Origin of the sequence: Glycomyces sp. MUSA5-2, assembly GCF_037034145.1 — a bacterium.
Classification (GTDB): domain Bacteria; phylum Actinomycetota; class Actinomycetes; order Mycobacteriales; family Micromonosporaceae; genus Glycomyces; species Glycomyces artemisiae.
This window is the reverse complement of the sequence record NZ_JBAGKG010000001.1, coordinates 911,646-969,087: the sequence shown is the minus strand read 5'-3', so window position 1 is coordinate 969,087 and position 57,442 is coordinate 911,646. Positions and strand designations below refer to the sequence as shown.

Genomic DNA, 57,442 nt, shown 5'->3' with positions numbered 1-57,442 from the left:
GCGCGGCCGCGGCCTCGCCCGGCCCCTTCCTGAAGGGCCGCAGCCGCAGTTCGCGCTGTACCTCCTCGGCAAGGAGCCGCCCCCGACCGCTTGGGACGCCGTGTGGGTCCGCTGGCCCGACTTCCGCCTGCCCGCCGACAAGCCCGCCTTCGCCGCGGCCCTGCGCGACGCCTGGACCCGCGCCGAGACCGAACGCGTCGAGATCGCCTGCCACGGCGGCCACGGCCGCACCGGCACCGCCCTCGCCTGCCTCGCCGTCCTCGACGGCGTCCCCGCCGCCGAAGCCGTCGCCTTCGTCCGCGCCGGATACTCCCCGAAAGCCGTCGAGACCCCCTGGCAGCGCCGTTTCGCCTCCCGTTTCGAGTCCTGAGACGGGTAGGCGTTTGCAGCGCCCCTGGCATAAGGTGGGGGACGCGCATCACCCCCACCGAACCCCAAGAGGCCGCACATGACGCCACCCGCACCGCACGAGCGCTCGACGCTGCGGCGGTGGCTGCCGGTCCTCGCCGTGGTCGCCGCGCTGCTGGTCGTCGGGATCGCCGCGCAGGGGACGGGGCTCCAGTGGGACGAGGCGCGGATGCCGTACTCCGGGGGCGAGGGCGCCGAGAGCCCGCCGCCGCTGATGACCCAGGAAGAGCTGTCGATGCCGCCGACCGGCGAACCCGTCGAGGGGAGCACGTTCCCCTCGTGGATCAGCTGGCTCATCCTCGGCATCCTCGCCGGCATCCCGCTGCTGCTCATCCTGCTGCTCGTCATCCGGCGCCTCATCAGGTGGATCGTGGAGGCGCCCGAGTCGACCGGCGTGCCCGAACCCGAACCGGCGCACCTGGTCCGCGACTTCTCGCTCGTCGAGGACGCCATCGCGTCCGCGATCCAGGAGATGGACCTCGGCACCGACGCCAGGTCGGCGATCATGGCCTGCTGGGTCCACTTCGAGCGCGCCGCCGAAGGCGTCGGGATCGAACGGGACGCCTCCGACACGCCCGCCGACCTCGTCCGCAAGCTCCTGTCGCGCCACGACCTCGACGGCGCGGCCCTGAACCGGCTCACCGAGGCGTACCTGCGGGCGAGGTACTCGCCGCACGAGGTCGGCGAGGCCGACCGCGACCGCGCCCGCGACGCCCTCGTCGCGCTCCGGGCCCAGCTCGGCGTCAGGGAGGCGCAGTGAGAAGAGAAGCGCCGCAAGGCATCTCGGCGAGGGAACTCCTCTCGCCGTTTGGGCGCGTGCGGCTGTGGCCCGCGGTCGGGGCCGTCGCGCTCGCCGTGTTCGCGTGGGCGTTCGCGTACGTCGGCGGCGTCGACTTCGCGCTGTGGCAGCTCGTGCTCCTCGCCGTCGCCGCGCTCCTGGCCTACTCCGTGGTCTCGGGGATGCGCGCCGACACCGAGCCCGCGCCCGAGCTGCGCGTCCACACTGTCAACGAGCCGTCCTGGCGCCCGTTCGCCGATGTCAACCGCTGGGAGGACCGGTTCATCTTCGCCGAGGCCAAGCCCGGCCGGTTCGCCACCACGAACGCGAAGCAGCAGCTCACCGAGCTCGCCGCCGAGCGCCTGCGGCTGCGCCGCGGCCTCTCGCTCGACGGCCAGCCCGAGGAGTGCCGGGCCGTCCTCGGCGAGCGCACCTACCTGTTCCTGACCGGCCCCGCGCCGGACTGCCCCTCGCCGCAGCAGCTCGGGGTCCACCTGAAAGCCATCGAGGAGATCTAAATGACCGAGACGCCGCGCATCAGCCTCGACCAGGTCGCGCACCACGCCGAAGCGGTCCTCAAGTCGGTCCGGTCGGTCATCGTCGGCAAGGACGAGCCGCTGCGCCTGGTCCTCGCCGGGATCCTCGCGGGCGGCCACATCCTCCTCGAAGACCTCCCCGGCCTCGGCAAGACCCTCACCGCCCGGTGCTTCGCGCAGAGCCTCGGCCTCGACTTCCGCCGCCTCCAGTTCACGCCCGACCTGCTGCCCGCCGACGTCACCGGGTCCCTCCTCTACAACCAGAAGACCGGCGAGTTCGTCTACCGCAAGGGCCCGGTCCACACCAACCTCCTCCTCGCCGACGAGATCAACCGGACGCCCCCGAAGACGCAGTCCGCGCTCCTCGAAGCCATGCAGGAGCGCCAGGTCTCCGTCGAGGGCGAGACCCACCTCCTCCCCGAGCCGTTCACCGTCCTCGCCACCTCCAACCCCGTCGAGTTCGAGGGCACCTACCAGCTCCCCGAAGCCCAGCTCGACCGGTTCCTGCTGCGTGTCTCCTTCGGCTACCCCACCCCCGACGAGGAGTGGGAGGTCCTCCAGCGGCGCATCGGCCGCCGCCAGGAGACCGTCGACCTCGACCCCGTCATCGACGCCGCCACCCTCGTCGCCATGCAGCGCGCCCTCGAAGACGTCACCGTCGAGGACTCCGTGGGCCGCTACATCGTCGCCGTCACCACCGCCACCCGCGGCCACGCCCAGGTCCAGGTCGGCGCCTCCCCGCGCGGGTCGCTCGCGCTGCTGCTCGCCTCCCGCGCGCTCGCCGTCCTCGCCGGGCGCGACTTCGTCACCCCCGACGACGTCAAGGGCGTCGCGGGCGCCGCGCTCGCCCACCGGATCACCCTCAAGCCCGAGCTGTGGATGCGCCGCATCGACCCCGCCGCGGTCGTCGCCGACATCTGCCGCGGCGTCCCGGCCCCGCAGACCGCCCAGGCCCCGGCCTACACCGCGGGCCCGGCGCAGCAGCGATGACGATCGACCCGGTCCTGAGCCTGCGCACCGACAACCCCCGCGAGGTGCGCCCGGCCCGGGTCGAACCGCCCGTGACGTGGCGGCGGACGAAGGCCCTCACGAGGGCCGTCGCCCTCGCCGCGGTGTGCCTGCTCGCGGCGGTCGCCTTGGGCCGCATCGACCTCGTGCTCATCGCCGCGCCCTTCGCGATCGGCACCGCCGTGCTCCTCCAGCGCCGCCCGCACCGCCCGCCCGAGGTCCGCATCGCGCCCCTCGAAGGCACCGGGACCGACCTCTCCTGCGCCGAGGGAGGCACCGCCGCCGCGCGCGTCATCGTCGCCAACCCCGAGCCGGTCGCCGTCACCGCGATCGTCACCGCCGTCGCCGACCCCTGGATCGAACTCCACACCGGCAAGGGCGACTTCGCGTCCGCGCTGGCGCCGCAGTCCGGGCGCGACCTCGTCGTCGCCGGGACGGCCCGCCGCTGGGGCGAGCACCACCTCGGCCCGGTCCACGTCCGCTCCGTCGCCTGCGGGGGCCTCCTGGAGACCACCGTGCAGCGCCTCCCGGGCCTGTCCGCGTGGGTCCTGCCCGTGCCCGACTGGTTCGACTCGGCCGAGTCCCTGCCGTTCGCCGACGGCGTCACCGGCGTCCACCGGTCCCGCCGCGGCGGCGACTCCGGCGAGCTCGCCGAGGTCCGCCTCTACCAGCCCGGGGACCGGCTGCGCCGCATCGACTGGCGCACCTCCATGCGCACCAGGGACTTGTACGTCAACGCCACGCTCTCCGAACGCGACACCGACGTCACCCTCGTGCTCGACCTCCAGGTCGAGGCGGGCGTGTCCGGCGGCCTGGACGGCGCCGCGTCGATCGCCGACCTCACCGTGCGCGCCGCCGGAGCCGTGGCCTCCCACTACGCGCTCCAGGGCGACCGCACCGCGTGCGTCGAGTTCGGCGCCCGCGGGCGCCGCATGCGGGCCGGGGCCGGGCGCCGCCACGCCGCCGCCACCCTGCGCTGGCTCGCCGCCGTCGAGATCCCGCCGGACCCCGTCCCGCCCTCGCCGGACCTGCTGCGCCGCCAGCTCGCCGGGCAGCGCAGTCTCAACGTCGTGTTCACGCCGCTGCTCACCGACCGGTCGATCGCGCTCATCGCGTCCCTCGCCCGCGCCGGGCGGCCCGTCCTGTGCGTCGACACCCTCCCGCCGCACGTCGCCCCGCCCCGTCGTACACATTGGACGCCGTACGCGGAGCGGCTGTGGCGCCTCTCGCGCGACAACACCCTCATGGAGCTGCGCGACCTCGGCGTCGCCGTCGAGCCCTGGCAGGGCGCGGCCTCCCTCGACAACGTCCTCGCTCAACTCACCCGGAGGCGCTACCGATGACCCCTCTCGACGAAGCTTGCGAGTCGTAAATGAGCGATGTCCAGCGCCCGCTCCTCCAGGCCCTGCGCGAGGGCGCCCGCGAGCGCGCCAAGGCCGGGCGCGCCGGGGGCGTCTCGTGGGCCCGCCGCATCGCCCCCGCGCCGGTCCTGCTGCGCCTCCTGACGGCCCTGACGCTGTTCACCGCCTCCGAGCTGGCCGTGCCTCCCGAATGGGCCGGGACCGGGTTCTACGCGGCGCTCGCGGCGCTGCTCGCGCTCGCCGCGGCCCTCGCCCCCGCGGGCCCGGCGGTGTTCGTGGCAATCGGCTTCACGATCGCCGCCTGGCTCGTCTCCGACGCCCTCGACGGCGACCGCTCTCCCACATTGTGGACGGCCGCCGGGCTCGCCTGCCTGCTGTACACCGGCCACTCCGCGGCGGCCGTCGCGCAGCGTTTCCGAACGACTACCGCAATGGACGGTGAGATCATCCTCACCTGGGCGAAGCACCTCGGGCTGGTGCTGGCGTCGACTGTGGGCATAGCGCTCACCCTGGCGCTGTTCACCGCGTATTTCACCGGTCTCACCGCAGGTCTCGCGGTCGGCGCGGGCATCGTGGCCGCTGTCACCGTGATCTACGTCCTCGCGCGTTCACTACACAAGACCCCCTGAACAGGGCCAGAATTGAACACGTGAAACGTATAGTCGTGATAGGTGCCGGTCACGTCGGTTTTTACGTTGCCGAACGCTTGAGCAAGCTGCTGAAGGGCGACATCAAGCGCGGTCAAGTTGAACTGATGGTCATCGACCCCAACCAGCACATGACCTACCAGCCGTTCCTGCCCGAGGCGGCCGCTGGTTCCATCTCCCCGCGACACGGCGTTGTGCCGCTCCGACAGGCCCTCAAGCACTGCACCATCCTCACCGGTGCGGTCACCGAGATCAAGCACGCCGAGCGCAAGCTCATGGTGCAGCCCTATGTCGGCCCCGCCCGCGAGGTCGAGTACGACGAGGTCATCGTCGCCCCCGGCTCCGTCTCCCGCCCGCTCCCCATCCCCGGCCTGGCGGACACCGCCATCGGCATCAAGTCGATGGGCGAGGCGATCTGGCTGCGCAACCACGTGCTCCAGCGCTTCGACATCGCCGCCACCACCGAGGACCCCGACGTGCGCCGCAAGGCCCTCACGTTCCTCACCGTCGGCGGCGGCTTCGCCGGCGCCGAGACCCTCGGCGAGCTCGAAGACCTCACCGCGAACATCGTGAAGAACTACCCGATGCTCGACGCCTCCGAGATCAAGTGGTACCTCGTCGAGTACGCCAACAAGATCCTCCCCGAGGTCGGCCCCGAGATGGGCGCGTACGCCGCCCGCGAGCTCACCAAGCGCGGCGTCGACATCCGCCTGGGCACCACCCTGAAGTCCTGCGAGGGCGGCCACGTCGTCCTCACCGACGGCGAGGAGTTCGACTCCGACACCATCATCTGGACCGCAGGCGTCATGCCCCACCCGCTGCTCAAGCAGACCGACCTGCCGATCGGCCCGCGCGGCCACCTGGAGTGCAACACGCGCCTCCAGGTCGCCACCGGCGTCGAGGCCGGGAAGCACACCGTCGGCGAGGTCGTCGAAGGCGCCTGGGGCGCGGGCGACTCCGCCCAGGTCCCCGACACCTCGGACTTCCCGATGGACTGGTGCACCCCGTCCGCGCAGCACGCCGTCCGCCAGGCCAAGACCCTCGCGGACAACGTCTACCGCAGCCACGTCGGCCGCGAGCTGACCCCGTACGAGCACAAGTACATCGGCTCGGTCGCCGGCCTCGGCCTGTACAAGGGCGTCGCCAACACCTACGGCTTCAAGGCCAAGGGCCTCCTCGCCTGGCTCATGCACCGCGGCTACCACCTGTCGCGCGTGCCCGGGACCGGCCGCAAGGGCCGCGTCCTCGCGGACTGGATCGTCGGCTTCTTCACGAAGCGCGAGATGGTCCAGCTCGGCGAGATCCAGGCCGGACGCGAGCCGTTCGAGGCCATCGCCGCAGGCACCGACCCCGCACGGGCCGCCAAGTCCGTCGGATAGTCGTTACAGTTGGAGCACCACGGGGAGACACCCGTGGTGCTCCGGCCTTTAGCGAGGTGGAAAACTGGTGTCCATGAGAGCACGCGTACTCGTCGTCGACGACGACCCGGCCCTGGCGGAGATGCTCGGCATCATCCTCCGGACCGAAGGCTTCACCCCCACGTTCGTCGTCGACGGCGAGAAGGCGCTCGCCGCGTTCAAGGAGCACCGCCCCGACATCGTCCTCCTCGACCTCATGCTCCCGGGCATGAGCGGGATCGACGTCGCGAAGGCGATCCGCGGCGAGTCCGGCGTGCCGATCGTGATGCTCACCGCCAAATCGGACACCGTGGACATCGTGCTGGGCCTCGAATCGGGCGCCGACGACTACATCGTGAAGCCGTTCAAGCCCAAGGAGCTGGTGGCCCGCATCCGCGCCCGCCTGCGCCGCGGCGACGACGTCACGCCCGAGCGCCTGGAGATCGGCAAGCCCGGCCTCCAGGTCCAGATCGACGTGCCCGCCCACCAGGTCACCCTCAACGGCGCCGAAGTGAAGCTGACGCCCCTGGAGTTCGACCTGCTCGTGGCCCTCGCCCGCAAGCCCCGCCAGGTCTTCACCCGGCAGGTCCTGCTGGAGCAGGTGTGGGGCTACCGGCACTCCGCCGACACGCGCCTGGTGAACGTCCACGTGCAGCGCCTGCGCGCCAAGATCGAGCCCGACCCCGAGCGCCCCCAGCTCATCCAGACCGTCCGCGGCGTCGGGTACAAAGCCGGTCTGGGCTAGCCCATGACCGCGGGGGAGGACCGGGCGCGCCAGCGCCCGGTGTGGCTGCGACGGGCATGGGGGAGCGCCGCCCGCTGGGCGGACCGGGCCTCGCGCCCGCTCATCGACCGCTTCCGCGCCTCCCTCCAGCTGCGGGTCGTCTCCTCGACCCTCATCGCCTCCACGGTCCTCGTCCTCATCTTCTCCTTCGTCGTCGCCGGGTCGGTCACCTCCGGGCTCCTCACCGAGCGCCAGGAGACCGCCGTCGAGGAGACCCTCAACGCCGTCGAGCGGGCCGCCGAGCAGCTCGGCACCTACGCCTCCTCCACCGACTCCGACCTCGCCACGACCATGCAGCGCATCGTCAACGAACTCGCCGAGGACCCCGTGTACGCGCCGGTCATCGTCCTGCGCACCGACGACGGCGAGGTGACCCGCTCGCACCCTGCGTCGGCCGAGGCCGCGCCGTCCGAGGAGCTGCAAGAGGACGTCGCCGACCGCAAGACCGCGATCCAGTACGACAACTTCACGCTCGACGACCAGGGCCCCATGCCGTACCTCGTCGTCGGCTCCTTCATCGACCTGACCGTGGACTTCGAGCTGTACGCGTTCTACCCGCTCGAATCGCAGCAGGACGCGATCAGCCTGCTGCGCACCAACCTCGCGCTCGCCGGGGTCGCACTGGTGCTCCTCCTCGGCGTCATCGCCGCGCTCGTCACCCGCCTGGTCGTCACGCCCGTGCGCGAGGCCGCCCGCACCTCCCAGCGGCTCGCCGCCGGGTTGCTCCACGAGCGCATGGAGGTCCGCGGCTCCGACGACCTCGCGCGGCTCGCGGGCTCGTTCAACCTCATGGCCGAGAACCTCCAGAGCCAGATCCGGCGCCTGGAGGAGATGTCGATGATGCAGCGGCGCTTCACCTCCGACGTCTCGCACGAGCTGCGCACGCCGCTCGCGACGATCCGCATGGCCGCCGACCTGCTCTACGACAACCGCGACGACTTCGACCCGGTCACCAAGCGCTCCACCGAGCTGCTCCAGCACGAGATCGACCGCTTCGAGGAGCTGCTCCAGGAGCTGCTGGAGATCTCCCGCTTCGACTCCGGGTTCGCGTCCCTGGAAGTGGACGCCGTCGACGTCGGCCGCATCGCCGACGACGTCGCCGAGGGCCTCTCGCACCTCGCCGGGGAGTGCGGGGTGGAGGTCACCGTCGAGAAGCCGAAGCGCCGCGTCATCGCCGAGGTCGACCCGCGCCGCGTCCAGCGCATCCTGCGCAACCTCGTCTCGAACGCGATCGAGCACGCCGAGGGCCGCCCCGTGCGCGTCACCGTCGCCGAGTCCGAGACGGCGGTGGCCGTCGCGGTCCGCGACCACGGCGTGGGCCTCAAGCCCGGCCACGCCGACCGCGTCTTCGACCGGTTCTGGCGCGCCGACCCGTCCCGCAACCGCAAGACCGGCGGCACGGGCCTGGGCCTGGCGATCAGCCTGGAGGACGCGAAGCTGCACTCCGGGACGCTCCAGGCCGTGGGCGAGCCCGGCAAGGGCACGCTGTTCGTGCTGACCCTGCCGCTCCAGGCCGGGAACCGCGTCATCACCTCGCCGATCCCCCTGCGGCTCGACGGCCCGCGCCCCGGCGCGGGGAAGGAGGCCACCCGTGCGACGCAGGACTAGCCTCGCCGCCGCGCTCGCCCTCGGCACCGCTTGGGCCGCATCCGCCTGCGGCATCCCCACCGGCAGCGACCCGGAGGTCGTCGACGACGCGCCCACGAACTTCGGGGAGTCCTCCGGGACGACCGCCGAGACGTTCGAGCCGACCGCCGATGCCGACGTCACGGTCCAGAACTTCCTCAAGGCCGCCGCCGGTGACCCCGCGAGCCGCGACGACCGCCTCAACAAGTTCACCGCCTCCGGGAACGAGCAGTTCTCCGACGCCGCCTCCGGCATCCGCCTCCTCGCCGACATCGAGGTGACCGTGGGCGGCGGCAACCCGATCGAGTCGGCGAACGTCACCGTCACCGCCTCGGTCGTCGGCGTCTACCTCGAAGACGGCTCGGTCCGCATGAGCTCCTCGCCGAGCGCCTACGAGGAGACGTTCATGCTCGGGCGCGACGGCGGTCTCCAGGACGTGTGGTCGATCCAGAGCCAGCCGTCCCAGGTGTCCTTGGACTACCGGCAGTTCCTCGACTCGTACCGGGCCTCGCCGCTGTACTTCCAGGCCGACGCGCCGGAGCTCCTCGTCCCCGACCTGCGCTGGATCTACGCCGACCTCGACGCCGAGACCGACCGGCGCCTCCTGCTCGACTGGCTCCTGCGCGGCCCCTCCGAGTTCGCCCTCCAGTCGTCGCGCAGCGCGATCCCCTCCTCGACCACCGCGAAGATCACCTCGCGCAACGGCGTCCCCGAAGTGGAGCTCACCCTCGGCGAACCGGTCGACGACCGGTCCGTGCAGGACGCCATGACCGCGCAGGTCGCCTGGACCCTGGGCCTGTCCAACGGATTCGTGCTCACCGCCGACGGCGACGTCATCGGCGAGGGCACGCTCGCGGACTGGCGCAACTGGAACGCGATCCCCGCGGACCTGCCGCCCACCGCGTACTTCCTGTTCGAGGAGACGGTCTGGGAGTACGCGGCCGACGAGGTCACGACCGAGTCCGCTGAACATTCATGGGTCGGCTTCCACGCGGACGGCCTCCGGCAGGTCGCGATCGGCCCCGCCGACCAGATCGCCGCGATCGCCGCCGGGACCTCCGGCGACGTGCTCACCGTGGGCCCCACGGATTCCGCGATGGGCGCCGTCGGCGGCCTGGGCACCGTGCTGGCCGACCCGCAGTGGCACCCGGCGAGCGCGATCCTCGTCGTCTCCGACGGCGTGCCCACGGTCGTGAACCCGAACTCGCGGGCGGTGGTCCAGCCGCTCACGGTGGGGGAGTCGGTGACGGCGATGGCGCTCGCGGCGGACGGGCGGCGCCTGGCGTACGTCGAGGGCGGCCACGCGTGGGTGGCGCCGCTGAACGTGGACGCCGACGGGAACCTCCAGGCGGGGGAGCCGCGGCGCATCGGCACCGACATCGAGGACGTCACCGACATCGCGTGGAGCTCGGAGAACTACCTGTGGGTCACGGGCAAGCGCGACGACGACACGCTGTTCCGGGTCGCGATCGACAACTCCCGCACCGACGTCCAGGCCGGCACGGCCGGGCTGGTGTTCTCGGAGGTCGCGGCGAACCCCGCCGACCCGGTCGAGTCGAACCTCAACCGCGGCGACCCGGTGCTGGTGGTCGCGAACGACACGCTGTACCGGGTCCACACGAGCGGCCCGGAAGGCGTGCGCAACGGCAGCCACGCGGTCGGCGGCACCGCGCCGTTCACGGTGCTTCAATAACGGACAAGGCCCGGAGCGAAAGCCCCGGGCCTGAAGTCACTTCCGTCTGCTACGCGTCGACGGTGAAGCCGACCGACCGCACATTGGTGGCCGCGATCTCGACGTAGGCGATCTTCTCGACAGGGACGATCACCTGGCGCCCCTTGTCGTCCTCCAGGCGCAGGACCCCGCCGTCCTTCACGGCCTGCTCGATCGTGTCGGACAGGTCCTTCGGCGACAGCTTGCTCTCCAACACCAGTTCGCGTGGGGCGTACTGGACACCGATCTTGACCTCCACGGGCCCTCCTCAATCGAAATACTCTGACCTTCGGTCCGAAGCAAGACTACTCGCGGCGACCCCCGGTCCACTGCACGGAGCGCTGCGCCGAGAGCGAACGGCGCCGCCCCGAGCATTCACCTTCCGGAAGGAAGGGACGCTCAGACTTCTTCCTCGCGGGGGAAGTGCGAGATGCCCCGCCAAGCGAGCGTGCTCATGAGCTGGACCGCCTCGTCCTTCGGGATGGCGCGGCCGGAGGCGATCCACTTGCGGGCCGAGACCTCGGCGGTCCCGAGCAGGCCCGTCGCCAGGAGTTCGGCCCGGGCCTTGTCGACGTGGGTGTCGGCCATGATCGTCTCGGCCATCGCCGCGACGCAGTCGGCCTCCATGCGCATGACCCGCTCGGCGACCTCGGGGTCGTTGCGCTGGTCGGACTCGAACACGAGCCGGAACGCCTCGCCCTGCGCGTCCACGAACTCGAAGTACGCGCGCATGGCGCGGTTCACCCGCTCCTTGTTGTCCTCAGTGGACTGCAAGGCGTCGCGCACCTGGCCCACCAGCTCGGCCGCCCGGCCGTCCAGCAGTGCCAGATACAGTTCCAGCTTCGACGTGAAGTGCTGGTACAGCACGGGTTTCGACACCCCGGCGTTCTCGGCGATGTCGTCCATGGAGGTGCTGTGGTAGCCCTTGGAGACGAAGACGTCCTGAGCGGCACGCAGCAGCTGCACGCGGCGTTCGCTCCTGGGCAGTCGGACCCGCCCCTCACCAGCGCTGTTCACGCCGCCACCTCTTCCCGGCTCATGTCGCCCATCCGTCAGCCGCGGTCGCTTGCGGCCCGAACGGAGTTTACGGAAACCTTGAATACAGTCTCCCAGCGTACGGGGGCGACAAACGCGGGTTCGAGTCACTGGGCGCGCCACGGTACCTTGAGGGCGGGAATATGAAGGAGTTGTCTAGTGGTGTATGACCAGAACCGACCGGATGAGCAGCGTCCGACCGGGGAGGAACGGGCAGCCCGCAGGCGGATCGGCAGGTCCTGGGGCCCGCCGTCCGAGGAGGGCGCCGAGACCGCCGACGCGGCCCGTCAGGGGATGGGGCAGGCGCCCGAGCAGTACCGGTTCGACCCGGACCGCGGCAGACGCCACCGCTACAGCGAGGACCCCACCGGACAGGTCCCGAACGTGCCGGTCGAGATGACCGAGACCGGGCCGATGGTCCCCGCGACCCGCCGCCCCGCGCCCGGCGAGCAGTTCGAGCCGATCCCCGCCGTCCCGCAGACCCCCCAAGGCCCCCAGGGCTTCCAGGCCGAGCAGGTCCCGGTGAACCCGTTCGCGCCGCCGCAGAGCGCCCCTCCGGCGCCGCCCGCGCCGCCGGCCCAGGAGTACGCCCCGCCGCCCGCGGCCCCGCTGCCGGGGGCCACCCAGGAGTACGCGCCCGCCCCGCACCACGAGGCGCCCGCTCCGCCGCAGCACCACACCCCGCCGCCGCCCGCGGCCCCCGCACCGCCGCAGCAGAGCCAGCCCGCCCAGCAGTTCTACAGCGCCCCCGCCCAGGACTTCGGCGTCCCCCAGCAGCACCCCGGCTACAGCGCCCCGCCGCTGCCCGGCGACTACGCGCCCAGCCCCGCGGCCCCGCAGCAGCCGGTCCCCGCGCCGCCCGGCCCCAACCAGGAGTTCGTCCAACCCCCGGCACCCGAACCCCAAGCACCGCAGCAGCACTACAGCGCGCCCGCGCCGCAGCACACCGGCCCCATCGAGGTCCCGCAGGCCCAGAGCGCCCCGCCCGCGACCGTGCAGACCCCGCCGCCGCCCGCGCCGCCGAGCCCGGTCCGCCCCGCGGTCCCCGCCCCCGAGGAGGCGACCCAGGAGCACCCGGCGGTCCCCGCCGCTCCCGCGACTCCGGCTCCCGCCACGCCCGCGCCCGCCGCCGAGGCCCCGCCGCAGCCGAGCGCGCCGCCCGCGCCCGCGACCCCGCCGCCCCCGGCCCCGTCCGTCCCGGTCGTGGAGCAGCGCACCGACCAGTTCCCGATCGTGCAGCCGCCGCTCACCGAGGTCTCGCCCGCGGCGGTCCCCAGCCCGCCCGTCACTGAGCAGGCCCCGCTGCTGCGCACGCCGCCCCGCCCGCCCATCGCCGAGCCGACACCGCCCGCCACCGTGGAGAACACAGGACCCATGCCCGGATCCGCCGGCACCCAAGTGCAGGACATCGAATCCGCCCGCCTCGTCGACGCCGTCCGCCAGGTCCCCGGCGTCCGCGACGCCTTCCACGTGACGGCCCCCGACGGCGCCTCCAGCCTCCGCCTCGAACTCGAAGAGGGCGTCGACCCCGACGAGGTCCACGCGGTGGTCTCCGCCGTCGTCAACGAGCAGCGCGCCGTCGAGCCCGGCCCGCAGTCCGGCGACGAGGCCGAGATCCGCGGCCACGTCGAGCCCGCCTCGACCGACGTCGAGGTCGCCTCGGTCGGCCCGGTCGAGCTGCGCCGCGTCGAGATCGAGTCCGCCGGGCTCGAAGCCGAAGTGAGCGTCACGCTCGCCCTCGGCGACACCGAGTCCACGGGCAAAGTCGCGGTCCCGCCGATCGACTGGCACATCCAGCACGCCGCCGCGGCCGCCACTGTGGAGGCCCTGCGGCCGCGCCTCGGCGCCGGGGACGTGCGCGTCGAGGTCGAGCACGCCTCGATCGTCCCCACCGGGCCTGTGAAGACCGCGGTCGTGGTCATCCTGTGGCTCGACGGCCGGTCCGTGCGGCGCCTCTCCGGGGCCTCGGTCGTGACCGCCGAGCGCGCCCGCGCGGTGGTTTCGGCTACTTTGGGCGCGCTCGCTGCCGAAGTGGCACACTAGCTTCCATGAAACGGGCGCGGCTGGTCGACGCCGGGGAGGTCCGCACTCCCCGACGGCCGCACGCGCCGTGGCCCGGCATCGAGCACCAGGTGAGCCGCCGCCGGCTGTTCATCCGCCACACCCCGGCGACCGCGCCGGGGGCCGAGCCCGCCGTGTTCGTCCACGGGCTCGGCGGCTCGGCGCAGAACTGGACCGACCTCGCCGACGCGCTCTCCGACCGGCTCCGCACCGACGCGGTGGACCTGCCCGGCTTCGGCCACTCGGCGCCCGCGCCGCGGACCACGATCCCGCTCCTGGCGCAGGACGTCGCGGCGTGGATCTCCGAGTCCGGGCGCGGCCCGGTCCACCTCGTCGGCCACTCGCTCGGCGGCGCGGTCGCGGTGTACCTCGCCGCGACCCGCCCGAACCTGGTCCGCACGCTCACCCTCATCTCGCCCGCGATGCCGTTCGGCAACCCGCGCCGCTCGCACCAGTCCCGCTACCTGCCGATGCTCGCGGTCCCGAACATCGCGTGGCTCGCCGACCGCGCCATGCGCGGGCGCACCCCGCAGCAGGTCGTCGACGACATCATCCGCGGCACCTGGGCCGACCCGTCCTCGATCCACCCGCAGCGCCGCCGCGAGGCGATCGCCGAGGCCCGCCACCGCCTCGCCGTGCCCTGGAACAACCAGGCGTACTTCCAGACCTACCGGGGCCTCATGGCCTCCTTCGTGCAGGCCCTCGTGCCCGGCACGCACTCCCTGTGGAGCCTCGCCCGCGAGATCCAGTGCCCGACCCTCGTCGTCTGGGGCAAGCAGGACCACGTCATCGACGTCCGCCAAGCGCCGCCCACGGCCCTGGCGATCCCCGACTCCCGCCTCCTCATCCTCGACAAGACCGGCCACGTCGCGATGATGGAGCGCCCCCAGGCGGTCGCGCGCGCAATGGTCGCCATGTTCGACGAAGTCCGCAACGACGAGGTCGCCGACCCCGAGAACGCTTTGTCCATATTGTGAACCGGAACCGGTTCACACAATGCTGCGGGCTGAGCCCCTGGGGCGGCCGTCTGGCCTAGACTCCCGGGTGTGACTGAGGGACGGCTGGATCGCAACCGCAGGCTCCGCAGACGACGGCGCTTCGTGCTGCTCGCGGTCCTGGTCGTCATGGCCGGCGCGGGGCTGTACTTCGCGCTCGGCGCCGCGGATTCGGAGAAGCCGCAGGCCCTCGACGAGGACGAGCAGGTCGTCCCGACCAGCGCGGAGGCGGTCCCCGACGAGGCCGTGCCGCCGTCGCCGTCCGCCTCCCCCGAAGTCGCGAACATCCCGCTGTACTTCTCGGGCACGGGGACCTGGACGTACGCGCAGCCGTCCGACACGGCGGTGTTCGGCGACGCGGGGACCCTCCTGACGTACAACGTGGCCGTGGAGAACGGCATCGAGCTGAACGCCGACGAGTTCAGCGACTTCGTGCACGCGACGCTCGCCGACCCGCGCTCGTGGACCGCGGGCGGGGCGTGGCGGTTCCAGCAGGTCGGCGGCGGCGACGCGGACTTCACGGTCTACCTGGCGAGCCCCGAGCAGCGCTCGTACCTGTGCGGCTCGCAGAACACGACGGTCTCGTGCCGCAACGGCGACGCGGTGGTCATCAACTCGGCGCGGTGGCTCACCGGGGTCGAGCACTGGGACGGCACGCTGGAGACGTACCGCCAGTACGCGGTGAACCACGAGGTGGGGCACCGGCTCGGGCACGGGCACGAGGTGTGCCCCGCGGAAGGGGAGCTGTCGCCGGTGATGGCGCAGCAGACGTACCAGCTCGCGGGCTGCACGGGGAACGCGTGGCCGTTCCCGGACGGCGAGACGTACCTGTCGGGCCCGGCGGGGGACTACAACGGCCCCGACCTGCCGCCGGACGACTTCATCGACCAGTAGCCGCGGCGGGTCCCACCAACCTCGTCCCGCCATGCGGGACAAGGAATCTCACGGGGTGAAGCGCGGCACACCGGGCCGGGGGGTGGAATATCCACCCCGTGGACATGCATTATTGGTTATATGAGTTTGCCGCCGCTGGTCGAACCAGCCTCCGAGCTGTCGGTCGACGAGGTGCGCCGCTATTCGCGCCACCTCATCATCCCCGACGTCGCCATGGACGGTCAGAAACGACTCAAGAACGCCAAGGTGCTCTGCGTGGGCGCGGGCGGCCTCGGGTCCCCCGCGCTGATGTACCTGGCCGCGGCCGGGGTCGGCACGATCGGCATCGTCGAGTTCGACACCGTCGACGAGTCGAACCTCCAGCGCCAGATCATCCACGGCCAGTCCGACATCGGCCGCACCAAGGCCGAGTCCGCGGCCGAGTCGATCCGCGAGATCAACCCGTACGTGAACGTGGTCATCCACAACACGGTGCTCGACAACGACAACGTCTTCGAGATCTTCGAGCCGTACGACCTCATCATCGACGGCACCGACAACTTCGCGACGCGCTACATGGTCAACGACGCCGCGGTCCTCTCGGGCAAGCCGTACGTGTGGGGCTCGATCTACCGCTTCGACGGCCAGGCCAGCGTCTTCTGGGCCGACCAGGGCCCGTGCTACCGCTGCCTCTACCCCGAGCCCCCGCCGCCGGGCATGGTCCCGAGCTGCGCCGAGGGCGGCGTCCTGGGCGTCCTGTGCGCCTCGATCGGCTCGATCCAGGTCACCGAGGCCATCAAGCTGCTCACCGGGATCGGCGACCCGCTCGTGGGCTCGCTCATGGTCTACGACGCGCTGGAGATGACCTACCGCAAGATCAAGGTCCGCAAGGACCCGAACTGCGCGGTGTGCGGCCCGAACGCCACGGTCAAGGAGCTCATCGACTACGAGGACTTCTGCGGCTCGGTCACCGACGAGGCCGCCGAGGCCGTCGTCGGCTCCACCATCACGGCCCGCGAGCTGGCCGAGTGGATCAAGGAGGGGCGCGACATCGACCTCATCGACGTGCGCGAGCCCGCCGAGTACGAGATCGTGCGCATCCCCGGCTCCCGGCTGATCCCCAAGGGCGACATCGTGTCCGGTGCGGCCCTCGCGGACCTGCCGACCGAGAAGCAGGCGGTGTTCTACTGCAAGGCCGGCGTGCGCTCGGCCGAGGCCCTGGCCGCCGCGAAGGCCGCCGGGCTCAAGAACGCGGTCCACGTCCAGGGCGGCGTGCTCGGCTGGATCAACCAGGTCGACCCGAGCCTGCCCGCGTACTAGACAGGCCGTCCGAAGGGCGTCCGGCGCTTGCCGGACGCCCTTCGGCGTGCTTTGGGTTGCTTCGCTCCGGTATGACATTTCAGACACCCTTGCTCTGAGGATTCCGTTGAGGGCACGTTGACTCCGGTTCGACCGGTTCCCTAGCCTTGGGGCCATGATCCGCAGAAGCGAACCTTCCTCCCGTCTGCTCCGCCCCTCCCGCCGCAACCTCCTGCGGTTCGGCGTGCCCGCCGCGGCCGCCCTGGTCGGGGCCGGGGCCGTGGCAACGGTCGCCGCGAACGCCTCCGAGAACGGCCTCGACGCCATCTTCGGGCCGTCCCGCGAAGAGCTCGAAGCGGACCTCAAGACCCGGATCGACGCCTACCTCGCCTCCACCGGCACGCAGGTCGAGGCGTCGGTCGCGATCGAGCGCGGCGACATGCGCCTGGACTACAACCCCGACCAGACGCACATCACCGCCTCCATCGTCAAGGTCGAGATCCTCTCGATGGTCCAGGAGTACTGGGGCTCGGTCGACGCGATCCCCGAGGACCACCTCGCGCTGCTGAACCGCATGATCCGCGAGTCCCACAACGCCTCCACGTCCACGCTGTACAACTACTTGGGCGGCGTCGACGCACTCGTCGCCGCGCACGCGAGGTACGGTCTCCAGGACACCACCCCCGATCCCCAGGGCCGCTGGGGCGTCGGATGGTCCTCCGCCTCCGATCAGCTCATACTCGTGGGCCTCAACCTCTTTGAGGGCATCCTCGACGCCGAGCAGGTCGACCTCGGCCGCGAGCTCATGGGCTCGGTGATCGAGGAGCAGGCCTGGGGGATCTCCGCCGCCGCGAAGGACGGCGAGACCGTCTGGCTCAAGAACGGCTGGGACGTCGAGTCCCAGCTCGGCGGCCTGTGGGTGGTCAACTCCATCGGCGTCCTCGACGGCGACGGCGACCCCGTCAAGCTGGCGGTCCTCACCAGCGGCGCGGTCGACGACGTCGAGGGGATCCCGATCGTCGAGGAGATCTCCCGGATCTCCCGCGACGTCATCCAGTACGAATAAACAGGAACCGCATGACTCTCGAAGCACCCCAGGCGGAACCGGCCCCCCGGCCGCGCCTTTCACGACACCGCCCCTCCCGGCGGACCCTCATCCGCGCCGCCGTCCCCGCCGCCGTCGCCCTCGCGGGCGGCACGGCGTGGATCGGCACGGCCGCATGGGCCGAGGGTCCCACCGACGCCGAACTCTCCACCGAGCTCTTCGAACGCGTCAGGGACTACCTTGCGACCACCGGCACCCAGACCGAGGCCTCCGTCAAGATCACGCGCGGTAGCCGCAACGTGGGCACCTACGCCCGCCGCATCCACGACACGGCCTCCATCGTGAAGATGGAGATCCTCCTGATGCTGCTGGAGAAGTACAGCTCCGTCAGCGCGATCCCCTCCGACATCCGCGAGCACGCCCGGCAGATGATCGTCTGGTCGAACAACGACTCGACCACCAAGGTGTACAACCACCTCGGCGGCTGCGACGCGCTCAAGGCCGCGCACAAACGGTACGGGCTGACGTACACGAACGCCTCTGCCGACTGCCGCTGGGGCCTGACCACGACCAACGTAGGCGACCAGCTCTCGGTCATCAACCAGCTGCTCTACAAGGGACGGCTCTCTCAGGCGAAGGTCGACCACGCGCGCTGGCTCATGGGCGGCGTCGCCTCGGTCCAGGCATGGGGCCTGCGGGCCGCCAAGCGCGAGGGCGAGAAGGTCTGGGTCAAGAACGGCTGGGACTCCCGGTCCTCTCTCGGGGGCCTGTGGGTCGTCCACTCCTGCGGCGTCATCAACGTCCCGGACCAGACCGCCATCCGCATGGCGATCCTGACCAGCAAGGCACCCAACGAGTCCAAGGGCATCGCGATCGTCGAGGAGATCGCCAAGATCTCCCGCTCGGTGATCGACAAGGCCGTCCTCTAGCGGTGACGCGAACGGCCCGGTCCGCAGTGGACCGGGCCGTTTCCTATATCCTATAGGAAATAGGATATGCGATTCAGTACCGGTAGTGGTCGGGCTTGTACGGCCCCTCCACGGGCACGCCGATGTAGTCGGCCTGGCTCTTCGTCAGCGTCGTCAGCTTGACGCCGAGCGAGTCGAGGTGCAGGCGCGCCACTTCCTCGTCGAGGTGCTTCGGCAGCGTGTACACGCCGACCGGGTACTCCTCCAGCTTGGTGTGCAGCTCCATCTGCGCGAGCACCTGGTTCGTGAAGCTGTTGCTCATCACGAAGCTCGGGTGCCCGGTCGCGTTGCCCAGGTTGAGCAGGCGGCCCTCCGACAGCACGATGATCGAGTGCCCGTCGGCGAACTGCCACTCGTGGACCTGCGGCTTCACTTCGAGCTTCTTGACGCCCGGCTCGGCGGCGAGGCCGGCCATGTCGATCTCGTTGTCGAAGTGGCCGATGTTCCCGACGATCGCCTGGTGCTTCATCCGGCGCATGTGCTCGATCGAGATGATGTCGCGGTTGCCGGTGGTCGTCACGAAGATGTCCGCGTACTCGACGGCGTCCTCAAGCGTCAGCACCTGGTAGCCGTCCATCGCAGCCTGGAGCGCGCAGATCGGGTCGACCTCGGTGACGATGACGCGCGCGCCCTGGCCCCGCAGCGACTCCGCCGAGCCCTTGCCGACGTCGCCGTAGCCGCACACCACCGCGACCTTGCCGCCGATGAGCACGTCGGTGGCCCGGTTGATCCCGTCCACGAGCGAGTGCCGCACGCCGTACTTGTTGTCGAACTTCGACTTCGTGACCGAGTCGTTCACGTTGATCGCCGGGAAAGGCAGGCGCCCCTCGCGCTCCAGCTCGTACAGGCGGTGCACGCCCGTGGTGGTCTCCTCGGTGACGCCCTTGACCGCGGCCGCCTTGCGCGAGAAGCGGGCCGGGTCCTCCTTGAGCGAGCGGGCCAGCAGCGCGAGCACCACGGCCTCCTCCTCGCTGTCGGCCGTCGAGGCCTCCGGGACGGCCCGGGCCGCCTCGAACTTCGCGCCGTTGACGACGAGCATCGTCGCGTCCCCGCCGTCGTCGAGGATCAGGTTCGGCTCCTCCGAGCCCCAGTCGAGGGCGCGCTCGGTGCACCACCAGTACTCTTCGAGCGTCTCGCCCTTCCACGCGAACACCGGGACGCCCTGCGGGGCCTCCGGCGTGCCCTGCCCGACGGCTATCGCCGCGGCGGCGTGGTCCTGCGTCGAGAAGATGTTGCACGACGCCCAGCGCACCCGCGCCCCGAGCGCGGTGAGCGTCTCGATGAGCACCGCGGTCTGGATCGTCATGTGCAGCGACCCGGTGATGCGCGCGCCCTCCAGCGGGCGGTCGGCGCCGTAGCGCTCGCGCAGGGCCATCAGCCCGGGCATCTCGTGTTCGGCCAGGCGGATCTCGTGGCGGCCGAAGTCGGCCAGCTTCAGATCGGCGACCTTGTAGTCCTCGGCTCGCAGCGTGTTCGTCATGCCTGAAATGCTACGCGCCGACCCCTGGGCCCCAGCTAAACGGGACCGTGGCGCCGCGCACGCGACACGCCGGGCGCGGGCCCCTGGGGCGCCCGTGGCAGGCGACACGGAAAAAAATTTGCCGCAACCGCTGTTTCTGCTTGACACTGCTGAGGCGGTGGGTAATATTGCAGATACGCAGCGTCACGGAGATGCGGGAATCCACCGGGTTCCAGACCATTTCCGCAGGCGCCACGGGGAAACCAAACCGGGGGGAGTGCCGGGCGGTCTGGGGTGGCCGCCCGGCACATTTTTGCCCCGATTGGCAAGCGCTGTCCTCAAATTCGTTTGCGCGCCGCCCTCCACATGGGGGAGGGTCAGGGCGTGAGCAACCCTGACATCGAGATCGTCCCGATCGATCCCCTCGACCGCGACCTGGTCGACGGCTGGATCGAAGTCGAGCGCGCCGTGTACGAGCACGACAACCCCGGCACGCCCCAGAGCAGGCCCGCCCTCCAGCGTCTCCGCCTGCTCCTGTACCCCGCGGCGATCCGGCCCGAGCGGTACGCGGCCGTCTCCGGCGGCGCCGTCGTCGGCTACGTCGAGCTCGTCACCTTCCTCACCGACAATCAGCACCTCGCGTCCTTGGAGCTGCTCGTCCACCCCGACCATCGCCGCCGCGGCGTCGGCACCGCGCTCCTCGCGCACGCCGAGCGCCGCGCCGCCGAACTCGGCCGCGACACGCTCCTGTCCGCCGTCACCGACTCCCTCGACGGCGCCCCGAAGCAGGACCACGCCGGGCAGCACTTCGCCGCCGCCCGCGGCTACAAGACCGTCGACCAGGAGATCCACCGCCGCAACGACCTCTTCGCCGTCGACGACGACGAACTCGCCAAGCTCTACGTCGACGCCTGGGAGCACGCCGCGGGCTACGAGCTCGTGCAGTGGATCAACCACGCCCCCGACGACGTCGTCGAAGGCGTCGCCGCCATGCGCCAGCGCATGTCCACCGACCCGCCCATGGGCGAGGAGCTCGACATGCGCCCCTCCGTGTACGACGCCGAGCGCGTCCGCGACGAGGAGCGCACCTTCACCGCCCGCGGCCAGCTCCAGCTCGCCGCCGCGGTCCGGCACGTCGAGAGCGGCGAGATCGCCGGGCTCACCGACATCCTCGTGTTCCCCGGCGACGAGGAGCACGCCGGGCAGAACGACACGATCGTCGACCCCGCGCACCGCGGCCACCGCCTCGGCACGATCCTCAAGATCGCCAACCAGCGGGCGCTGCGCCAGTACCGGCCCAAGCTCCGGTACGTGCACACCTGGAACGCCGAGTCCAACGATCACATGATCGCGATCAACGAGGCCGTCGGCTACCGGGCCCTGTGCAGGGACCTCGACGTCCAGAAGAAGCTCTAGAACGCAGATTCCCGCGTTGCAGATGGGAACCGGCCCTGCCACGATGTGGCAGGGCCGGTCTTTCGTTGCGGGCCTTAGGCGCTGGCGATGAACAGTTCGCCCTCGCCGCTGGCGACGACCGGTCCGGAGGCGCCCGCGGAGAACGCGGCGCGGCCGGGCGCGAGGGCCGTGGCGCCCTGGTCGTCGGCGACGGTGACCTCGCCGCCGGTGGACAGGCAGATGCGGGGGCCGTCGACGTCGATGGAGAGCGGCGCGCCGGTGAGTTCGACGCGGCGGAGCCGGAAGTCGTCGATGGGGACCGGCCAGGTGCGGACCGGGCCGTCGTCCTCGGCGGCGGTGCGCGGGTCGGCCATGGCCTGGAAGTCGAGGACGCGCAGCAGCTCGGGCACGTCGACGCGCTTGTTGGTGAGGCCGCCGCGCAGCACGTTGTCGCTGGCGGCCATGATCTCGACGCCGAAGCCGTGCAGGTACGCGTGGAGGTTCCCCGCGGGCATGTACACCGCTTCGCCGGGCTGGAGCGTGATGTGGTTGAGCAGCAGGCTGACCAGGACGCCCGGGTCGTCGGGGTAGGACCGGGCGAGCGACACCAGGTCGGCGCCGTCGTCGGTCGCGAGCTCGGAGGCGGCCTTCGCGGCGGCGTCGATGATCGAGCGGCACTCGTCGCGGGCGAGCCCGAGGAGGTCGGGGACGGCCTTGCGGAGCCCGGCCTTCTTGTCGCGCAGCGTGGCCGCGAGCCCTTCGAGCTCGGGGACGCCGAGCGCCTCGATGTCGGCGGCGGCGTCGAGCGGGTCGCGGAAGCCGCACATCGCGCGGAACTCGGTGAGCGCCACCAGCATCTCGGGCTTGTGGTTGTCGTCCACGTAGTTGCGGTAGGCCATGTCGATGCCGATGCGCATCTCCCGCTGGTGGCCCGAGTGGGCCTGGCGGGCGTTCGGGTGCGCCTGGAGCGACAGCGGCTTCGCGGCGGCGAGGAGCTTGAGCAGGAACGGGAGCTTCGGGCCGAAGCGCTCGTGGGCGCGCTCGCCGAGCATCCCGGCCGGGTCGGAGGCGATCGCGGCGTCGAGGGGGCGCCCGTCGTGGAGGGTCGAGGGCGCGCTGTGGTGGGCGCCGAACCACTCCTCGGCCTCGGGCAGGTCGGCCGGGACCTCGCGGTCCTGGAGCCTGGCGATGTCGATCTGCGATCCCCACGCGTAGTTGCGGATGACGCCGTAGAGCCCCTGCACCGCCGCTCCTCACTCATCTCGATCCGGAGACCACAACTCTATCCGTCGGGCCCACGCGTACCGTAGCCCGCGTCCTCGTACGGATGACGCGGGGCACCTGCGCGGCAGAGACCGCGGACGGCGCACCGTCCGCGGCCCTCACACCTTGTCGCTCACTCGCTGCCGAGCGTGTAGTCCTTCATCTCGGAGACCGCGGGGACGCGCATCGGGTCGAGGCCGTGCGCGAGCGCGAGGTACACCGATGCGAAGTCGGGGACGGCGATGAGCGACGCGAGTCGCTCCAGGGCGCAGCCGCCCTCGGCGGGGAGCACGTCGCAGCGGACGCCGCGGCGCCCGGCCAGGTCCGCGACGGCGTCGGCGCGCCGCGTGTCGGGCTTCGGGTTGGCGTCGTCGCCGTCGAGGCCGTCGTCGCGCATGAGCACGATCCGCAGCCGGGTCAGCTCGTCGCCGTCGTCGGGGTCCGCGAAGATGTCCTTCTGGCCCTCGGCGAGCGACCCGAACACGCCGTCGAGGAGGCCGACGCGGCCGCGGCCGACCTCGCCCAGCTCGCCGGAGACGACGGGGTAGCGGGAGTTCGCGGCGAGCATGTCGCCGAAGCGGCGGGCCGCGACGCCCGCGAGCGGGCTGGAGCCCCATACGACGGGGATGGACCCGGCGAGGTTCATCGCCAGCTCCTTCGCCGGGTTGACGTACGCGTCGGCGTCGGGGCGGCAGCGCTCGGCGTCCTCGTCGAGGCGCCGCGCGGTCTCGGCGATGTCGGCCTCGACCAGGTTCACGAGCCCGAGTTCCCTGGCCGCCATGAGGACCGGCACGGTGAGGGCCCACAGGCTCAGGCGGGCGGGGGCGCGGCGCGGGACCGCGACGAACGAGGCGCGGGCGCGCTCGGCGAGCGCCTGGAGCTCGGAGTCGGGGGCGCCGATGGCGACGAGGCGGGCGCCGCGCCTGGCGGCGGCCTCGGCGGCCGCGAGCGCCTCGGGGCTGCGGCCGGACGCGGAGACGGCGATGACGACGTCGGCGGCGCCGACCCAGCCGGGGACGCCCGCGGAGCGGTGCCCGAGGATCGGGACCGGGCAGCGGGGCCCGGCGACCGTGGCGAGGATGTCGCCGGTGCGCGCCGCGGTGCCGACGCCCGCGACGACGACCGCGCGGGGGCGGCCCTCCTCGGCGAGCGCGCCCAGCCCGGCGTCGGCGGCGAGCGCCGCCGACTCGCGCAGCTGCGGCCCGGCCGACGCGAGCGCCCACAGCGCCCCGCCGGGGCGGATCGACTCGCTCAGGTCGCCTTCGATGCGCCGTTCGTCCGGGAGCCGGTCGCCGGTGATGCCGGCGAAGCCGTCGTCCTCAAGACCCATGCTGTTCCTCCTTGGCCTGCCTCGGCCGTCGCGGTTCGGTTGCCGGGTGGGATCGCTCGGGGGCGCCCGCCGCGCGCTCGGCGCCGCTCGGGAGCCGCTGCGCCGCAGTGCTGCTCGGCGGCGGCGCTATTCGGTCGCACCGTCGAGGAGCATCACGGGGATGCCGTCCTCGACGCGGAAGACCTTCGCGCACTCGGAGCACGTCAGGGCGTTCTCCTCGCGGTCGTACGCGAGCGGGGCGTGGTGCGGTTCGGGGCAGCGCAGCAGTTCGAGGAGCACTGGTTTGGGCGCGGTGGCGGGCATGGCCTAGTTCCTTACGATGCGGAGGATGTCGTCGCGCAGCCGTTCCATCGAGGCCGTGTCGGGGCCTTCGGCGTTCAGCCGCAGCAGCGGTTCGGTGTTGGAGGGGCGCAGGTTGGCCCAGGAGCCGTCCGGGAACGAGACGGTGAGGCCGTCGAGGCGGTCGGTCGCGACGCCCTCCTGGGCGTCGAAGTGCGCGGCGACCTCTTCGATCTTCGCGTGCGGGTCGTCCACTTTCGAGTTGATCTCGCCGGAGGCGGTGTAGCGCACGTAGTCCGCGGCCAGCTCGGCGAGCGTCTGGTCCGAGCCGCCGACGGCGGCGAGCACGTGCATGGCCGCGAGCATGCCGGTGTCGGCGAACCAGAAGTCCTTGAAGTAGTAGTGCCCGGAGTGCTCGCCGCCGAAGACGGCGTCCTCCTCGGCCATGACGGCCTTGATGTAGGAGTGGCCGACGCGGGTGCGCAGCGGGCGGCCGCCGTGCTCGGCGATGATCTCGGGGACGGCCTTGGAGGTGATGAGGTTGTGGCACACCGCGGAGCCGGGGTGCTTGGCGAGCTCGCGGGTGGCGATGAGCGCGGTGATCGCGGAGGGGGTGACGGGCTCGCCGTCGGCGTCCACGACGAAGCAGCGGTCGGCGTCGCCGTCGAAGGCGAGGCCGAGGTCGGCGCCGGCCTCCTTGACGCGGGCCTGGAGGTCCACGATGTTCTTCGGTTCGAGGGGGTTGGCCTCGTGGTTGGGGAAGGTCCCGTCGAGCTCGAAGTAGAGCGGATCGATGTCGAGGGGGAGCGCGGCGAGGAGCTGGTCGCCGAGGACGGCGGGGACGGTGTGGCCGCCCATCCCGTTGCCCGCGTCCACGACCACCTTGAGCGGGCGGATGCCGGAGAGGTCGACGAGGTCGCGCATGTACTGGGCGTACGCGGCGAGGAAGTCCTCGCTCGTGGCCGTCCCGGGCTTCTCGGCCTCGGGGGTCGGCTCCCCGTCGAGGATGGCCTGGGCCTTGTCGCGGATGTCGGCCAGGCCGGTGTCGAGGCCGATGGGCCGCGCGGCGGGCAGGCACATCTTGAGGCCGTTGTACTCGGCGGGGTTGTGGCTGGCGGTGAACATCGCGCCCGCGACGTTCCGCAGCCCCGCGATGAAGTACAGCATGTCGGTGGAGCACAGGCCGGCGTCGACGACGTCGGCCCCGGCGCGAGTGGCGCCGCGCGCGAAGGCCTCGGCGAACCCGGGGCCCGAGTCGCGCATGTCGTGGCCGACGGCCCAGGTCTTCTCGCCGGTGACGGCGACGGCGGCCGCGCCGATCGCCTCGAAGACAGCGGGCGTGAGCTGCGATCCGACGAGTCCGCGGACGTCGTAGGCCTTCACGAATTCACTGAGCTTGGGAGCCACGGGCTGCTGCCGCCTTTCGGGTGTGCATGCGGGGCCGATCAGGGGAGGGAGCCTCCGCGGACCCGCCGCGCCGCTGCGGAGGGGCCGCCCCCGCACACGAGACTAACCCTGCATGTCCTCGTCGCCGGACACCACCCGGAGGTGACGCCGGGCACCGAATTGCGGAGTCGCGGACCGGAAGCCCTGGCGCGGAGCCGGATCGGCCTCGGCGAGGCGGCGGCTTGCGAGCGTCGCGGCGTCGTCGGGCTCGCCCGGGTCCTCGTGGCGCTCGCCGACCGCGGCCTCGCGCACGGCGTTGGCCAGGGCGACCAGGTCGTCGTCGGTGGGCATGGGCACGGCGTAGTCGCCCTGGTGCCTGACGAGCTCCCAGCCGTGGGGCACGGTGAGGCGCCGGGCGTGCGCATCACACAGGTCGTAGCTGTGGGGCTCCCGCGCCGTCGAGAGCGGGCCGACCACAGCCGTCGAATCCGAGTAGATATATGTCAAAGTGGCCACCGCAGGCTGGCGGCAGCCGTTCCGGGAGCAACGCCGATCCGACCTCACCCCACGAAACTACCACTCGCGGTGTCGAAGTCGGTGTTGCTGACCAGTGGCCGCGGATCGATTCGCGGCGCGGGGTCTCTCGGGGGCCCGTTTCGTCCGACCCGGACGCTAAGGTGGCCCCATGCGCAGAGATCGACACGGACGGGGGATGCGGGGCCCGCTGGCGCCCGGGGCCCTGCCGCTGCGGCGCACCCCGGTGGAGGAGTTCGACGCGCTGGTCATGGAGTCGGTGGTCGCGATCGAGCGGCGGCTCGCGGAGACGCTGGGCGGCAAGTTCACCGACCTGCGCCACATCGAGTTCGCGGTGGACGAGGTGCCGCCGGAGCCGCAGTCGTACGACGCGGACATCGTCGAGGACCGCGGCGTGCCGCTCTCGAAGCTCTACCCGTCGCAGCCCGGCACCGCGGCGGCCTCGCCGCGGATCGTCCTCTACCGCAGGCCGATCGAGCTGCGCGGCGAGAGCAAGGCCGACACGGAGTCGCTGGTGCGCTCGGTCCTGGTGGAGCAGCTCGCGTCCCTGCTGAACCTCCCGCCGGAGGACCTGGAGTTCTGAGCGGTGCTCGCGCCTTGTTCGAACGGGAATGTCGGACCTGCGGCATACACTGAAAACAAGGGGTCCCCCGGGCGGACAAATCGGGAATGTCCCGTTTCACCTGTTGCCGGGAACGGCGAAGGGACGGAATCGTTCGACTCCGTCCCCTCATCCGCTCGTCGGGATGTCCCTTACGCCGCCACCGGCACGCGGGGTTCGGGCGCGGGCTCCGTTGCCCGCGGTGCGGCCGGCTCGCCTCGGCGAGGTCCGACCAGTTCGTCCATCAGCGCCTCGCTGCGGCAGCCGCCCATCAGGACCGGCTCCGCGTGCGGAGCCTCGGCCGTGAAGGCGAACTCCGCGGCGAGCGCGGGGTTGATCATCGGGGTCGGCAGGCACACCACCACCGGCAGCCGCTCGTGGCGGCGCCGCGCCGCCTCCCGGGCCTGGCGTTTGATCTTGCGGCGCTCCCGCTCCGAGAGCCCGCCCCAGATGCCGAACCGCTCGTCGTGGTCGAGTGCGTACTGCAGACAGTTCTCTTTGACCTCGCACCGCGCGCAGATGCGTTTCGCATCCCGCGTGGAGCCCCCCTTTTCGGGGAAGAACGCCTCCGGGTCGGTCTGCGCGCACAGCGCGCGAACCTGCCACTCCGGAACGTTACCCAACAGGTCGGCCAAGTAGTCACGGCCGTCCATATACGTCCGCCTCCTCGTTCGCGCACCGGAAATCCGGTGCTCCCCCCTTGCAATCACTTGCACGGCACCGGAATGCGGACTTGAGGCGTGCACGCGTCCCCTCCCCTGAAACGCGTACGGCCCTGCGGCGGGCGCGCCGGTCGCCCGCTGGTGGTCAAGTCCTGCAATAAGTCCGATGCCCCGCGGGCGGCCTGAAGATGGGGCCGCGCCGCCTGACTCATCTCTATGGACGATGAGTGCTCATCGCTATTCGATAACGGTTCGATATCAGACGATAGCGCACAGTGATCCGAACGATGGAAGGACCCCTCAGACTCACGCTTGCGGGGGACCTTACTTGACAGCCTCCGCAGTGGAGGTTCGCTCGCCTTTTCCGGCCTTCTGTGCGAATGCGAGGCCGATGGCGGCCAGCACGAGCCACACGACGTCCAGCAGCAGCCGTTCGACCGCCGCGCGGGTGTCGATGAAGACCTGTCCTTCCTTCGCCAGTTGCCCGGCCTCGTCGAATCCGTACCGTGCCGCTGTCAACGCCAGCAGCACTCCGATAACGATGTAGGCGGCGTAGACGAGACGGGTCGATCGTGCGATCACCCGTCCGGGTCTCGTCGGCGGCGCGACGAGCGCCGCCAGCAGCGGCAGCGCGACGGGCAGGATCGAGAAGAGCGTGCCGCGGGCCTCGTCGGTGAAGCCGATTCCGGCGGCGCGGCTCATGGTGTCGTCCCGCGGGTCGACCCCGGCCCCGAACAGCCACTGCGACAACGCGACGAGGATGACGACGACGGCGCAGGCGAGGAGGACGGCGGCGAGGGCGGTGCGCGTGCGCGGCGCGAGCTGCAAGGGCCCCATCAGACGAGGTCGTTCCGCTGCGACTGCTTCAACTCCTCCACGAGTCCCTTCACTTCCTGCGCGCGGTCCCTGGGGCACACCAGGAGCGCGTCCGGCGTGTCCACGATGATGAGGTCGTCGACGCCGACCGTGGCGACGAGGCGCCCCGAAGCCGGGACGACGACGTTCCGCTTCGACTCGGTCAGCAGCGCCCGACCGGAGCCGCGCGGCTCGACGACGACGTTGCCGACCTTGTCGGCGGCCTTGAGGACCTGGCCGAGCGTGTTGTAGTCGCCCACGTCGTGCCAGTCGAAGTCGCCGGGGACGACGCCGACGCGCCCGGCCGCCGCGGCCGGCTCCATGACGGCGTAGTCGATCGAGATCTTCTCCAGCGTCGGCCACAGCTGCGAGAACAGGGCCTCGCGGCCGGTGGAGTCCCAGGCCTTCGCGAGGGTCCGCACGGCCTCGTGCAGGGCCGGGCGGTGGCGGGCCAGCTCGGCGAGGAACACGTCGACGCGCCACACGAACATCCCGGCGTTCCACAGGTAGTTCCCCGAGGAGACGTACTCGACCGCGGAGACCTGGTCGGGCTTCTCCACGAACGCTTCGAGCTGGTACCCGGGCCCGACGGGCGCGCCGATGCGCAGGTAGCCCATGCCGGTGTCCGGACCCGTCGGGTTGATGCCGATGGTCATGAGCAGGCCGGTCCCGGCCAGCTCCATGGCCCGCTCGACGGTCTTGGCGAACGCCTCGCCGTCGGGCACGAGGTGGTCGGCGGCGAACGCGCCCATGACCGCGGTCGGCTCGCGCTCGGCGATGACGGCCGCGGCGAGGCTGATCGCGGCGGCCGAGTCCCTGGGGGAGGGCTCGACGAGGATGTTGTCCCCGGGCACGTCGGGGAGCTGGCGGGCCACGTCGACCGCGTGCGCGGCCCCGGTGACGACGTAGACGTGGTCGGGCCGCGACAGCAGCCGCACCCGCTCCACGGTCGATTGGAGCAGCGACGAGTCCGTGCCGGTCAGCGGCAGCAGGAACTTGGGTCGTTGCGCGCGAGACAGGGGCCAGAGCCGGGTTCCGGAACCGCCTGCGGGGACCACCGCGTGAAGCATGCCAATAGTCTTGCACGCCCCTCCCACGTGCCCGTTCACCCCCGCGGCGCCCGCCGCGGGGTGACGCGGGCGTTGCGGCCGGGTGAAGGATCGGGCAACGTCCCCCGTCCACGGGCGGGGATATCGTTTGCCGGTGGTGCGGGCGCCGTGCAGACTGGTCCCCGCACCGATCGCAGAGGAGCCCGCATGCCCATCCGCTTCGACGAAGCCGCCCGCACCTGGCACCTGTCGGGGGCCGGCCTGTCCTACGTCGTCGGCCTCGGCGACGGACTGCCCCGCCAGCTGTACTGGGGGCCCGAGATCCCCGACGGGGCCGTCCCGTCCCTGGTGCGGGAGTGGCGCGAGGCCTACTCGTTCGACGACCGCCTCCACACCGGCGCCGAGCTCCTCGGCGAGCTCGGGCCGCAGTTCGCCACCCCGTCGCTCCAGCTGCGGCACCCGGACGGCGCCAAGGGCTTCGCGTGGAACTACCGCGACCACGCGGTGGACGGCGACGCGCTGGCGATCAGCTTCACCGACCGCGACCTGGTCCTGACGCTGCACTACCGCCTGTGGGACACCGGGGTCCTCGACCGGTGGGCCGCGATCGAGGCGGGCGCGCCGGTCGAGGTCTCGCGCTTCGACTCCGCGGCCTGGACGCTTCCGCACTGGGGCGGCTACCGGCTCTCGCACCTCTCGGGCGAGTGGGCCGGGGAGTGGCAGCTGCGGCGCACCGAGCTGCCCGTCGGCGAGACCGTCCTCGGCTCGCGGCGCGGCAACACCAGCCACCAGGCCAACCCGTGGATCGCCCTCGACGACGGCACCGCCACCGAGACCGCGGGGACGGTGTACTCGGCGAACCTCGCGTGGTCGGGGTCCTGGCGGGTCCAGCTGCGCCGCTCCGCGCAGGGCCGCGTCTCGGTCACCGGCGGCGCCGGGCAGGAGGGGCTGCGCTGGACGCTGCGCGAGGGCGAGACCTGGACGACCCCGGTGTACTCCGGCCTGTTCAGCACCGAGGGCTTCGGCGGGGCCTCGCGGGCCTGGCACGAGCACCTGCGCCGCCACGTGATGCCCACGGCGGACGAGGACGCGCCGGTGCTGTTCAACTCCTGGGAGGCGGTGTTCTTCGAGGTCTCCGAGGAGAAGCAGCTGCCGCTGGTGGAGCTGGCCGCGCGCATCGGCTGCGAGCAGTTCGTCGTCGACGACGGCTGGTTCGGGCGGCGCACCACCGACAACGCCGGGCTCGGCGACTGGTGGCACAACCCCGAGCGGTTCCCCGACGGCCTGACGCCGCTCGCCGACGCCGTCCACAAGGCGGGCATGCGGTTCGGCATCTGGGTCGAGCCGGAGATGGTCAACGCGGACTCCGACCTGTACCGCGCCCACCCGGACTGGGTCCTGCACCAGGAGGGCCGCGAGCGGACCGAGCTGCGCCAGCAGATGGTCCTCGACTACGGCCGCCCCGAGGTCGCCGAATGGGCCTTCGGCTGGCTCGACAAGCTCTTGGGCGACAACCCGATCGACTACGTCAAGTGGGACCACAACCGGCCCCTCACCGAGGTCGGCCGCCCCGGCTCCGACGACCCCGACCGCGCCTACTTCGAGCACGTGCGGGCCGTCTACGCCCTCAAGGACCGCCTGCGCCGCGCCCACCCGGGCGTGCGCATCGAGGGTTGCGCCGGGGGCGCTGCCCGCGTCGACCCGGGCATCCTGCGCTACGTCGACCAGGTGTGGACCTCGGACAACACCGACGCGGGGGACCGCGTCAACATCCAGTACGGCTTCAGCCAGGCGTACCCGGCGCGGGCCATGGGCGCGTGGATCACCGACGAGCCCAGCGGCTTCAACCACCGCACCACCTCGCTGCGCTTCCGCTTCCAGGTCGCCAGCGCCGGGGTGCTCGCCGTCGGCGGCGACCTCTCGGAGTGGTCGGAGGCGGAGCTTGACGAGGCCGCTGCGCACATCGCGCTGTACAAGCAGCTGCGGCCGGTCGTGCAGCACGGCGCGCAGTACCGGCTCGGCGACCCGGAGGCGGACGCGCTGACGGGCGTCCAGTACGTCCTCGGCGACCGGATCGCGGTGCTGGCCTTCAAGACCCCGTGGCACTGCAACCGCCCGCTGGCGCCGCTGCGGCCCGCGGGGATTCCGTCCGATTCACGGTGGGTCGACGAGGACACGGGCGAGACCCATTGGGGCGCTGCGCTCAATGCGCTGGGGCTGCCGATGCGGTGGACCCCCGCGGACTGGGATTCCGCTATCATGAGACTGCGGAGAGTGCAATAGGCGATCCTGTTGCCGAATACACACAGGACGATCACGGACAGTGATCGCCCTGGTGTGCATGGTCGAAGTGAGTAGTATCTCTAGATTTACCCCGGTTCCCGAATCGACTCGACTTGCATCGACCCCATAGACTCACCGCAGTTCCGCCCAACTCAAGTACCTGAACAATTGGAGTTCCCTCGTGGCTTACCCGCCTGCCCCGGCGCCCGTCCCTCAGCCCGTCCCCGTGAAGCAGGGCAACGGTTTCGGCGTGACCGCCCTTGTGCTGGGCATCATCGGCCTGGTCTTCGCCGTCATCCCCGTCGTGAACGTCTTCACGGCCATCCCCCTCGGCATCCTCGCCATCATCTTCGGCATCGTCGCCCTGGTCGCCGCCGGCAAGCGCGGCGGCAAGGGCAAGGGCACCGGCGGCACGGGCCTCGTGCTCGGCATCCTCGCCATCGGCGCCGCGATCGCCATGAACGTCCTGGTCTTCAACGCCGTCGGCGACGCCGCGGACGAGATCAAGGAGGACACCATCCAGGACTGCGTCGACTCCGGTGCGGGCACCCGCGAAGAGTGCGAGCAGATCTGGCAGGACGCCGAAGACTCCGTCTACGGCGAGTAGTCCCGCTGAACGCCCAAGGGCCGCAACGCATTCGCGTTGCGGCCCTTGCTGCTTCGTCTAAAACAGCCGGGGCTGGCTCTCGTCCACAGCTCCGCGCAGATCGTCGTAGTCGAGGACGACGCAGCGGATCCCGCGGTCCTCGGCGAGCACCCGCGCCTGCGGTTTGATGGCCTGGGCGGCGAAGACGCCGTCGACGGGGGCCAGCAGCGGGTCGCGGTTGAGCAGCTCCAGGTACCTCGTCAACTGCTCGACGCCGTCGATCTCCCCGCGCCGCTTGATCTCCACGGCCACGTGCTTCCCGTCCGCGTTGCGGCACATGAGGTCCACGGGCCCGATCGCGGTCGGGTACTCCCGCCGCACCAGGCTCCACCCCTTCCCCAGCGGCGCCGTGTCGGCCGCCAGCAGCTCCTGAAGGTGCGCCTCGACCCCGTCCTTCTGCAACCCCGGGTCCACCCCCAGCTCATGACTGGAGTCGTGCAGCACTTCCTCGATCGTGATCTTCAGCTGGTCCCCGGTCTTCTTCGAGGTGACCGTCCACTCCGTCGCCCCCTCGACCACCGCACACGGCGGCGTCATCCAGTTCAACGGCTTGTACGACCCCCCATCCGCATGCACCAGCACACTCCCGTCGGCCTTCCAGATTATCAAACGGACAGCCATCGGCAAATGGGCAGAAAGCCGACCTGTGTAATCAACCTGGCACCGTGCCACCAACAAACGCATGCCGAAGACCCTACCGGTGCCGCAGGGCCGCCTCTGCGACGCCGTGGGTGCCCTGAGACCTGCCCGTGAATAGGAAATGGGCTCAGCCGCGCAGACCAAGCATCTTCACCTGGACGCGGCGCAGTAGACCGATCGCCTCGGCGTCGCTGAACCCGGTGGTGGCTTCCCAGTCCAGCCCGGAGCCGTGAATGTCGCTGCTGAACAGGATTTCGCAGGCGAGCTGGCTCCGTCGGAGATCGGCGGCATCAATGCGGCCGTCGCGACGAACCCGATCTGCTATGTCGGTGCAGCGCTTGGCCATATCGGCCGCATCCGCAAAGCCCACGAATGCAGCCAGGGAGTCGGTGACGTGAGCTGGTCCGCCGCTCTCTTCGAGCGTCCGCGCGAAGAACTCCCGCTCGTCCGCATCGAAACCGAGCGAAATCTGTTGCCCCATGCCCTGCCTCCCGGCCCATCGCAGGCCCAAAGATGGGTCCGCATGTTCATTCATGTCGGACCCAAGCTATAGGTTTCCCGAGCACGCCTCAGACATCGAGGCGGTTGTCGTCTTCGAGTAGTTGGATGGTCTGGTTGTGGGTGCTTCGTCGTGGGATTACCTGGTCGAGCTCGACGGGTCGGTCGAGGCGACGCTCGCCGCGTTGCGGGAGCGGTCCTTCGACTCGGGGGACTGGTACTGGAGGCCGGAGGACGAGCCGCGGAAGGGGCCGAAGCCGCAGAGCCTCACCGAATGGGAGGAGTCGATCTACGGCAACGACTATCCCGGGGCGCACTCGATCGTTGACATGCGGGAGATCGTGCGGAGCATCAAGCTCGACGAGATCGACCAGGGCCAGGTGCTGGAACTGAGCGAGCAGGAGTCGCTTGAGGTCTTCGGTACGGCGAAGCCTTCGGTTGCGGATTGGAAGCGTGCGCTGGAGACAACTCGCGAGATCTGGGACGTAACCGACTGCGATAGTGGGCGCTTTGTGCTGGTGAGCGATGAGTCCGGCAACCAGTGGGTCGCTTTCTGGGGTTCCAGCGGTGGCTGACCTGCCATTCGATTTCGATGGCGACTTGACCGGCCCGAGACTGCTGCCCGGCATGGTTGAGATTGCGGAGTGCTCGCTCGGTTGTCGGCTGCCGGCGGACTATCTGCCAGTGCTGCAGATTCGAAACGGTGGGGCACTTCGGAAGTGCCGGTTCGATACCCCGTTCCCGACTTCATGGGCGGACGATCATTTCGAGGTTCAGGCCCTGCTAGGGAGTGCCGAGAGCACACGGTTCCGAATCCAATCCCCCGCAGAGTTCATTGACGCCTGTGGTGAGCGACTGGAGCCAGCGCGGCTTTGCTGTCGGTGGAGCCAAGTACGGTCGCGAGGTTGTCGGGGTGGTCGGTGACGAGTTCGAGGCTGCGGTCGAAGAGGAATGCGGCCGATCTTTCGGCCGGAGTGTCGGAGGGGCCAGACCTCGCCGAGACGATTCATCTCAGGCGCTCGTGTCGGCGGCGGCCCCATCGGCCTTCAGCATGATGAGCCGCGGGGCCATGGGCAGATGAGCGGACAACTGCCCCGTGTAATCGACCGAACGCGCCACAACCAAACGCATGGGGAGCACCCTACCGCCGCCCTCGCGTGTGGACCGGTCGCGCTCGCCTCTCTGAGGCACGGGGGCGGTCGTCAATGGGCCCGACAGGTCGCCAGGGGTCACTCGTACAGGCCGGCAAACCGGCTGTGGACCCAGAGGAAGCGGCCGCGATCGCGGACCCGGCGCAAGCCGGCGAAGTCCGGATCCCGTTGCTCCAGCATCTCGTGCAGGAGACGGATCTCTCCTCGGGTTCGTTCGTCGAACCGCGTGCTCTGATCGAGTTCCATAGCGGTGCCTGAGCGGTCCGCATAGTCCGCGGCATTGGAGGCGAGTTCCTTGGCCGCAGTCGCTGCCAGGCCGATCCCCGCCTCGACCTCCTTCCAGCGGTCGTCCTCCAGTCCGAGCTTGAGGACGCTGGGCACGAATTCCCCGCCCAGCCGGAGCAGACGAGAGGCGAGCACGATCAGCGGCCGCGCCCGGGAGAGCCACTCCTTGTCGATGTCGAGCATGTAGACCCCCTTTGCGGGGTCGCCGTCAAGGACGTGCACCGGCTGGCGAGAGTGCTCGCACCAGAGAATCACTCGGACGCGCTGCTGTGCCAGGCGCTTCAATCCGGAAGGCTGTTTGGCGGGTTCGAGCGTGAAGAGCCGCGGGCCTCGCGCTCCTTCGTCGGCGAACAGACCGAGGTACTGCTGGGCCTGCTCCTCGATCTGGGTCCGCACCTGGGTGGCCAGCAGATTCGATTCCGCGGTGAAGTGGGTTCGCGTCGACGCGGCCTGCGCGTCGATGAGCGCTTCGATTGAGTCGAGCCTGGCGTGAACGGCGGCGGCGACCTCCCCATCCAGCTGTTGGACCGGGTCGGCGATCGCACCGAACTCGCCGATCAGGGCATCGACGGGCACTTGCTCGTAGCATTCGGCGCAGGCGGCCGCGAACCTCCCGTCGGCTTTCAGCCGTTGGAGCCGTGCGAGGTCGAACCGCATCGAGTGCGCTTCGGGGCGGCCTTCGGCTGCGCAGGCGGTATCGCAGGGCACCAGCGTCGCCGGGGAAAGGCCCTTCCAATCGCTCAAGTAGTTGCAGACATCGTTCGCGATCACCTTGCACAGGTACGTGGGGTAGGCGGCCTTGACCGTGACCGTCAGCCGCTCGCCCTCGACGCGCACCAAGGCGCGGCCGTGACCGCCGTCGTCGAGGATCATGCCGGAGGCCCAGTGGACGCCCCGGCCCTGCTCACCGCGTTCGAGCGCGAACCGGTGGAACCACGCGATTAAGCGGAAGACGAGTCCCTCGGGCACCACGCGGCGCCGCCTGGCATCACGGAACTCGATCACATATGACTGCTCCGGCAGCGCCTCGCCGTACTGCTCCCAGTCCGGCAGTTCCGGCTCTACCGAGGGAACGAGCCGGGTGATCAGGCTGGTCGGGCCGTTTCGGGAGTCGCGGATGCGGTAGGCGATCTGGAACTCGTGCATCAAGCGGATCAGCGCCGGGTGGAGGTGCACCGGATAGCGCTCGTGTTCGGGACGGCTCGGATCGCTCCACAAGTGGGCGAGCCGGCTGTGTGAGACCAGGCCGCCGCGGTCCCTCGTCACAGGGTCGTTCAGCGCCAGGCTGACCGCCCGGCTCAGCCAGTCGGCTTGCAGCACCACCAGGTCGCCGAGCCCTTTGATCTCGGGGAAATGGCACCAGTGCCCGAGCTCGGTCGCGACCTGCGCGAGCGCTCGCGCGGAGTCGGCGTCGAGCCCGTGGGCCTTGGCCCGGTCCGAGTACTCGGCGAAGGTCAGGTGGCTCTTTCCGCTCGCGTTCAGCTCCTCCAGGAGCGCCCGCCATCGCGCCGGGAGCCGGCGGTCGACATGCGGGAGCCGTGACGCTGTGGCGGCGAGGGCGTCGGCGAGGCCTGCGACCCCGCGCCCTGTGCTGCTGTCGATCCGGTGGAATCCGGCGATGCAGTCCCCGTGCTCGCGTCGCAGACGGGGTTCGTCGAGATCGCCCAGCTGGTCGTCCGTGTCAGCGTGCGTAGCGACGACGTGGATCCGGACGTCGTCGCCGACGCGCCGCCGCACCAGGTCGATCCAGTACTCCACGGAGCCCTGCGCGGCTCCGACCCGGGGGTTCCACGCGACGACATAGAGTGCAGGAGAGGTGAAGAAGAGCTGGTGGGTGGGGCGGCCGACCGCCTGGCCTCCGAAATCCCAGGCATTGAGCGTCAGCGGCCCGGCGGCGTCGGCGGTGAGGCGGAGCGGCTTGACCTCCAGTCCGTGCGTGAGGGGGCGGTGCTCGACGAACGGCTCTCCGCGCATCGCCGCCAGCAGCGAGGTCTTACCCACCTGGCCCTCGCCGAGGAGGACGAGTTTCGCTTCGCGGACCGCGACGGTGTCGACTGCCAGCTCGCGAAGGAACGCCAGGACAGCGTGGACGCCCTGTGCGCTCGCGGCCTCGATCTCCGGCGGGAAGTCGTTGTCGTCGAGGACGAGTGTGCGGAGTGCGGTCGAGCGGCCGAGCCGCGGAGGGAGGTCGGTCAGCCGGTTGCCGTGGAGGTTGAGGGTGACGAGGTCTTCGAGATCACCGATGGCTTCAGGGATCTGGACCAGGCGGTTGTCGCTGAGATCGAGGTGGGTCAGGTGGCGGAGCCGCAGGACGCTGGCGGGGAACACATCCAGTTCGTTGCCGTAGAGATCGAGGTTGGTGAGAAGTGCGAGGCCGCCGAGGGCGTCCGGCAGTGCGGTCAGTCGGTTCGCGCTGAGGTCGAGATGCGTCAGGGAGTGGAGCCCGCCGAGTGTTCCGGGTATTTCGCGCAGATGGTTGCCGCTGAGGTTGATCCTGGTCAACCCGGTGCATTCCCCGATGGCCTCGGGTATCGAGGCGAGATGGTTGCTCCCCAGATCGATGTCCGTGAGGCTTCTGAGCGCTGCGATCTCGGGAGGGAGCTCGGTGAGACGGTTCCCGTAGAGGTCGAGGAAGTTGAGGCAGGCGAAGTTCTGGATGCACGAGGGGAGGCTTTCGATCTGGTTGCCGCCGAGGACGAGTCGTTCCAACTGCACGAGTCGGCCGAGGGGCTCGGCGACGTCGGTGAGGCGGTTGCTGTGCAGTTGGAGTCGCGACAGGCGCGAGAGGTCGCCGAGTTGTATCGGCAGATCGGTGAGTTCGTTCCCCTGCAAGATGAGGTTGCGCAGGTCGTGGAATTCGCCGATGAACCCGGGAAGTTCGGTGATCCGGTTATAGCCGAGGTCGAGTTTGACCAGACCCGTCAGCAACCGGATCCGCTGAGGGACCTCGGAGAGCCCGAGGCCGGAGAGATTGAGGCTCCTTTCGTCCCGCTTCAGTGCGAGATCGATTCGGCGTTCGGCTTCTCGCAAGATGGACGACACGGCGCGTCTCCTTTGTCGCTGAGCGGGACGAAGGTGATTCTAATTCCGGCCCGCAGCATGGTGGGCGACCCAAGCCTCTGCCCGACCTTCCGATCCTGGAGGGGCTAGGCGGGGATTTGGTGCGGTTGAGGCGGGTGTCGGGGGGTGTTCTTAGTATCGAGAAAGGTTGACAAGGAGGGCGTGCGATGACTCGGTATTTGATCTCGTTCGATGACGGGGCGATGGTGGTTCCGGACGGGGAGTGGGGAGCGGTCGGGGCTGCTGCGCATGCGGTGGTCGCGGAGGCGAAGCGGGCCGGGGTGTTCGTTACCGGGGGCGGGGTGGTGCAGGGGGCGACGGTCGTCGGGGTCGACGGGGCGGTTGCCGAGGTGCCGCTGCCGGAGGCGAAGGCCGTGGTCGGGGGGTTCGTGATCGTGGACGTGGGGTCGCTGGAGGAGGCGCAGGGGTGGGCCGCGAAGTGGGCGGTGGCGTGCCGGTGCGCGCAGGAGGTCAGGGCGCTCATGGACGATCCGGAGATGTAAGCGGCTCAACGGAATGCGCTTTACGGCGGTGCGCTCATTCGGGAGCATTGGTGCGTGGATTTCGTTATTCGGGATTATGCGGCCGACGATGAGGCCGAGTGGCTTCGGTGCCGGGTGCTCGCATTCTTGGGGACTTCCTATTTCGATTCGGTGGAGCGGGGGAAGCCTGCCATTCCGGAGCCCGGGTTCTCGCTCGTCGCCGTGTCGGGCGGGGCGGTCGTCGGCTTGATGGACGTCGAGGTCGACGGGACCGAGGCGACCATCGAGAGTGTTGCGGTGCATCCCGATCGGCGGTCCGAGGGGATCGCGAGAACGTTGTTGGAGAACGCCCTCGGGCGGCTGTCCCGCCTGGGGGTCGAGACGCTCGACGCTTGGACCCGGGACGATGCCGAGGTGCTCGCTTGGTACCGGGCCATGGGGTTCTCCGAGGGCGACCATTACCTGCACGTCTACGCGGACCTGTATGCGGAGCAGGGCGAGCCGGATCGGGCCATCGGGTCCCGGCGGGACGGGCTGCGGCCCGTCAAGGTCTTCCTGCACGCGGCGATGGCGGACGAGGAGCGCCTCCGGGAGCAGTTCTCGCGGGTGCATGTCTGTCGGCGGTTCGCCCGCGCTATTCCGGGACCAGTCGGGTGACGAGGCTGGTGATGAGCGCGTCCGTGCGGGGCTGGTCGAAGAGGTCGGGGAGGGTGAGGCGTTCGAGGATGAGCCAGTTCAGGGCGAGGTAGAGGTGGACGACGGTGTCGGCGTCGCCGGGCATGGCGGTGTCGAGGTGGAAGTCGATGTTGTCCTGGAGGTTGGCACGGATCTGCTCGGTGAGGATCGCGCGGAGCTCGGGGCGGCGGGTGGATTCGAGGCGGAGTTCGAGCATGGCGAGCTGGCCTGAAGGGTAAGCGGTGATGCGGCCGACCATCTCGTGCATGAGGCGGTCGACGGAGGCGCGGGTGCGGGGCAGGGCGAGGGACTCGCCGATGACCTCGGGGCCGGGGTCGAGGCGTTCGAAGACGCGGCGGCCGGCTTGGACGAGGAGCGCGTCGCGGTTGGGGAAGTAGTTCGAGGCGGTGCCGGTGGGGACGCCCGCGCGCTGGTCGACGGCGCGGAACGTGAGCCCGCGCGCGCCCTGGTCGGCGAGGACCTCGATGGCGGCGTCGACCAGGGCGGTGCGGCGTTCGGGGTTCTGGCGCATGGGGTTCCTCGATCCTCGGTTGACACCACTGCGGGTGTAGTGGTAACTTCAAACCACTTCATTCATAGTACTTCAAACGGAGTGTGTATGCGCGAGCTGACCTACTACATCGGCGCCACCATCGACGGCTACATCGCCGGCCCCGGCGGCGAGTTCGACCGGCTGCCGATCGAACCCGACCTGTCCGCCCACATCAACGCCCTGCGGCCCGAGACGATCCCGACCGCGTTCCGGGAGCCGCTCGGCCTCGCCGACGCGCCCAACAAGCTGTACGACACCGTCCTCATGGGCAAGGGCACCTACCTGCCGGGCCTCGAATCCGGCAGCCCCAGCCCCTACGCGCACCTGAAGCAGTACGTCTTCTCCTCGACCCTCGATCCCGCGCTCGCACCCGACGTCACCTTCGTCGCCGACGACGCCCTCAAGACCGTGCGGGAACTCAAGCAGCAAGAGGGCCAAGGCATCTGGCTCTGCGGCGGCGGCAAGCTCGCCGCCGCGCTCGTCGAGGAGATCGACGAGATCGTCCTCAAGCGCTACCCCGTGGTCCTCGGAGGCGGCCTCCCCCTGTTCGACGGCCCCTACGCGCCCCTGCGCCTCGACCTCGTCGAGAACCTCACCTTCGAGTCCGGCATGTCCCTCCAGACCTACCGCGCCAGGTAGGCCGGGAGCCGCCAGCGGATGCGGTGTCGTACCGGGTTCCTATGCTTTCTGGCGTGAACCTCAACGACTCCTCATCCGTCCCCGGCGAAGACGCCGTCGTGCTCCCCGACGCCTGGGCCGCCCACACGCTCGACCGGCGCGGGCGCGGCGGGCCCAGGGCCGTCGTCATCGATCCAGAAGCGCCCCAACGGCTCCAGGATCTGTTCGACCAGAAGCGCGACTTCTTCGAGAAGCCCCTCGAAGTCGCGCAAGGCGGCCCGTACGAAGCCGCGATCCGGGCCGGGACCGCGCTCGAACCCGACGCCGAGGTCGCCGCGTTCGCCGTCGCCCTCCTGGGCCGCACGCACCACCAGCGCCGCAAGGAGTTCGAGCGCCTCGCCGTCCACGCCTGGACCGCCCGCCACGGCCTCCCGTTCGCCGTCGAGGCCCTCACCGAGCTGTACGCCAACAGCCTCACCTGGTACTGCGCCCACAACCACCCCGCCGACTCGCACCTGTCCTTCACACCCCACTCGATGTACAGCATCACCAGGTACGCGATCGTCTCCATGGACGCCCTCGCCGACGTCCGGTCCCTCCTCGCCGCACTGCCCGACGACGAGTACGAGCACATCCGCGCCCTCGTCGAGGCCCGCCGCACCGGCGACGCCCACAAGTTCGTCAGCGCCGTCCTCATGCCCGAGCAGGAGCAGTGGGCCCTCGACGCCTGCGCCGCCTACGCCGACCGCGGCCATGTCCGCCACGGCGCCGACATCCTCTGGACCTTCGTGTCCACCGCCGAGCACCTCTCCCTCTGCGGCGTCGAGTACTTCGACCACCCCCAGTTCGACGCCGGGGCCGTCGCCCGCGCCCTCCACGTACTCGGCGCCGACCTCCTCCCGCTGCTCACCGCGACCCTCGAAGACGACGCCAAACCGAGCGCCGAGACCCGCGACCTCATGTACGAGGCGATCGGCCGCATCCCCTCCGAGGCCGGCATCGCCTTCCTCCTGGAGCGCACGGTCCGCCCGCAGGCGCTGGCCGCCCTGCGCCAGGCCGCCGCGCGGTTCCCGGTGCGCACGCTCCGGGCCGTGGCCGCGGTCGCCCCCGGGACGGCGTCGCACGCGCGCAGCCGCATCGCGGGACTGGTGCGCGAGTTCGGCATCGAGCAGCACCTGTCCGCATTGGACGATGAGTCGCGCGGACGCGTCGAGGAGCTGCTGGCCGCGGCGTCGCGGTTCGAAACCGCCGAGCTTCCCGCGGTGTTCGCCGTGCCGCCGTGGACGCCGTTCAAGGCCGCCGGGACGACCGCCGTCGCCGGGCTCGTGCCGCCCGAGATCGACGAGCTGCGCTGGGCGCCCGAGGAACGCGACGCGTGGGGCACGATGCCCGAGAACGGCTACGAGTACGACTACATCCGCACCACCCCCACGATGTGGGAGCGGATGATGCCCGACGGGCCCGATCCCGACCACTACTACTTCCCCGGGCTGCTCGCCTGGGGCCCCGACGACCGTGCCCGCGCGGCGCTGCCGCTGTGGACCGGGAAGTTCGAGTGGGCCTCGACCGAGACGCTCTGCGCGATCCTCGCCCGCTTCGGCGAGGAGGCCGCGGGCCGCGTCCAGGAGCTGATCAAGAAGCGGCCCTCGCACCGGAACGCCATGCTGCCCTTGGTGAGCCTCGACGTCGCGCGCATGGCCGCCGACCTGGTGTCGCGGCCCCGCGGGGACCGGGCGCTCGGGCGGGCGTGGCTCGACCGGCACGCCGCCGACGCCGCGTCGCTGCTCATCCCCGACGCGCTCGGAAAGGCCGGGAAGCAGCGTCTCAGCGCGATCGACGCGCTCAAGCACCTGGCCGCGACGGACCGGGCGCTGCTCGACGAGCGCGCCGCCGCGTACGGCCCGGCCGCCGCCGAGGCGGTCGCCGCGATCGTCGACGCCGACCCGCTGGACCCGCAGCGCCGCGTCCCCAAGGCCCCGGCCTGGGCCGACCCCGCGATGCTCCCGCCGGTCCTGCTCAATGGCCGCGAGGCCGCGCTGCCCGCCGACGGGGCGCGGACCCTCATGGCCGCGCTCGCCCTCGACGACCCGGACCGGCTCTACCCGGGCGTCGATCCTCTTGTGGCCGAATGCGACCCGGCGTCGCTGACGGCGTTCTCGTGGGGCCTGTTCGAGCTGTGGCTCTCCGCGGGCGCGCCGTCGAAGGACGGCTGGGCGATGGACCAGCTGCGGCGATTCGCCGACGACGTCGCGGTGCGGCGCCTCACGGACCTCATCCGCGAATGGCCGGGCCAGAGCCAGAACCGCAAGGCCGTGCGCGGCCTGGAGATCCTCGGACACATCGGCTCGGAGGCCGCGCTGCGGTCGGTGCAGGCGATCGCGTCGAACGCGAAGTTCAAGGCGCTCAAGAAGACCGCGGCCGCGCAGATCGAGGTCATCGCCGAGCGCCTGGACCTGAGCCTCGATCAGCTCGCCGACCGGCTCCTGCCCGACTTCGGCCTGTCCTCGGACGAGCCGCTGGTCCTGGACTACGGGCCGCGGTCGTTCACCGTGAAGTTCGACGAGAGCCTGAAGCCGTTCGTGGTGGACGACAAGGGCAAGCGCCGCGCGAGCGCCCCGAAGCCCGCCGCGGCCGACGACGCGGAGCTGGCCCAGGCCGCGTTCGAGCGGTTCGCGCTGCTGCGCAAGGAGTTGAAGGCTGCCGCGACCGAGCAGGTGAAGCGGCTGGAGGCGGCGATGGTCGCGCAGCGGGAGTGGACGGTGCCGGAGTTCCGGCAGTACCTGGTTGAGCACCCCGTGGCGTGGCAGCTCACGAGCCGCCTCGTCTGGCAGTGCTCCACTGGGGACGGATGGCGGTCGTTCCGGCTCGCGGAGGACCGCACGGCCGCGGACGCCGAGGACGAGCCGTTCGACCTGCCGGAGGGCGGCTCGGTGCGGATCGCGCACCCGGTGACGCTCGGCGCGGAGGTCTCGGCGTGGGCGGAGGTGTTCGCGGACTACGAGATCCTGCAACCGTTCGAGCAGCTCACGCGGCTGGTGCTGGCGCTGACGGACGAGGAGCGCGCGAGCGGGCGCGTGGCGCGCTTCGAGGGCGCGAAGACCGGTGCGGGGCCGCTGATCGGGCTGCTGAAGCGCGGCTGGAAGTACGGCGACCCGCGGGAGCGCAGCTACGGGCGCGGGATCTTCTACGAGTTCCCCGAGGGCGGGTTCCTGCTGCTGGAGCCGTCGCCGGGCGTGCACCCGGGCTACGGCGGGTACGACGACAACGAGCAGGTGCTGGAGAAGGTCGTCGTCGCGCTGCCGGAGGACGGCGAGGTCGACGCGGTCCGCATGTCGGAGACGCTGACAGTCGCGGCGCGCATCGCGCGCGCGACGCGTTAGCGCGACGATGCGAGCGGGGTTCGGCCGGTGAATCCGGCCGAACCCCGCTCGCATCGAGGCGGAATGTCGTACCCCGCGGGCAGGATTGCAGATCGGGGGCCCATCCCCAGGGCTTCGGGCGGCCTTTTGGGTGCCCGCCGGATTCGCGTCAGATGGTCGCGTTCGGCTTGAGGGATTCGAGTTGGGGCCAGAGGGTGTCGGGGATCGTCGTCTCGTAGAGGGCGATGGTCTCGGCGATGCGCTCGGGGCGGGAGATGCCGACGACCGTCGCGTCGATGAGCGGGGAGCGGGTCGAGAACTGGAGGGCCGCCGCCGCGAGCGGGACGCCCGCCGCCTCGCAGGCCTCGGCCATCGCAGTCGCGCTCGCCGCGAACGCCTCGTCCCGTTCGCCGTAGCAGTACTTCGGCTGGGCCGCCGGGCCCTTCGAGAGCATCCCGCCGCCGTACGGCGCGGCGTTGAGCACGCCCAGGCCGTTCGCCCGCGCGCCCTCGAAGAGGTCGTGGGCCTCGCGGTTGAGCAGGGTGTAGCGGTTGTGGTTGAGGACCACGGCGAACTCGCCGGTGTCCAGGTACCGCTGGGTGATCGCGATGTCCCCGGCGGCCACGGCGAGGTGGTCGACCAGGCCCTCGTCGCGGATCGCGACCAGCGCCTCCAGCGCGCCGCCGGGGGCGAAGCCGTCCTGGCTCATGAACTCCGGGTCGTGGAGGGCGAGGATCGGGACGCGGTCCAGGCCGAGGCGTTCGAGACTCTCCTCAAGGGAGCGGCGGACGCGGGCGCCGGAGTAGTCGCCGGTCTCGGGATCGGCGTCTACTTTGGTCTGGAGGACGAAGCCGTCGGGGAGGCCGCCGCGGCGGCGGATCGCCTCGCCGATGCGGCGTTCGGCGAGGCCGTCCTTGCCGTAGTTGTTGCCGGTGTCGAGGTAGTTGATGTCGCTGTCGAAGACCGCCAGGATCGTCTCGACCGCGCGTTCATCGTCCACTTCGTACCCGTAGGTCCCGGTGAACCCGGCGATGGTGCTGGTGCCGAAGCACAGCGGCGTGACGCTGATGCCGGTCTTGCCGAGTGTGGTGCGCTGCATGATCATCCGTTCTTCAGGGAATCCGTGCCCGCGTCGAGGCGCGCGGGGTCGAGGGCGTGCTCGATGACCATCACCCCGGCGCCGATGGCGCCGCTCGACTCGCCCGTGCGGGCGGCGGCGATGCGGAGGTGCCTGGTGGCCAAGGGGAGCGAGCGCTGGTAGATCACTTCGCGCACGCCCGCGATGAGGTGGTCGCCCGCGAGGGCGAGGGACCCGCCGATGACGATGATCGAGGGGTTGAAGAAGTTGACGGCTCCGGCGAGCACCTCGCCGATGTCGCGTCCGGCCTGGCGGACCCGTTGCAGCGCAGGAATGGAGCCTGAACGGGCCAGCTCCACGACGTCGAGGGAGCCGCCCGCCTGGATGCCCTCGGCCGTCAGGGCGCCGGCGATGGCCGCGCCCGAGGCCACCGCTTCCAGGCATCCCGTGTTGCCGCACCGGCAGTGGGCGTCGTCCGCGCCCGCGACGCGGATGTGCCCCATGTCCCCGGCCGCGCCCTGGGCGCCGCGGTAGACCTGGCCGCCGACGATGATGCCGCAGCCGATGCCGGTGGCGGCCTTGATGAAGAGCAGGTGCTCGTACTCGGGCCAGGCGGCGAAGTGCTCGCCGAGGGCCATGATGTTCACGTCGTTGTCGACCAGGACCGGCACCGGGATGCGTTCGCGCACATAGGAGGGCACGTCGAAACCGTCCCAGCCGGGCATGATCGGCGGGTTGACGGCGCGTCCGGTGGAGTGCTCCACGGGGCCGGGGAGACCGATGCCGATGCCGAGGAGGTCGCCCACCGGCCGCCCCACCTCGTTCAGGAGCTTCCGCCCGTGCTCGACCGTCCAGTCCAGGACCGCCTTGGGGCCCAAGGCGATCTCCAGGTCGGCGTTGACGGCCGCGAGCACCGTCCCGGCCATGTCGATCACCGCGAGCCGCGCGTGCGTGGCGCCCAGGTCCGCGCCGAGGACGATCCGCGCGGCGGGGTTGAACGCGAACGTGGCGGGAGGCCGGCCGCCGGTGGAGGCGGTCTCGCCGCTGGGGGCGATGAGGCCGGCGGCGAGGAGGGCGTCGACGCGGCCGGTGACGGTGGAGCGCGCGAGGCCGGTGAGCGCGGCGAGCTCGGACCTGGTGCGGGGCACGCCGTCCCGCAGCAGCTGGAGCAGGGTGCCCGCACCGGCGGCGGCCGCGGGGGCCGTCCGGTGCCGCTCGGTCGAACCATCAGTCACGGGACTAGTGAACCACACCGGTTCGGCCGGGCCACCGTCATAACTGTTTCATAACGCGAACAACTTTTGCTTGTGCTCCGTCATAAGTCTGTCATACGGTCGTCATATGGCTCACGTCACGATCACCCGGCAGGCGACCTACCGCGCCGCCGTCATCGGCACCGGCTTCATGGGGCGGGTCCACTCCCATGCCATCGCCGTCGCAGGCGGCGCCGTCGCCGGGATCGCCGGTTCGACCCCCGAGCGGGCCCGCCGCGCCGCGCCGTCGCTGCGGGCCGAGGCGGTCTTCGACGACGTCAAGGACCTCATCGACGCGGTCGACGTCGTCCACGTCTGTGTGCCGAACGACCTGCACCATCCGATCGCCATGGCCGCCATCGAATCCGGAAAGCACGTGGTGTGCGAGAAGCCCCTCGCCACCGACCTTGCTGCGGCCCGCGAGATGACCGAGGCCGCGGAGGCCGCGGGCGTCGTCGCCACCGTCCCGTTCGTCTACCGCTTCCATCCGATGGTCCGCGAGGCCCGCGCCCGCATCGCGGCGGGCGGCATCGGCCGCCTTACCCTCGCCCACGGCTCCTACCTCCAGGACTGGCTGCTGCGCCCCGAGGACGACAACTGGCGCGTGGACGCCGACCGCGGCGGGGCGCTGAGAGCGTTCGGCGACATCGGGTCCCACTGGTGCGACCTGCTCGAATTCGTCTCGGGCGACCGCATCACCGCCGTCTCGGCGCAGCTGTCGACCGCGAACCGCCGCCGCGGCGGACGGGACGTCGCCACCGAGGACATCGTGACGCTCCAGTTCGCCACCGCGGGCGGCATGATCGGCTCCACTGTGGTCAGCCAGGTCTCCGCGGGCCGCAAGAACCGCCTCCTGCTGGAGATCTCGGGCTCCGAGGCCACGCTCGCGTTCGACCAGGAGCGCCCCGAGACGCTGTGGATCGGCGGGCGCGAGGTCAACGGCGAGCTCATGCGCGACCCCGAGCACCTCAGCCCCGACGCCGCGCGCCTCGCCCGCGTCCCCGGCGGCCACGCCCAGGGCTACCAGGACTGCTTCAACGCGTTCGTGGCCGACACCGCCGCGGCGATCGCCGGGAGCGCCCCCGACGGGCTGCCGGTGTTCGCCGACGGCCTGCGCGCCGCCCGCATCGCCGAGGCCGTCGCCGAGTCGGCCCGCACCAGGGACTGGGCGGAGGTGCCGCAGTGACCGGCCCCCTGCTCGCCATGCGCGGCATCGACAAAGCCTTCCTCGGCGTCCCTGTGCTCTCCTCTGTGGACCTCACCATGGAGCCGGGAGAGGTCCACGCCCTGGTGGGGGAGAACGGCGCCGGCAAGTCCACGCTCATGAAGATCCTCGCGGGCGTCCACACCGCGGACGCCGGCACCATCGAGCTGGACGGCCGCGCCGTCTCCTTCACCCACCCCCTCCAGGCCCAGCAGGCCGGGGTCGCCTCGGTCTTCCAGGAGTTCAACCTCCTCCCGGAACTGACCGTGGCCGAGAACGTGCACCTCGGGCGCGAGCCCAAGCGCCGCATGCTCATCGACCGCCGCGCGATGACCGAGTCCACCGCGGCCGTGCTCGCCGACCTCGGCGTCGAGGACCTCTCTCCCGCCGCAAAAGTCGGCACCCTCTCCGTCGCGCACCAGCAGATCACCGAGATCGCGAAGGCCCTCTCCCAAGGCGCCGACCTCATCTGCATGGACGAGCCCACTGCCGCCCTCGCCGACGCCGAGGTCGAGCTCCTCTACCGGCTCATCGGCCGCCTGCGCGAGCGCGGCACCGCCGTCCTCTACGTCTCCCACCGGCTCAAGGAGATCTTCGACCTCTGCGACCGCATCACCGTCCTCAAGGACGGCCGCCTCGTCGACACCACCGCCACCGCCGACATCACCCCCGACGACCTGGTCGCCAAGATGGTCGGCCGCCGCATCGAGGCCCAGTTCCCCGACCGCCTGCCCGGCACCGAGACCGGCGAGGTCAGACTGAAAATCACCGGCGGCGGGAACGACCGCGTCGACGCGATCGACCTCGAAGTCCGCGCCGGAGAGATCGTGGGCCTCGCCGGACTCCAGGGCTCGGGCCGCACCGAGATCGCCGAAGCCGTCTTCGGGATCGCCCCGTTCACCCGCGGTGTGATCGAAGTCGACGGCACGCCCATTCGCATCACCAAGCCCCGCAAGGCCATCAACGCCGGGATCGCGCTCGTCACCGAGGACCGCAAGGCCCAGGGCCTGGCCCTGCGCCAGTCCGTGCGCGCCAACGCCCGCATGGTCCTCGACGCCAACGCCCGCGTCCACTCCCGCGCCCGCCTCGCCCGCGTCTCGGGGCTCCTCTCCAGCCTCGACCTCGTCGCCCGCGGCGAGGACCAGGAGGTCCGGTTCCTCTCCGGCGGCAACCAGCAGAAGGTCGTCGTCGCGAAATGGCTCGCCGCCGAACCGGGGATCATCGTCCTCGACGAGCCCACCCGCGGGATCGACGTGGGCGCCAAGCACAAGCTGTACTCGGTGATCCGCGAACTCGCCGCCGAAGGGCTCGCGGTGCTCCTCATCGCCTCCGAGCTCATCGAGGTCATCGGCCTCGCCGACCGGATCGCCGTCCTCCACGACGGCCGCATCGCCGCCGAACTCCCCGGCGGCGCAACGGAGCAGCAGGTCATGGCCTACGCGACCGGAAGGGGCCCGGAATGACCCAGCGCCTCCACACGCCCCGCCTCGGCACCACCGCCCTCATCTACCTCGCGCTCGCGGGCGTCCTCGTCGTCGGCGGCGCCGCCGTCGCCATGGACGGCGGGAACCTGTTCGCCACCGCCAATCTCGTGGACATGCTCACCCGCACCAGCCTCACCGGGTTCCTCGCCATCGGCATGACCCTGGTGATCCTGTGCCGGTCCCTGGACCTGTCCGTCGGGTACACCGCGGCGCTCTCCAGCCTCGTCGCCGCGACCACGATGGACGGCCAGGCGGCGAACGTGCCGCTCGCCGTCGCCGCGGTCCTCCTCGTCTCCGGGCTCGTGGGCGCCTTCAACGGCGCGGTCACCGCCTACCTCGGCGTCAATCCGTTCATCACCACCCTCGGCACGGGCCTGATCATCAAGGGCTACCTGGACACCCAGTACAAGGGCCCGGCCGGGGACGTGCCCGCCGTGTTCCAGCAGTTCGGGTACACCCGCATCGGGCCCGTCCCGGTGTCCGCCCTGGTGATGCTCCTCGTCGCCGCGGCCGCGATCTGGTTCCTGCGGTCCACGCGCACGGGCCACCACATGTACGCCGTGGGCGGCGACGCCGACGTGGCCCGCATGTCCGGCATCCGCACCGGCCGCACCCTCCTCGTCGCCCACATCCTCTGCGGCATGACCGCAGGCGCCGCGGGCCTGCTCCTGGCGGCGCGCTTCGGCACCGGCTCGGCCGAGGCGTACACGAACCTCTACGAGCTCGACGCCATCGCCGCGGTGGTCCTGGGCGGGACGCTGCTCCTCGGCGGCAAGGGCGGCGTCGCCGGAACCGTTGCGGGCGTGGCGATCCTCGCCGTCCTCGACACCGTGTTCAACGTCCTCCAGATCGACCCGTTCGCGAAGGACGTGCTGCGCGGCGTGGTCATCATCGCGGCCGTCGCCATCTACGCCCGCCGCCAGCTCGACCGCCACGCGCGGCGGCCCCGCTTCGCCGAAGGGAGGGCGTCATGACACGCGCCCGGGAGCTGCTCGCGCGGGCGACGAACCCGACCGCGACCGTCTTCATCCTGCTCGTCCTCGTCTTCGCGGCCGTGTTCGCGATGAACCCCGGGTTCTTCGCGGGCCCCTCGCTCATGGCGTTCCTCAAGCAGGCCGCGCCCCTGGTGATCCTGGCCGCGGGCCAGTACTTCGTGATCGTCTCGGGGAACTTCGACCTGTCCGTGGGCGCGCTCGTGGGCGCCCAGGTCGTGATCGCCGCGCGCCTCATCGACGGCGAGGAGTCCCGCACGGTTCCGGTGCTCATCGTCATGGCGCTCTTCGGGATCGCGGTGGGCCTCGTCAACGGGCTCATCACCACCGCGCTGAAGGTCCAGTCGTTCATCACGACCCTCGGGATGCTCCTGGTCCTCTACGGCGCCATCAGGCTGTGGACGGGCGGCGCCCCGACCGGCAGCCTCTCCGAAGCGTTCCGCGTCCCCGGCCGCCTGGGCATCGACGACGTGCCGGTCCTCGGCCAGCTCCCGTGGGCCCTGCTCATCATGCTCGCCCTCGGCGCGGGCGCGGTGCTGCTGATGCGCACCCGCTTCGGCCGCATCCTCTTGGCCGCGGGGGACAACGAGCGCGCCGCGGCCCTCTCGGGCGCCCGCGTCGACACCGCCCGCACGCTCGCGTTCGTCCTCTCAGGACTGTCGGCCACCGTCGCCGGGGTCCTCATCGGCGGCTTCGCGGGCGTCTCCGCGCAGGTCGGCGACGGCCTGGAGTTCACCGTGATCACCGCGGTGGTCCTCGGCGGCGTCGTCCTCGGCGGCGGCCGCGGCTCCGTGCTCGCCGCGATGGCCGGGGCCCTGGTCATCGAGGGCCTGTTCACCCTGTTCAACCAGATGGCGCTCCCCGCGACGCTCCGGCCCGCCGTGCAGGGCGCCATCATCATCGCCGCCGTCGCCTACGCGGCGCGGGCGCGCGCACGACCCGTTCCGACCGCCACCGCAACTCCTACTCCCTCATGAAAAGAAGGTCACACACCATGCGGACCACACGCATAGCCGCGGCCGCCGCGGCGTCCCTGGGCATCCTGCTCGCCACCGCGTGCACCACCGACGCCCCGACCGACGAAGCGGACGACGCCACCACCGCAGCCGAATCGGGCGACGAGTGGTTCGTCCAGGCCGACTACGACGAGCAGCTCGCCCAGCGCGACATCGAACCCGAAGGGGACCCGGCGGCCCCGTGGCTCCAGGCCATCGAGCCCGAGTGGATCGACACGACCGAGTTCGCGCAGGAGGGCGGCGACGCCACCGTGTGCTTCTCGAACGCGTCGGTGTCGAACCCGTGGCGCGTGACCGGCTGGATCACCATGCAGCAGCAGGTCGAGGTCCTCCAGGCCGAGGGCAAGATCGGCGAGTTCCGGCACTCCGACGCCGGGGACGACGACGACCAGCAGATCAGCGACATCCAGGCGTTCGTCGACTCCGGCGACTGCGACGCGCTCATCATCTCCCCGTCGACCACCGCGACCCTCACGCCCGCAGTGGAAGCGGCCTGCGAGTCGGGCGTCCCGGTGATCGTGTTCGACCGCGGCGTCAACACCGACTGCGCGGTCACCTTCATCCACCCGATCGGCGGCTACGCGTTCGGCGCCGACGCCGCGGAGTTCCTCGTGGACAACCTGGAGCCGGGCGACAAGGTCCTGGCGCTGCGCATCCTCCCGGGCGTGGACGTCCTGGAGAACCGCTGGGCCGCGGCCCAGGAGATCTTCGCGGACTCCGAGCTGGAGATCCTCGGGAACGAGTTCACCGGCGGCGACGCCGCGGAGATCAAGAACATCGTCACGCAGTACCTCCAGCGCGGCGACGTGGACGGCATCTGGATGGACGCCGGGGACGGCGCCGTCGCGGCCATCGAGGCGTTCGAGGACGCCGGCAAGCCCTACCCGGTGATGACCGGCGAGGACGAGCTGTCGTTCATGCGCAAGTGGCAGGAGACCGGCATGACCGCGCTCGCGCCCGTGTACTCGAACTTCCAGTGGCGCACGCCCGTGATCGCCGCGACGATGATCCTCGCGGGCGAGCAGGTCCCCTCGGAGTGGGTGCTCCCGCAGGACCCGATCACCGAGGCCGAGCGCGACCAGTACCTGGAGGTGAACGCCGACATGCCTTCGCTGCACTACGCCAAGTTCGGCGGCGAGGACCTGCCGGGCTTCCCCGAAGCGTGGCAGGACCGTTGAGCCGCATCGGCGTCAACACCTGGGTCTGGGCCTCGCCGCTCGACGACGAGGCCCTGGCCCGGCTCGCGCCGCAGATCCGCGACTGGGGGTTCGACGCGATCGAGCTGCCGGTTGAGTCCATAGGGGACTGGGAACCCGCGAAGGCCGCTGAACTGCTCGCGGAACTCGGCCTCGACGCCACGGTGGTCCTCGTCATGGGCCCGGGACGCGAGCTCCTCGACGCCCCAGCGGAAACCGTCGCCGGGACGCAGGAGTACCTGCGCGGCGTCGTGGACGCCGCCGCCGCGGTCGGGTCGCCGGTGATCGCCGGGCCCGCGTACGCGTCGGTCGGGCGGACCTGGCGCATCGGCGACCGCGCGGCGGCCTACGCGCAGCTGCGGGCGAACCTCCGGCCCGTCGCCGAGTACGCCGCCGCGCGGGGGATCACCGTCGCGGTGGAGCCGCTGAACCGCTACGAGACCAGCGTCGTGAACACTGTGGACCAAGCCCTCGAAGCGCTCGACGGCCTGCCCGGCACCGGGCTCGCCCTGGACGTCTACCACATGAACATCGAGGAGACCGACATCCCCGCGGCGATCGCAAGGGCCGCAGGGAGGATCGCGCACGTGCAGGTCTCGGCGAACGACCGGGGCGCGCCGGGCCGCGACCACCTCGACTGGCCCGCGATCACGGCGGCGCTCGACGGTGCCGGATATCGCGGACCGCTTGTCATCGAGTCGTTCACGGCGCACAATGCGACCATCGCCACCGCCGCGTCGATATGGCGGCCCCTGGCGCCGACCCAGGACGCCATCGCCGTCGACGGCCTGACCTACCTGAGGAGTCTGCATGCCTAGACCGATCACGCTGTTCACCGGCCAGTGGGCGGACCTGCCGTTCGAAGAGGTGTGCCGCCTCGCGGCCTCGTGGGGCTACGACGGGCTCGAAGTGGCCTGCTGGGGCGACCACCTCGACGTGGTGCGCGCCGCCGAGGACGACGACTACGTCGCCGACCGCAGGGCCATTCTCGAATCGCACGGCCTGGGCCTGTGGGCCATCTCGAACCATCTCGTGGGCCAGGCGGTCTGCGACGACCCGATCGACGACCGCCACAAGGCGATCGTGCCCTCCCGCGTGTGGGGCGACGGCGACCCCGAAGGGGTCCGGCAGCGCGCCGCCGAGGAGATGAAGGCGACGGCGCGGGCCGCCGCGAAGCTTGGCGTGGACACCGTCATCGGCTTCACCGGCTCGGCCGTGTGGAAGTACGTGGCGATGTTCCCGCCCGTGTCCGAGGCGGTGATCGAGGCGGGCTACGACGACTTCGCGGCCCGCTGGAACCCGATCCTCGACGTGTTCGACGAGGTCGGCGTGCGGTTCGCGCACGAGGTGCACCCCTCGGAGATCGCCTACGACTACTGGTCGACGCACCGCGCGCTCGAAGCGGTCGGGCACCGGACCGCGTTCGGGCTCAACTGGGACCCGAGCCACATGGTGTGGCAGGACATCGACCCGGCCGCGTTCCTGTGGGACTTCCGGGACCGGATCTACCACGTGGACTGCAAGGACGCGCGCAAGCGCTTCGACGGCCGCAACGGCCGCCTCGGCTCGCACCTGCCGTGGGGCGACCCGCGGCGCGGCTGGGACTTCGTCTCGACCGGCCACGGCGACGTGCCGTGGGAGGACTGCTTCCGCGTGCTGGGCCGCATCGGCTACTCCGGGCCGATCTCCGTGGAGTGGGAGGACGCCGGGATGGACCGCCTGCGCGGCGCCGCCGAAGCGGTGGAGTTCGTGCGGAACCTGAACTTCGAGCCCCCGGAGGCGTCCTTCGACTCCGCCTTCGGCTCCGATTAGACCTCCGGGCCCGACCGCACCTTCGGGTCCGCACAGGTGACCGCGGGCCGCCCTCCTCCCAGGGCGGCCCGCGGCGGTTTCCTCTCAGGCGAACGAGAACAGGGGCGGGAAGAGCAGGACCACGACGGCCGCCCACGCCGCGTAGACGGGCATGTAGTTCGTCTGCCAGTCTTCGAGCTGCGCGAACCGCTTGCGGCGCCTGATGATCGAGACGTAGAGCCAGGCCGTCCACGCGAGGTTCGCGAAGAGCACGAGGTTCTCGCCGAGCGCGGCGCTCTTGTTCGGCGTGAACCCCCATTCGGTGATGCGGCCGAGGATCGCGACGAGCACGAGGACGTCGATGAGCAGGGCGCTCACGACGAGCGCGAGCTGCATCCAGTCGAACACCCCGGGCTTCGACTCGGCGTCGCGCGCCGAGATGGAGTAGAGCACCAGGCCGAGGACGACCGCCAGGAGCAGGTCGAACAGGATGAGCATGTCGCGTTCGACGTCGATCGCGTTGGTGGTCACGCCGATCGCGACGAGCACCGCGATGAGCGTGACGGCGAACAGCGGCGTGAACACGCGGGTGAGCACCGGGGCCATGTTCTCGATGACCGACTGCTTGGCCTCGACCAGCCACGCGGCCACCACGACCGCGGCGGCGAGCCCGCACGGCACGAGCCATTCGGAGACGAACACCTCGGCGTCGACGCCGATCGCGCCGAACACGCCTGCGGTGAACCCGGTGAGCACCCCGCCGCCGAGTCCGATGAGGACCAGGTAGATGAACCACTCGCCTGAGAACCGGATGAAGTCCATGCGCCTGCGCCCCGACCGCCATTCGCCGCCCGCGTAGGCGATGCCGACGACGAACCACAGCATGAGCGGCAGGTGGATCGCGCTGAGCACCACCGACTGCGAGTCGGCGTCGAGCGGGTAGGCGTTGTTGGCGACCGCGCCGACGGCGAACAGGACCGCCACCGCCGCGATCGAACCCGTGCCGAGCCTGCGGCGCCACGCGAAGTAGACCGCGAGCGGCGCGAGCACGAGCAGGCCCATGTTGCGGGCGTAGAAGTCCCCGGAGCCGTCGAACCCGAGCCCGAACAGCGCCGGGGCCTTGATCGCGACCACTCCCAAAGCGGCGCACACGATCATGACGAGCAGGCCGCGGCGCCGCTCCGCGTCGGCGGCGGCGTCCCGGTCGGGGTCGAGCACGAGCTGCTTCCACAGCCGGTCGGAGTGCTCGCGGGCGAACTCGCGGGACAGCTCGTCCATGCGGCCCATGCGCTTGACGGCGATGAGGAACGCCTCGTCGGGCTTGAGGCCCGCCGCGGTGAGGTCGCCGACCCGCTCGCGCAGGTGGTCCTCCAGCTCGTCCACGTCGGCCTCGCTGATCGCCTTGCGGCGCAGCATGTACGCGCGCCACTCGGTTACCTGCGCCTCGATGTCGGTGTCGGTCATGTCAGGCCTCCATCGCCCTGGGCGCGGCCGGTCCGAGGGTGCGGGTGGTCTCCCAGATGTCCTGGAGCGCATCGGTGACGGCCGCCCACTGGCGCCGCTGCTCGGCGAGCTCCCGGTGCCCGTCCTCGGTGATGGCGTAGTACTTGCGGCGCCGCCCGCCTTCGGGCGTGCGCCAGGTGGACTCGACGTGCCCGAGCCGTTCGAGCCGGTGCAGCAGCGGGTAGAGCAGGCCCTCGGTCCACTCCAGCCGCCCGCCGGACCGCTCGGCGATCTCCTTGAGGATCGCGTAGCCGTAGCTCTCCTCCTCGGCGAGAATGCCGAGCACGAGCGGGGTGGCCGAGGCCGCCACGAGGTCTTTCGCGATGTGCATGAGGGGGCGCCTCCTTCGTACCTAGAACTTCTATGCCTTGCTGTTCTATGCATCGTAGATCTAGGGTTCCGGGATTGTCAAACGGCCCGGCCGGAACCCCGGCCGGGCCGCTCCTGTGCACACGCTCAGCCGTTCGGCAGGATCACCGCGCGCCCGTTGATCCGGCCCGCGTGCAGCCGCTCGTACGCCTCCGGCGCCTCGTCCAGGGAGAACGTCTCCACGTGCACGTCCACGTGGCCGCCGCGCGCCAGGTCGAGCACCTCGATCAGCTCGTCGCGCGTGCCCCAGTACGGCGCCTTCACCGACACCTCGAACGGCAGCGCCCCGAACCCGACCGGCAGCGTGCCGCCGCCGATCCCCACGATCGTCACGTCCGACTCCACGGCCGCGCACGCGCCCGCGGTCGCCACCGTCGGCCCCACGCCCACGAAGTCGAACACCGCCTGCGCGCCGACCCCGCCGGTCAGCTCCTTCACCTTGCCCGCTGCCTCCCCGTCCGACAGGAACGCCTCGTGCGCACCGACTTTCCGCGCCAGCTCCAGCTTGTCCTCCGAGACGTCGAGCGCCACGACCCGCGCGGCCGAGACCGCCCGCAGCACCTGCACCGCGACGTGCCCGAGCCCGCCGGTGCCGATGACGACCGCCGTCGAACCCGGCGTCAGCTTCGGCAGCGACCGCTTGATCGCGTGGTACGGGGTGAGCCCCGCGTCGGTGAGCGGCACGGTCTGCACCGGGTCGAGGTCCCCGAGCGGGACGAGGTGCCGGGCGTCGTCGACGATCAGGTACTCGGCGATCGCGCCGGGCGAGCCGAGGCCGGGCGGGTTGATGCCCAGCTCCTGGGCGCGCTGGCAGTAGTTCTCCTCGCCCGCGGCGCACTTGATGCACCGCCCGCAGCCCCAGGGGCCGTAGACGGCGACGGACTCGCCGACCTCGACGCCCGTGACGCCGTCGCCGAGCGCCTCGACGGTGCCCGCGCCCTCGTGGCCGAGGGTGAGCGGCAGCGCGTACGGGAAGCCCTCGGCGGGCCACTCCATGACGGCGATGTCGGAATGGCACACCCCGGCGGCGGTGATCTTGAGGAGGACCTCGCCTGGTCCCGGCTCGGGCGTGGGGATCTCGACGACCTCGGGGGCCGCGCCGATCTCGCGGTACTGCAGGGCTTTCATGTCGCCTCCGTGCGGTCTCACCGGGCCCGCGACTCCGCGGTCCGCGGGGCCTCTGACCCGGTCACCGTAACCCCGATCACCGTGGCCGCGTCCGGGTTTGAGGAAGCACAGGGAGCAGCCTCTGCGGGGCCGCGGAGCCCGTGGGCTAGGTTCGGCGCGTGGACTTCGCGAACGACCCCCAGGCGCTGCTGGAGCGCGTCAAGGCCCTGGACGCGGGCGGCCGGGTGCTCATCGGCATCGCCGGATGCCCCGGCGCGGGCAAGACGACCCTCGCCGAGTGGCTGGCGCGCACGCTCGACGCGGGCGGCACGCGCGCGGTGCAGGTGCCCATGGACGGCTTCCACCTGGCGAACGCCGAGCTGGTGCGGCTGGGGCGGCGCGGGCGCAAGGGCGCGATCGACACGTTCGACGGCGACGGCTACCGCTCGCTCCTGGAGCGGATCGCCGTCGAGCGCGGCACCGTGTACGCGCCGGAGTTCGACCGCACGGTGGGGGAGCCGGTGGCCGGGTCGATCGCGGTGCCGCCGGAGGCCGCGGTGGTCGTGACCGAGGGGAACTACCTGCTCGACGAGTCGGGCCCGTGGCCCGCGGTGCGCGCCGCGCTCACCGAGGTCTGGTACTGCGAGACCCCCGGGCCGCTGCGCCTTGAGCGGCTCATCGCCCGCCACGAGCGCTTCGGCAAGACCCCCGAGCGCGCCCGGTCCTGGGTCGCCGAGGTCGACGAGCGCAACGCCGAGCGGATCCGCCTCGTCCGCGACCGCGCCGACCTGCTGGTCGATTTCGAGGCGCTCGCTATAGGTAGAGGTTCGAGCCATCCCTAACCCCCACCCACCC

At 71.1% G+C, this 57,442-nt stretch carries 52 protein-coding genes and 2 pseudogenes (1 of these 54 running past the window's edge); 33 read left to right on the top strand and 21 right to left on the bottom strand.

What is annotated here, in order from left to right; translation table 11 throughout:
• The 10 genes from WA640_RS04590 to WA640_RS04545 form a co-directional block, all read left to right on the top strand.
• Nucleotides 1-370 carry the 3' portion of a protein-tyrosine phosphatase family protein gene (locus WA640_RS04590; protein WP_335986316.1) on the top strand. It extends 56 nt beyond the left edge of the window, so 370 of the gene's 426 nt are visible here — the last part of the coding sequence; its start codon lies beyond the left edge, outside the window; the stop codon is at nt 368-370.
• Between the two features lie 78 nt (nt 371-448).
• On the top strand, nt 449-1,168 hold the full coding sequence (locus tag WA640_RS04585) for a DUF4129 domain-containing protein (protein ID WP_335986315.1): 720 nt from the start codon (nt 449-451) through the stop codon (nt 1,166-1,168).
• The gene (locus WA640_RS04580; protein ID WP_335986313.1) at nt 1,165-1,704 is read left to right on the top strand and encodes a hypothetical protein; all 540 of its coding nucleotides are present in this window, start codon (nt 1,165-1,167) and stop codon (nt 1,702-1,704) included. Before WA640_RS04585 ends, WA640_RS04580 begins: the two co-directional genes overlap by 4 nt.
• A complete protein-coding gene (locus tag WA640_RS04575) occupies nt 1,705-2,712 on the top strand; it encodes an AAA family ATPase (protein ID WP_335986312.1) in 1,008 nt (335 codons plus the stop codon).
• Nucleotides 2,709-4,073 (top strand): DUF58 domain-containing protein, encoded by a 1,365-nt coding sequence (locus WA640_RS04570; RefSeq protein WP_335986311.1) that lies wholly within the window; start codon nt 2,709-2,711, stop codon nt 4,071-4,073. The genes WA640_RS04575 and WA640_RS04570 overlap by 4 nt, the downstream gene beginning before the upstream one ends.
• A gap of 29 nt (nt 4,074-4,102) precedes the next feature.
• Nucleotides 4,103-4,720 (top strand): hypothetical protein, encoded by a 618-nt coding sequence (locus WA640_RS04565; RefSeq protein WP_335986310.1) that lies wholly within the window; start codon nt 4,103-4,105, stop codon nt 4,718-4,720.
• 20 nt (nt 4,721-4,740) lie between these two features.
• Nucleotides 4,741-6,117, top strand: coding sequence for an NAD(P)/FAD-dependent oxidoreductase (locus WA640_RS04560; protein ID WP_335986308.1), 1,377 nt, complete (start codon nt 4,741-4,743; stop codon nt 6,115-6,117).
• 73 nt (nt 6,118-6,190) lie between these two features.
• Nucleotides 6,191-6,880: an MtrAB system response regulator MtrA gene (gene mtrA / locus WA640_RS04555; RefSeq protein ID WP_091048055.1), complete on the top strand. Its 690-nt coding sequence runs from the start codon at nt 6,191-6,193 to the stop codon at nt 6,878-6,880.
• A gap of 3 nt (nt 6,881-6,883) precedes the next feature.
• Nucleotides 6,884-8,527, top strand: a complete 1,644-nt coding sequence (mtrB, locus tag WA640_RS04550) for an MtrAB system histidine kinase MtrB (protein WP_335986307.1) — start codon at nt 6,884-6,886, stop codon at nt 8,525-8,527.
• A complete protein-coding gene (locus tag WA640_RS04545; RefSeq protein ID WP_335986306.1) occupies nt 8,511-10,238 on the top strand; it encodes an LpqB family beta-propeller domain-containing protein in 1,728 nt (575 codons plus the stop codon). The genes mtrB and WA640_RS04545 overlap by 17 nt, the downstream gene beginning before the upstream one ends.
• A gap of 49 nt (nt 10,239-10,287) precedes the next feature.
• On the opposite strand, the gene WA640_RS04540 is transcribed toward WA640_RS04545, so the two are convergent.
• Both WA640_RS04540 and WA640_RS04535 read right to left on the bottom strand, forming a co-directional pair.
• Entirely contained in the window at nt 10,288-10,515 is a 228-nt protein-coding gene (locus WA640_RS04540; RefSeq protein ID WP_106366046.1) for a DUF3107 domain-containing protein, read from the bottom strand.
• Nucleotides 10,516-10,655: 140 nt separating this feature from the next.
• Nucleotides 10,656-11,312, bottom strand: a complete 657-nt coding sequence (locus tag WA640_RS04535) for a TetR/AcrR family transcriptional regulator (RefSeq protein ID WP_106366173.1) — start codon at nt 11,310-11,312, stop codon at nt 10,656-10,658.
• A 138-nt stretch (nt 11,313-11,450) separates the two neighbouring features.
• On the opposite strand from WA640_RS04535, the gene WA640_RS04530 reads away from it, so the two are divergent.
• The 6 genes from WA640_RS04530 (at nt 11,451) to WA640_RS04505 (ending at nt 18,493) form a co-directional block, all read left to right on the top strand.
• On the top strand, nt 11,451-13,334 hold the full coding sequence (locus WA640_RS04530) for a hypothetical protein (RefSeq protein WP_335986305.1): 1,884 nt from the start codon (nt 11,451-11,453) through the stop codon (nt 13,332-13,334).
• Nucleotides 13,335-13,339: 5 nt separating this feature from the next.
• Nucleotides 13,340-14,329 carry an alpha/beta fold hydrolase gene (locus WA640_RS04525; RefSeq protein WP_335986304.1) on the top strand — a complete coding sequence of 330 codons (990 nt, stop codon included), beginning with the start codon at nt 13,340-13,342 and terminating at the stop codon, nt 14,327-14,329.
• A 69-nt stretch (nt 14,330-14,398) separates the two neighbouring features.
• Nucleotides 14,399-15,241, top strand: a complete 843-nt coding sequence (locus WA640_RS04520; RefSeq protein ID WP_335986303.1) for a DUF3152 domain-containing protein — start codon at nt 14,399-14,401, stop codon at nt 15,239-15,241.
• A gap of 120 nt (nt 15,242-15,361) precedes the next feature.
• Entirely contained in the window at nt 15,362-16,540 is a 1,179-nt protein-coding gene (gene moeZ / locus WA640_RS04515) for an adenylyltransferase/sulfurtransferase MoeZ (protein ID WP_335986301.1), read from the top strand.
• Between the two features lie 154 nt (nt 16,541-16,694).
• A complete protein-coding gene (locus WA640_RS04510; RefSeq protein ID WP_335986300.1) occupies nt 16,695-17,585 on the top strand; it encodes a hypothetical protein in 891 nt (296 codons plus the stop codon).
• Nucleotides 17,586-17,596: 11 nt separating this feature from the next.
• Nucleotides 17,597-18,493, top strand: a complete 897-nt coding sequence (locus tag WA640_RS04505; protein WP_335986299.1) for a hypothetical protein — start codon at nt 17,597-17,599, stop codon at nt 18,491-18,493.
• A 73-nt stretch (nt 18,494-18,566) separates the two neighbouring features.
• On the opposite strand, the gene ahcY is transcribed toward WA640_RS04505, so the two are convergent.
• Complete coding sequence (ahcY, locus tag WA640_RS04500) at nt 18,567-20,012, bottom strand: adenosylhomocysteinase (protein WP_335986298.1); 1,446 nt, start codon at nt 20,010-20,012, stop codon at nt 18,567-18,569.
• Nucleotides 20,013-20,375: 363 nt separating this feature from the next.
• On the opposite strand from ahcY, the gene WA640_RS04495 reads away from it, so the two are divergent.
• Nucleotides 20,376-21,407, top strand: coding sequence for a GNAT family N-acetyltransferase (locus tag WA640_RS04495; RefSeq protein ID WP_335986297.1), 1,032 nt, complete (start codon nt 20,376-20,378; stop codon nt 21,405-21,407).
• A 74-nt stretch (nt 21,408-21,481) separates the two neighbouring features.
• On the opposite strand, the gene manA is transcribed toward WA640_RS04495, so the two are convergent.
• The 5 genes from manA to WA640_RS04470 form a co-directional block, all read right to left on the bottom strand.
• Nucleotides 21,482-22,630, bottom strand: coding sequence for a mannose-6-phosphate isomerase, class I (gene manA, locus WA640_RS04490; RefSeq protein ID WP_335986296.1), 1,149 nt, complete (start codon nt 22,628-22,630; stop codon nt 21,482-21,484).
• Between the two features lie 152 nt (nt 22,631-22,782).
• Nucleotides 22,783-23,979 carry an SIS domain-containing protein gene (locus WA640_RS04485; protein ID WP_106366054.1) on the bottom strand — a complete coding sequence of 399 codons (1,197 nt, stop codon included), beginning with the start codon at nt 23,977-23,979 and terminating at the stop codon, nt 22,783-22,785.
• A gap of 126 nt (nt 23,980-24,105) precedes the next feature.
• Nucleotides 24,106-24,282 carry a Trm112 family protein gene (locus WA640_RS04480; RefSeq protein ID WP_106366055.1) on the bottom strand — a complete coding sequence of 59 codons (177 nt, stop codon included), beginning with the start codon at nt 24,280-24,282 and terminating at the stop codon, nt 24,106-24,108.
• A gap of 3 nt (nt 24,283-24,285) precedes the next feature.
• Nucleotides 24,286-25,665 (bottom strand): phosphomannomutase/phosphoglucomutase, encoded by a 1,380-nt coding sequence (locus WA640_RS04475; RefSeq protein ID WP_335986294.1) that lies wholly within the window; start codon nt 25,663-25,665, stop codon nt 24,286-24,288.
• Nucleotides 25,666-25,767: 102 nt separating this feature from the next.
• The gene (locus tag WA640_RS04470; RefSeq protein WP_106366057.1) at nt 25,768-26,208 is read right to left on the bottom strand and encodes a DUF3499 family protein; all 441 of its coding nucleotides are present in this window, start codon (nt 26,206-26,208) and stop codon (nt 25,768-25,770) included.
• A gap of 121 nt (nt 26,209-26,329) precedes the next feature.
• Between WA640_RS04470 and WA640_RS04465 the strand changes: the two genes are divergently transcribed.
• Nucleotides 26,330-26,761, top strand: a complete 432-nt coding sequence (locus WA640_RS04465) for a metallopeptidase family protein (protein WP_335986292.1) — start codon at nt 26,330-26,332, stop codon at nt 26,759-26,761.
• A gap of 419 nt (nt 26,762-27,180) precedes the next feature.
• Here WA640_RS04465 and WA640_RS04460 read toward each other — a convergent pair.
• From WA640_RS04460 to WA640_RS04450, 3 genes and pseudogenes are all read right to left on the bottom strand, one after another.
• Nucleotides 27,181-27,432 (bottom strand): annotated as a pseudogene (locus WA640_RS04460) (WhiB family transcriptional regulator); the annotation flags it as partial.
• 333 nt (nt 27,433-27,765) lie between these two features.
• Nucleotides 27,766-28,269: a hypothetical protein gene (locus WA640_RS04455; RefSeq protein ID WP_335986291.1), complete on the bottom strand. Its 504-nt coding sequence runs from the start codon at nt 28,267-28,269 to the stop codon at nt 27,766-27,768.
• Nucleotides 28,270-28,277: 8 nt separating this feature from the next.
• A complete protein-coding gene (locus WA640_RS04450) occupies nt 28,278-29,366 on the bottom strand; it encodes a mannose-1-phosphate guanylyltransferase (protein WP_106366060.1) in 1,089 nt (362 codons plus the stop codon).
• A gap of 186 nt (nt 29,367-29,552) precedes the next feature.
• Between WA640_RS04450 and WA640_RS04445 the strand changes: the two genes are divergently transcribed.
• On the top strand, nt 29,553-31,628 hold the full coding sequence (locus tag WA640_RS04445; protein WP_335986290.1) for an alpha-galactosidase: 2,076 nt from the start codon (nt 29,553-29,555) through the stop codon (nt 31,626-31,628).
• A gap of 250 nt (nt 31,629-31,878) precedes the next feature.
• The gene (locus WA640_RS04440) at nt 31,879-32,235 is read left to right on the top strand and encodes a hypothetical protein (protein ID WP_106366062.1); all 357 of its coding nucleotides are present in this window, start codon (nt 31,879-31,881) and stop codon (nt 32,233-32,235) included.
• Nucleotides 32,236-32,292: 57 nt separating this feature from the next.
• Here the strand turns inward: WA640_RS04440 and nucS are convergent, their stop codons facing one another.
• Together nucS and WA640_RS04430 are read right to left on the bottom strand one after the other, a co-directional pair.
• Nucleotides 32,293-32,958: an endonuclease NucS gene (gene nucS, locus WA640_RS04435; protein ID WP_106366175.1), complete on the bottom strand. Its 666-nt coding sequence runs from the start codon at nt 32,956-32,958 to the stop codon at nt 32,293-32,295.
• Between the two features lie 82 nt (nt 32,959-33,040).
• Nucleotides 33,041-33,394, bottom strand: a complete 354-nt coding sequence (locus WA640_RS04430) for a hypothetical protein (RefSeq protein ID WP_335986289.1) — start codon at nt 33,392-33,394, stop codon at nt 33,041-33,043.
• Nucleotides 33,395-33,530: 136 nt separating this feature from the next.
• On the opposite strand from WA640_RS04430, the gene WA640_RS04425 reads away from it, so the two are divergent.
• Complete coding sequence (locus WA640_RS04425) at nt 33,531-33,986, top strand: hypothetical protein (RefSeq protein ID WP_335986288.1); 456 nt, start codon at nt 33,531-33,533, stop codon at nt 33,984-33,986.
• A gap of 451 nt (nt 33,987-34,437) precedes the next feature.
• Here WA640_RS04425 and WA640_RS28775 read toward each other — a convergent pair.
• Nucleotides 34,438-34,542 (bottom strand): annotated as a pseudogene (locus WA640_RS28775) (endonuclease NucS); the annotation flags it as partial.
• 98 nt (nt 34,543-34,640) lie between these two features.
• Nucleotides 34,641-37,889, bottom strand: coding sequence for a leucine-rich repeat domain-containing protein (locus WA640_RS04420; RefSeq protein WP_335986287.1), 3,249 nt, complete (start codon nt 37,887-37,889; stop codon nt 34,641-34,643).
• 185 nt (nt 37,890-38,074) lie between these two features.
• On the opposite strand from WA640_RS04420, the gene WA640_RS04415 reads away from it, so the two are divergent.
• Together WA640_RS04415 and WA640_RS04410 are read left to right on the top strand one after the other, a co-directional pair.
• The gene (locus WA640_RS04415) at nt 38,075-38,410 is read left to right on the top strand and encodes a YciI family protein (protein ID WP_335986285.1); all 336 of its coding nucleotides are present in this window, start codon (nt 38,075-38,077) and stop codon (nt 38,408-38,410) included.
• Between the two features lie 54 nt (nt 38,411-38,464).
• Nucleotides 38,465-39,046 carry a GNAT family N-acetyltransferase gene (locus WA640_RS04410; RefSeq protein ID WP_335986283.1) on the top strand — a complete coding sequence of 194 codons (582 nt, stop codon included), beginning with the start codon at nt 38,465-38,467 and terminating at the stop codon, nt 39,044-39,046.
• Here the strand turns inward: WA640_RS04410 and WA640_RS04405 are convergent.
• Nucleotides 39,024-39,596 carry a TetR/AcrR family transcriptional regulator gene (locus WA640_RS04405; protein WP_335986282.1) on the bottom strand — a complete coding sequence of 191 codons (573 nt, stop codon included), beginning with the start codon at nt 39,594-39,596 and terminating at the stop codon, nt 39,024-39,026. The genes WA640_RS04410 and WA640_RS04405 overlap by 23 nt on opposite strands.
• 87 nt (nt 39,597-39,683) lie before the next feature.
• Here WA640_RS04405 and WA640_RS04400 point away from each other — a divergent pair, with 87 nt between their 5' ends.
• Both WA640_RS04400 and WA640_RS04395 read left to right on the top strand, forming a co-directional pair.
• A complete protein-coding gene (locus tag WA640_RS04400; protein WP_335986280.1) occupies nt 39,684-40,256 on the top strand; it encodes a dihydrofolate reductase family protein in 573 nt (190 codons plus the stop codon).
• Nucleotides 40,257-40,309: 53 nt separating this feature from the next.
• A complete protein-coding gene (locus WA640_RS04395) occupies nt 40,310-43,615 on the top strand; it encodes a DUF4132 domain-containing protein (protein WP_335986279.1) in 3,306 nt (1,101 codons plus the stop codon).
• A gap of 148 nt (nt 43,616-43,763) precedes the next feature.
• Here WA640_RS04395 and WA640_RS04390 read toward each other — a convergent pair whose 3' ends face one another.
• Nucleotides 43,764-44,693, bottom strand: a complete 930-nt coding sequence (locus WA640_RS04390; RefSeq protein WP_335986278.1) for an aldo/keto reductase — start codon at nt 44,691-44,693, stop codon at nt 43,764-43,766.
• A 2-nt stretch (nt 44,694-44,695) separates the two neighbouring features.
• Nucleotides 44,696-45,907, bottom strand: a complete 1,212-nt coding sequence (locus WA640_RS04385; RefSeq protein ID WP_335986277.1) for an ROK family transcriptional regulator — start codon at nt 45,905-45,907, stop codon at nt 44,696-44,698.
• A 106-nt stretch (nt 45,908-46,013) separates the two neighbouring features.
• Between WA640_RS04385 and WA640_RS04380 the strand changes: the two genes are divergently transcribed.
• Genes WA640_RS04380 through WA640_RS04350 form a run of 7 tightly spaced genes read left to right on the top strand, consistent with a single transcriptional unit; the run spans nt 46,014 to nt 53,629 of the window.
• The gene (locus WA640_RS04380) at nt 46,014-47,111 is read left to right on the top strand and encodes a Gfo/Idh/MocA family protein (protein ID WP_335986276.1); all 1,098 of its coding nucleotides are present in this window, start codon (nt 46,014-46,016) and stop codon (nt 47,109-47,111) included.
• Between the two features lie 17 nt (nt 47,112-47,128).
• Nucleotides 47,129-48,592 (top strand): sugar ABC transporter ATP-binding protein, encoded by a 1,464-nt coding sequence (locus tag WA640_RS04375; protein ID WP_442904685.1) that lies wholly within the window; start codon nt 47,129-47,131, stop codon nt 48,590-48,592.
• On the top strand, nt 48,589-49,587 hold the full coding sequence (locus WA640_RS04370) for an ABC transporter permease (RefSeq protein WP_335986274.1): 999 nt from the start codon (nt 48,589-48,591) through the stop codon (nt 49,585-49,587). Before WA640_RS04375 ends, WA640_RS04370 begins: the two co-directional genes overlap by 4 nt.
• Entirely contained in the window at nt 49,584-50,582 is a 999-nt protein-coding gene (locus tag WA640_RS04365) for an ABC transporter permease (protein WP_335986273.1), read from the top strand. The genes WA640_RS04370 and WA640_RS04365 overlap by 4 nt, the downstream gene beginning before the upstream one ends.
• Nucleotides 50,583-50,599: 17 nt before the next feature.
• Nucleotides 50,600-51,799, top strand: a complete 1,200-nt coding sequence (locus tag WA640_RS04360; RefSeq protein ID WP_106366077.1) for a substrate-binding domain-containing protein — start codon at nt 50,600-50,602, stop codon at nt 51,797-51,799.
• Nucleotides 51,796-52,635: a sugar phosphate isomerase/epimerase family protein gene (locus WA640_RS04355; RefSeq protein ID WP_335986272.1), complete on the top strand. Its 840-nt coding sequence runs from the start codon at nt 51,796-51,798 to the stop codon at nt 52,633-52,635. The genes WA640_RS04360 and WA640_RS04355 overlap by 4 nt, the downstream gene beginning before the upstream one ends.
• Nucleotides 52,628-53,629, top strand: a complete 1,002-nt coding sequence (locus WA640_RS04350) for a sugar phosphate isomerase/epimerase family protein (protein WP_335986271.1) — start codon at nt 52,628-52,630, stop codon at nt 53,627-53,629. The genes WA640_RS04355 and WA640_RS04350 overlap by 8 nt, the downstream gene beginning before the upstream one ends.
• Before the next feature lie 84 nt (nt 53,630-53,713).
• Here the strand turns inward: WA640_RS04350 and WA640_RS04345 are convergent, their stop codons facing one another.
• The 3 genes from WA640_RS04345 to WA640_RS04335 form a co-directional block, all read right to left on the bottom strand.
• Entirely contained in the window at nt 53,714-55,072 is a 1,359-nt protein-coding gene (locus WA640_RS04345; RefSeq protein WP_335986270.1) for a permease prefix domain 1-containing protein, read from the bottom strand.
• A gap of 1 nt (nt 55,073) precedes the next feature.
• Nucleotides 55,074-55,442 carry a PadR family transcriptional regulator gene (locus WA640_RS04340; protein WP_335986268.1) on the bottom strand — a complete coding sequence of 123 codons (369 nt, stop codon included), beginning with the start codon at nt 55,440-55,442 and terminating at the stop codon, nt 55,074-55,076.
• A gap of 125 nt (nt 55,443-55,567) precedes the next feature.
• On the bottom strand, nt 55,568-56,608 hold the full coding sequence (locus WA640_RS04335) for an NAD(P)-dependent alcohol dehydrogenase (RefSeq protein WP_335986267.1): 1,041 nt from the start codon (nt 56,606-56,608) through the stop codon (nt 55,568-55,570).
• Between the two features lie 158 nt (nt 56,609-56,766).
• Between WA640_RS04335 and WA640_RS04330 the strand changes: the two genes are divergently transcribed.
• A complete protein-coding gene (locus WA640_RS04330) occupies nt 56,767-57,429 on the top strand; it encodes a nucleoside/nucleotide kinase family protein (RefSeq protein ID WP_335986266.1) in 663 nt (220 codons plus the stop codon).
• Nucleotides 57,430-57,442: the final 13 nt, after the last annotated feature.

Coding starts and splice junctions, on each gene's coding strand:
- WA640_RS04585 (WP_335986315.1), top strand. CDS start 449: ATGACGCCACCCGCACCGCACGAGCGCTCGACGCTGCGGCGGTGGCTG.
- WA640_RS04575 (WP_335986312.1), top strand. CDS start 1,705: ATGACCGAGACGCCGCGCATCAGCCTCGACCAGGTCGCGCACCACGCC.
- WA640_RS04570 (WP_335986311.1), top strand. CDS start 2,709: ATGACGATCGACCCGGTCCTGAGCCTGCGCACCGACAACCCCCGCGAG.
- WA640_RS04565 (WP_335986310.1), top strand. CDS start 4,103: ATGAGCGATGTCCAGCGCCCGCTCCTCCAGGCCCTGCGCGAGGGCGCC.
- mtrA (WP_091048055.1), top strand. CDS start 6,191: ATGAGAGCACGCGTACTCGTCGTCGACGACGACCCGGCCCTGGCGGAG.
- mtrB (WP_335986307.1), top strand. CDS start 6,884: ATGACCGCGGGGGAGGACCGGGCGCGCCAGCGCCCGGTGTGGCTGCGA.
- WA640_RS04525 (WP_335986304.1), top strand. CDS start 13,340: ATGAAACGGGCGCGGCTGGTCGACGCCGGGGAGGTCCGCACTCCCCGA.
- moeZ (WP_335986301.1), top strand. CDS start 15,362: ATGAGTTTGCCGCCGCTGGTCGAACCAGCCTCCGAGCTGTCGGTCGAC.
- WA640_RS04510 (WP_335986300.1), top strand. CDS start 16,695: ATGATCCGCAGAAGCGAACCTTCCTCCCGTCTGCTCCGCCCCTCCCGC.
- WA640_RS04505 (WP_335986299.1), top strand. CDS start 17,597: ATGACTCTCGAAGCACCCCAGGCGGAACCGGCCCCCCGGCCGCGCCTT.
- ahcY (WP_335986298.1), bottom strand. CDS start 20,012: ATGACGAACACGCTGCGAGCCGAGGACTACAAGGTCGCCGATCTGAAG.
- WA640_RS04485 (WP_106366054.1), bottom strand. CDS start 23,979: ATGGGTCTTGAGGACGACGGCTTCGCCGGCATCACCGGCGACCGGCTC.
- WA640_RS04480 (WP_106366055.1), bottom strand. CDS start 24,282: ATGCCCGCCACCGCGCCCAAACCAGTGCTCCTCGAACTGCTGCGCTGC.
- WA640_RS04465 (WP_335986292.1), top strand. CDS start 26,330: ATGCGCAGAGATCGACACGGACGGGGGATGCGGGGCCCGCTGGCGCCC.
- WA640_RS04450 (WP_106366060.1), bottom strand. CDS start 29,366: ATGCTTCACGCGGTGGTCCCCGCAGGCGGTTCCGGAACCCGGCTCTGG.
- WA640_RS04445 (WP_335986290.1), top strand. CDS start 29,553: ATGCCCATCCGCTTCGACGAAGCCGCCCGCACCTGGCACCTGTCGGGG.
- nucS (WP_106366175.1), bottom strand. CDS start 32,958: ATGCGTTTGTTGGTGGCACGGTGCCAGGTTGATTACACAGGTCGGCTT.
- WA640_RS04430 (WP_335986289.1), bottom strand. CDS start 33,394: ATGGGGCAACAGATTTCGCTCGGTTTCGATGCGGACGAGCGGGAGTTC.
- WA640_RS04415 (WP_335986285.1), top strand. CDS start 38,075: ATGACTCGGTATTTGATCTCGTTCGATGACGGGGCGATGGTGGTTCCG.
- WA640_RS04405 (WP_335986282.1), bottom strand. CDS start 39,596: ATGCGCCAGAACCCCGAACGCCGCACCGCCCTGGTCGACGCCGCCATC.
- WA640_RS04400 (WP_335986280.1), top strand. CDS start 39,684: ATGCGCGAGCTGACCTACTACATCGGCGCCACCATCGACGGCTACATC.
- WA640_RS04390 (WP_335986278.1), bottom strand. CDS start 44,693: ATGCAGCGCACCACACTCGGCAAGACCGGCATCAGCGTCACGCCGCTG.
- WA640_RS04380 (WP_335986276.1), top strand. CDS start 46,014: ATGGCTCACGTCACGATCACCCGGCAGGCGACCTACCGCGCCGCCGTC.
- WA640_RS04375 (WP_442904685.1), top strand. CDS start 47,129: ATGCGCGGCATCGACAAAGCCTTCCTCGGCGTCCCTGTGCTCTCCTCT.
- WA640_RS04370 (WP_335986274.1), top strand. CDS start 48,589: ATGACCCAGCGCCTCCACACGCCCCGCCTCGGCACCACCGCCCTCATC.
- WA640_RS04365 (WP_335986273.1), top strand. CDS start 49,584: ATGACACGCGCCCGGGAGCTGCTCGCGCGGGCGACGAACCCGACCGCG.
- WA640_RS04360 (WP_106366077.1), top strand. CDS start 50,600: ATGCGGACCACACGCATAGCCGCGGCCGCCGCGGCGTCCCTGGGCATC.
- WA640_RS04350 (WP_335986271.1), top strand. CDS start 52,628: ATGCCTAGACCGATCACGCTGTTCACCGGCCAGTGGGCGGACCTGCCG.
- WA640_RS04345 (WP_335986270.1), bottom strand. CDS start 55,072: ATGACCGACACCGACATCGAGGCGCAGGTAACCGAGTGGCGCGCGTAC.
- WA640_RS04340 (WP_335986268.1), bottom strand. CDS start 55,442: ATGCACATCGCGAAAGACCTCGTGGCGGCCTCGGCCACCCCGCTCGTG.
- WA640_RS04335 (WP_335986267.1), bottom strand. CDS start 56,608: ATGAAAGCCCTGCAGTACCGCGAGATCGGCGCGGCCCCCGAGGTCGTC.